Origin of the sequence: Maribacter taeanensis, assembly GCF_047345145.1 — a bacterium.
GTDB lineage: Bacteria > Bacteroidota > Bacteroidia > Flavobacteriales > Flavobacteriaceae > Maribacter_C.
The window spans coordinates 1-57,671 of the sequence record NZ_JBLFER010000007.1 but is presented as its reverse complement, the minus strand read 5'-3'; the positions used below and the strand labels follow the sequence as shown (position 1 = coordinate 57,671).

At 37.0% G+C, this 57,671-nt stretch carries 55 protein-coding genes (1 of these 55 running past the window's edge); 24 read left to right on the top strand and 31 right to left on the bottom strand.

What is annotated here, in order from left to right; genetic code table 11:
* Positions 1–92, top strand: partial view of a TrkH family potassium uptake protein gene (locus tag ACKWCD_RS18165; RefSeq protein ID WP_413985390.1) — the 3' portion only. Its footprint begins 1,399 nt before the window's first position; the window shows 92 of its 1,491 coding nt (coding positions 1,400–1,491); its start codon lies beyond the left edge, outside the window; it ends in the stop codon at positions 90–92.
* 13 nt (positions 93–105) lie between these two features.
* Here the strand turns inward: ACKWCD_RS18165 and ACKWCD_RS18160 are convergent, their stop codons facing one another.
* The 3 genes from ACKWCD_RS18160 to ACKWCD_RS18150 all read right to left on the bottom strand — a co-directional run bounded on the left by ACKWCD_RS18160 (position 106) and on the right by ACKWCD_RS18150 (position 3,042).
* A complete protein-coding gene (locus ACKWCD_RS18160; RefSeq protein ID WP_413985389.1) occupies positions 106–342 on the bottom strand; it encodes a DUF1059 domain-containing protein in 237 nt (78 codons plus the stop codon).
* 210 nt (positions 343–552) lie between these two features.
* On the bottom strand, positions 553–1,743 hold the full coding sequence (locus ACKWCD_RS18155; RefSeq protein ID WP_413985388.1) for a pyridoxal phosphate-dependent aminotransferase: 1,191 nt from the start codon (positions 1,741–1,743) through the stop codon (positions 553–555).
* A 198-nt stretch (positions 1,744–1,941) separates the two neighbouring features.
* Positions 1,942–3,042, bottom strand: a complete 1,101-nt coding sequence (locus ACKWCD_RS18150; protein WP_413985387.1) for a fatty acid desaturase family protein — start codon at positions 3,040–3,042, stop codon at positions 1,942–1,944.
* Between the two features lie 120 nt (positions 3,043–3,162).
* On the opposite strand from ACKWCD_RS18150, the gene rsmG reads away from it, so the two are divergent.
* Positions 3,163–3,798 carry a 16S rRNA (guanine(527)-N(7))-methyltransferase RsmG gene (gene rsmG / locus ACKWCD_RS18145; RefSeq protein ID WP_413985386.1) on the top strand — a complete coding sequence of 212 codons (636 nt, stop codon included), beginning with the start codon at positions 3,163–3,165 and terminating at the stop codon, positions 3,796–3,798.
* A gap of 345 nt (positions 3,799–4,143) precedes the next feature.
* Here rsmG and ACKWCD_RS18140 read toward each other — a convergent pair whose 3' ends face one another.
* The 7 genes from ACKWCD_RS18140 to ACKWCD_RS18110 form a co-directional block, all read right to left on the bottom strand.
* Positions 4,144–4,656 carry a DinB family protein gene (locus ACKWCD_RS18140; protein ID WP_413985385.1) on the bottom strand — a complete coding sequence of 171 codons (513 nt, stop codon included), beginning with the start codon at positions 4,654–4,656 and terminating at the stop codon, positions 4,144–4,146.
* Positions 4,657–4,788: 132 nt separating this feature from the next.
* On the bottom strand, positions 4,789–5,757 hold the full coding sequence (locus ACKWCD_RS18135; RefSeq protein ID WP_413985384.1) for a DKNYY domain-containing protein: 969 nt from the start codon (positions 5,755–5,757) through the stop codon (positions 4,789–4,791).
* 100 nt (positions 5,758–5,857) lie between these two features.
* On the bottom strand, positions 5,858–6,202 hold the full coding sequence (locus tag ACKWCD_RS18130; protein WP_413985383.1) for a DUF4377 domain-containing protein: 345 nt from the start codon (positions 6,200–6,202) through the stop codon (positions 5,858–5,860).
* Between the two features lie 113 nt (positions 6,203–6,315).
* Positions 6,316–7,944: an L-glutamate gamma-semialdehyde dehydrogenase gene (gene pruA / locus ACKWCD_RS18125; RefSeq protein ID WP_413985382.1), complete on the bottom strand. Its 1,629-nt coding sequence runs from the start codon at positions 7,942–7,944 to the stop codon at positions 6,316–6,318.
* Positions 7,945–8,104: 160 nt separating this feature from the next.
* On the bottom strand, positions 8,105–8,491 hold the full coding sequence (apaG, locus tag ACKWCD_RS18120; RefSeq protein WP_138659022.1) for a Co2+/Mg2+ efflux protein ApaG: 387 nt from the start codon (positions 8,489–8,491) through the stop codon (positions 8,105–8,107).
* Positions 8,492–8,503: 12 nt separating this feature from the next.
* Positions 8,504–9,643 carry a DUF3667 domain-containing protein gene (locus tag ACKWCD_RS18115; RefSeq protein WP_413985381.1) on the bottom strand — a complete coding sequence of 380 codons (1,140 nt, stop codon included), beginning with the start codon at positions 9,641–9,643 and terminating at the stop codon, positions 8,504–8,506.
* Positions 9,644–9,683: 40 nt separating this feature from the next.
* Entirely contained in the window at positions 9,684–10,928 is a 1,245-nt protein-coding gene (locus tag ACKWCD_RS18110) for a type IX secretion system plug protein (RefSeq protein ID WP_413985380.1), read from the bottom strand.
* Between the two features lie 153 nt (positions 10,929–11,081).
* On the opposite strand from ACKWCD_RS18110, the gene ACKWCD_RS18105 reads away from it, so the two are divergent.
* From ACKWCD_RS18105 to ACKWCD_RS18070, 8 genes are all read left to right on the top strand, one after another.
* Positions 11,082–12,434 (top strand): Na(+)-translocating NADH-quinone reductase subunit A, encoded by a 1,353-nt coding sequence (locus ACKWCD_RS18105; protein ID WP_413985532.1) that lies wholly within the window; start codon positions 11,082–11,084, stop codon positions 12,432–12,434.
* Between the two features lie 3 nt (positions 12,435–12,437).
* The gene (locus ACKWCD_RS18100) at positions 12,438–13,724 is read left to right on the top strand and encodes an NADH:ubiquinone reductase (Na(+)-transporting) subunit B (protein WP_413985379.1); all 1,287 of its coding nucleotides are present in this window, start codon (positions 12,438–12,440) and stop codon (positions 13,722–13,724) included.
* Positions 13,725–13,726: 2 nt separating this feature from the next.
* Positions 13,727–14,473, top strand: coding sequence for a Na(+)-translocating NADH-quinone reductase subunit C (locus ACKWCD_RS18095; protein ID WP_413985378.1), 747 nt, complete (start codon positions 13,727–13,729; stop codon positions 14,471–14,473).
* Position 14,474: 1 nt separating this feature from the next.
* The gene (locus ACKWCD_RS18090; RefSeq protein WP_413985377.1) at positions 14,475–15,122 is read left to right on the top strand and encodes an NADH:ubiquinone reductase (Na(+)-transporting) subunit D; all 648 of its coding nucleotides are present in this window, start codon (positions 14,475–14,477) and stop codon (positions 15,120–15,122) included.
* A gap of 22 nt (positions 15,123–15,144) precedes the next feature.
* The gene (gene nqrE, locus ACKWCD_RS18085) at positions 15,145–15,906 is read left to right on the top strand and encodes an NADH:ubiquinone reductase (Na(+)-transporting) subunit E (RefSeq protein ID WP_413985376.1); all 762 of its coding nucleotides are present in this window, start codon (positions 15,145–15,147) and stop codon (positions 15,904–15,906) included.
* 1 nt (position 15,907) lies between these two features.
* The gene (nqrF, locus tag ACKWCD_RS18080) at positions 15,908–17,215 is read left to right on the top strand and encodes an NADH:ubiquinone reductase (Na(+)-transporting) subunit F (protein ID WP_413985375.1); all 1,308 of its coding nucleotides are present in this window, start codon (positions 15,908–15,910) and stop codon (positions 17,213–17,215) included.
* 147 nt (positions 17,216–17,362) lie between these two features.
* Positions 17,363–17,725 carry a Na(+)-translocating NADH-quinone reductase subunit F gene (locus tag ACKWCD_RS18075; protein ID WP_413985374.1) on the top strand — a complete coding sequence of 121 codons (363 nt, stop codon included), beginning with the start codon at positions 17,363–17,365 and terminating at the stop codon, positions 17,723–17,725.
* Positions 17,682–18,740: an FAD:protein FMN transferase gene (locus ACKWCD_RS18070; protein WP_413985373.1), complete on the top strand. Its 1,059-nt coding sequence runs from the start codon at positions 17,682–17,684 to the stop codon at positions 18,738–18,740. The genes ACKWCD_RS18075 and ACKWCD_RS18070 overlap by 44 nt, the downstream gene beginning before the upstream one ends.
* Positions 18,741–18,793: 53 nt before the next feature.
* Here ACKWCD_RS18070 and ACKWCD_RS18065 read toward each other — a convergent pair whose 3' ends face one another.
* From ACKWCD_RS18065 to gpmI, 4 genes are all read right to left on the bottom strand, one after another.
* Complete coding sequence (locus tag ACKWCD_RS18065; RefSeq protein WP_413985372.1) at positions 18,794–22,039, bottom strand: PA14 domain-containing protein; 3,246 nt, start codon at positions 22,037–22,039, stop codon at positions 18,794–18,796.
* A 111-nt stretch (positions 22,040–22,150) separates the two neighbouring features.
* Positions 22,151–22,918, bottom strand: coding sequence for a class I SAM-dependent methyltransferase (locus ACKWCD_RS18060; RefSeq protein ID WP_413985371.1), 768 nt, complete (start codon positions 22,916–22,918; stop codon positions 22,151–22,153).
* Between the two features lie 9 nt (positions 22,919–22,927).
* Positions 22,928–23,746, bottom strand: coding sequence for a type I methionyl aminopeptidase (gene map / locus ACKWCD_RS18055; RefSeq protein WP_413985370.1), 819 nt, complete (start codon positions 23,744–23,746; stop codon positions 22,928–22,930).
* A 33-nt stretch (positions 23,747–23,779) separates the two neighbouring features.
* The gene (gpmI, locus tag ACKWCD_RS18050) at positions 23,780–25,291 is read right to left on the bottom strand and encodes a 2,3-bisphosphoglycerate-independent phosphoglycerate mutase (RefSeq protein WP_413985369.1); all 1,512 of its coding nucleotides are present in this window, start codon (positions 25,289–25,291) and stop codon (positions 23,780–23,782) included.
* 251 nt (positions 25,292–25,542) lie between these two features.
* On the opposite strand from gpmI, the gene ACKWCD_RS18045 reads away from it, so the two are divergent.
* Positions 25,543–25,929 (top strand): ankyrin repeat domain-containing protein, encoded by a 387-nt coding sequence (locus tag ACKWCD_RS18045; RefSeq protein ID WP_413985368.1) that lies wholly within the window; start codon positions 25,543–25,545, stop codon positions 25,927–25,929.
* Between the two features lie 116 nt (positions 25,930–26,045).
* Here ACKWCD_RS18045 and ACKWCD_RS18040 read toward each other — a convergent pair whose 3' ends face one another.
* The 11 genes from ACKWCD_RS18040 to ACKWCD_RS17990 form a co-directional block, all read right to left on the bottom strand.
* Positions 26,046–26,213 (bottom strand): DUF6747 family protein, encoded by a 168-nt coding sequence (locus tag ACKWCD_RS18040; RefSeq protein ID WP_413985367.1) that lies wholly within the window; start codon positions 26,211–26,213, stop codon positions 26,046–26,048.
* A gap of 158 nt (positions 26,214–26,371) precedes the next feature.
* Positions 26,372–27,142, bottom strand: a complete 771-nt coding sequence (locus ACKWCD_RS18035; RefSeq protein ID WP_413985366.1) for a M48 family metalloprotease — start codon at positions 27,140–27,142, stop codon at positions 26,372–26,374.
* Between the two features lie 52 nt (positions 27,143–27,194).
* On the bottom strand, positions 27,195–27,935 hold the full coding sequence (locus ACKWCD_RS18030; protein ID WP_413985365.1) for a M15 family metallopeptidase: 741 nt from the start codon (positions 27,933–27,935) through the stop codon (positions 27,195–27,197).
* A 118-nt stretch (positions 27,936–28,053) separates the two neighbouring features.
* On the bottom strand, positions 28,054–29,199 hold the full coding sequence (locus tag ACKWCD_RS18025; RefSeq protein ID WP_413985364.1) for a gliding motility-associated C-terminal domain-containing protein: 1,146 nt from the start codon (positions 29,197–29,199) through the stop codon (positions 28,054–28,056).
* The gene (locus ACKWCD_RS18020; protein ID WP_413985363.1) at positions 29,196–30,143 is read right to left on the bottom strand and encodes a hypothetical protein; all 948 of its coding nucleotides are present in this window, start codon (positions 30,141–30,143) and stop codon (positions 29,196–29,198) included. Before ACKWCD_RS18020 ends, ACKWCD_RS18025 begins: the two co-directional genes overlap by 4 nt.
* A gap of 5 nt (positions 30,144–30,148) precedes the next feature.
* Positions 30,149–30,661: a hypothetical protein gene (locus tag ACKWCD_RS18015; RefSeq protein WP_413985362.1), complete on the bottom strand. Its 513-nt coding sequence runs from the start codon at positions 30,659–30,661 to the stop codon at positions 30,149–30,151.
* Between the two features lies 1 nt (position 30,662).
* The gene (locus tag ACKWCD_RS18010) at positions 30,663–31,658 is read right to left on the bottom strand and encodes a hypothetical protein (protein ID WP_413985361.1); all 996 of its coding nucleotides are present in this window, start codon (positions 31,656–31,658) and stop codon (positions 30,663–30,665) included.
* Between the two features lie 165 nt (positions 31,659–31,823).
* Positions 31,824–32,531: a hypothetical protein gene (locus ACKWCD_RS18005; protein ID WP_413985360.1), complete on the bottom strand. Its 708-nt coding sequence runs from the start codon at positions 32,529–32,531 to the stop codon at positions 31,824–31,826.
* 50 nt (positions 32,532–32,581) lie between these two features.
* Positions 32,582–33,478: a hypothetical protein gene (locus tag ACKWCD_RS18000; protein ID WP_413985359.1), complete on the bottom strand. Its 897-nt coding sequence runs from the start codon at positions 33,476–33,478 to the stop codon at positions 32,582–32,584.
* A gap of 244 nt (positions 33,479–33,722) precedes the next feature.
* Entirely contained in the window at positions 33,723–34,886 is a 1,164-nt protein-coding gene (locus tag ACKWCD_RS17995) for a gliding motility-associated C-terminal domain-containing protein (protein WP_413985358.1), read from the bottom strand.
* Between the two features lie 12 nt (positions 34,887–34,898).
* Positions 34,899–38,033: a beta strand repeat-containing protein gene (locus ACKWCD_RS17990; protein WP_413985357.1), complete on the bottom strand. Its 3,135-nt coding sequence runs from the start codon at positions 38,031–38,033 to the stop codon at positions 34,899–34,901.
* 308 nt (positions 38,034–38,341) lie between these two features.
* Here ACKWCD_RS17990 and ACKWCD_RS17985 point away from each other — a divergent pair, with 308 nt between their 5' ends.
* The 8 genes from ACKWCD_RS17985 (at position 38,342) to ACKWCD_RS17950 (ending at position 45,462) form a co-directional block, all read left to right on the top strand.
* On the top strand, positions 38,342–39,091 hold the full coding sequence (locus ACKWCD_RS17985) for a carboxypeptidase-like regulatory domain-containing protein (protein WP_413985356.1): 750 nt from the start codon (positions 38,342–38,344) through the stop codon (positions 39,089–39,091).
* On the top strand, positions 39,078–39,860 hold the full coding sequence (locus tag ACKWCD_RS17980) for a carboxypeptidase-like regulatory domain-containing protein (protein ID WP_413985355.1): 783 nt from the start codon (positions 39,078–39,080) through the stop codon (positions 39,858–39,860). The genes ACKWCD_RS17985 and ACKWCD_RS17980 overlap by 14 nt, the downstream gene beginning before the upstream one ends.
* A gap of 31 nt (positions 39,861–39,891) precedes the next feature.
* Positions 39,892–40,725, top strand: coding sequence for a carboxypeptidase-like regulatory domain-containing protein (locus ACKWCD_RS17975; RefSeq protein ID WP_413985354.1), 834 nt, complete (start codon positions 39,892–39,894; stop codon positions 40,723–40,725).
* Between the two features lie 12 nt (positions 40,726–40,737).
* Complete coding sequence (locus ACKWCD_RS17970) at positions 40,738–41,538, top strand: carboxypeptidase-like regulatory domain-containing protein (protein WP_413985353.1); 801 nt, start codon at positions 40,738–40,740, stop codon at positions 41,536–41,538.
* Positions 41,539–41,593: 55 nt separating this feature from the next.
* Positions 41,594–42,100, top strand: coding sequence for a DUF6702 family protein (locus tag ACKWCD_RS17965; RefSeq protein ID WP_413985352.1), 507 nt, complete (start codon positions 41,594–41,596; stop codon positions 42,098–42,100).
* Positions 42,101–42,182: 82 nt separating this feature from the next.
* Entirely contained in the window at positions 42,183–44,486 is a 2,304-nt protein-coding gene (locus tag ACKWCD_RS17960; RefSeq protein ID WP_413985351.1) for a M1 family metallopeptidase, read from the top strand.
* Between the two features lie 87 nt (positions 44,487–44,573).
* Entirely contained in the window at positions 44,574–44,900 is a 327-nt protein-coding gene (locus tag ACKWCD_RS17955; RefSeq protein ID WP_413985350.1) for a Sec-independent protein translocase subunit TatA/TatB, read from the top strand.
* 1 nt (position 44,901) lies between these two features.
* The gene (locus ACKWCD_RS17950; protein ID WP_413985349.1) at positions 44,902–45,462 is read left to right on the top strand and encodes a phosphatase PAP2 family protein; all 561 of its coding nucleotides are present in this window, start codon (positions 44,902–44,904) and stop codon (positions 45,460–45,462) included.
* On the opposite strand, the gene ACKWCD_RS17945 is transcribed toward ACKWCD_RS17950, so the two are convergent.
* On the bottom strand, positions 45,440–46,081 hold the full coding sequence (locus ACKWCD_RS17945; protein WP_413985348.1) for an O-methyltransferase: 642 nt from the start codon (positions 46,079–46,081) through the stop codon (positions 45,440–45,442). The genes ACKWCD_RS17950 and ACKWCD_RS17945 overlap by 23 nt on opposite strands.
* 57 nt (positions 46,082–46,138) lie before the next feature.
* Here ACKWCD_RS17945 and ACKWCD_RS17940 point away from each other — a divergent pair, with 57 nt between their 5' ends.
* The 4 genes from ACKWCD_RS17940 (at position 46,139) to ACKWCD_RS17925 (ending at position 50,442) form a co-directional block, all read left to right on the top strand.
* Positions 46,139–46,612, top strand: coding sequence for a GNAT family N-acetyltransferase (locus tag ACKWCD_RS17940; RefSeq protein WP_413985347.1), 474 nt, complete (start codon positions 46,139–46,141; stop codon positions 46,610–46,612).
* A gap of 47 nt (positions 46,613–46,659) precedes the next feature.
* Positions 46,660–47,934: a kynureninase gene (gene kynU / locus ACKWCD_RS17935; protein ID WP_413985346.1), complete on the top strand. Its 1,275-nt coding sequence runs from the start codon at positions 46,660–46,662 to the stop codon at positions 47,932–47,934.
* Between the two features lie 190 nt (positions 47,935–48,124).
* Positions 48,125–49,159, top strand: a complete 1,035-nt coding sequence (locus ACKWCD_RS17930; protein ID WP_413985345.1) for a M12 family metallopeptidase — start codon at positions 48,125–48,127, stop codon at positions 49,157–49,159.
* A 134-nt stretch (positions 49,160–49,293) separates the two neighbouring features.
* Entirely contained in the window at positions 49,294–50,442 is a 1,149-nt protein-coding gene (locus ACKWCD_RS17925) for an MFS transporter (RefSeq protein ID WP_413985344.1), read from the top strand.
* Here the strand turns inward: ACKWCD_RS17925 and ACKWCD_RS17920 are convergent.
* From ACKWCD_RS17920 to ACKWCD_RS17910, 3 genes are all read right to left on the bottom strand, one after another.
* Positions 50,439–51,602: a peptidase associated/transthyretin-like domain-containing protein gene (locus ACKWCD_RS17920; protein ID WP_413985343.1), complete on the bottom strand. Its 1,164-nt coding sequence runs from the start codon at positions 51,600–51,602 to the stop codon at positions 50,439–50,441. The genes ACKWCD_RS17925 and ACKWCD_RS17920 overlap by 4 nt on opposite strands.
* Before the next feature lie 41 nt (positions 51,603–51,643).
* Positions 51,644–52,300, bottom strand: coding sequence for a hypothetical protein (locus ACKWCD_RS17915; protein WP_413985342.1), 657 nt, complete (start codon positions 52,298–52,300; stop codon positions 51,644–51,646).
* Positions 52,301–52,404: 104 nt separating this feature from the next.
* Positions 52,405–54,399 (bottom strand): OmpA family protein, encoded by a 1,995-nt coding sequence (locus ACKWCD_RS17910; protein ID WP_413985341.1) that lies wholly within the window; start codon positions 54,397–54,399, stop codon positions 52,405–52,407.
* Positions 54,400–54,735: 336 nt separating this feature from the next.
* On the opposite strand from ACKWCD_RS17910, the gene ACKWCD_RS17905 reads away from it, so the two are divergent.
* Positions 54,736–55,284 carry a ClpP family protease gene (locus tag ACKWCD_RS17905; RefSeq protein ID WP_413985340.1) on the top strand — a complete coding sequence of 183 codons (549 nt, stop codon included), beginning with the start codon at positions 54,736–54,738 and terminating at the stop codon, positions 55,282–55,284.
* 73 nt (positions 55,285–55,357) lie between these two features.
* On the opposite strand, the gene ACKWCD_RS17900 is transcribed toward ACKWCD_RS17905, so the two are convergent.
* Positions 55,358–56,251 carry a PorP/SprF family type IX secretion system membrane protein gene (locus ACKWCD_RS17900; RefSeq protein WP_413985339.1) on the bottom strand — a complete coding sequence of 298 codons (894 nt, stop codon included), beginning with the start codon at positions 56,249–56,251 and terminating at the stop codon, positions 55,358–55,360.
* 18 nt (positions 56,252–56,269) lie between these two features.
* Positions 56,270–57,671, bottom strand: a 1,402-nt coding sequence (locus tag ACKWCD_RS17895; RefSeq protein ID WP_413985338.1) for a gliding motility-associated C-terminal domain-containing protein, incomplete at its 5' end; no start/stop codon positions are given.

The following is a 57,671-nucleotide window of genomic DNA, read 5'->3' as shown; positions in this document are numbered from 1 at the left end:
AATGGTGGTGCGGATTTTTAATGCTCGCAGGAAGACTTGAACTTTTTACAGTATTAATTCTTTTAACACCTTATTTCTGGAAGCGAACTTAGTTCAAATTGATAACTAATCTTCAGGTAATGCTTCGAACTCTCTTCTGCGTTCGCCAAACCAAGCTTGCATTGCTTCTGGAGATTTCATAAGGTTCTGCATGTTATTCATTGCTTCAAGATGGGCGGAGTCACCTTTTTGAAACATCTCCATTGCATGTTTTTTACTAAGCTCAGCCATTTCTTCAAAAGTATCTGCTTGAAATTTGGTGTCACAAGCTCCTCCGAGCTGTTTGCATGTCATCGTCTTCATCGTTTTGGTATTTAGGTTCAAAAGGTTGGTTTAAAGTTACTTAGAATTTACTTGAAATCTAAGAACTGTCTTTGATTTTTCTGAGGATACTTTTCTTAAGTTGGAAAGATAAATCTCACAATGTTCTTTAGTAATGCTATTATTCACCTTTAAATAAAAAAACCGCATCAATTTGGAATTGGTGTGGTTTGAATATTTCAAGTGATTTTTTTAAGCCACAGCGGCTTTAATTCTAGAGATTGCTTCCCGAATATCTTTTTCCGAAGCCGCATAAGAAATACGAATACAATTGCCATTTCCAAATGCATCGCCAGTTACTGTGGCAACATTTGCATTTTCCAACAAATACATGGCAAAGTCAGAAGCATTGTTAATGTTAGTTCCATTTAAAGTTTTTCCAAAATATGCAGTAACATCTGGAAAAACATAAAAAGCTCCTTCAGGCTCATTACATTTGAATCCGTCGATACCGTTTAATAATTCTAGAATTAAAGTTCTTCTTCCTTTAAATTCGTCAACCATATATTGAACACGACTTGGCGATTCCACTAAAGCAGTTATAACGGCACGTTGCGCAATACAATTTGCTCCACTAGTTACTTGACCTTGCAATTTGTTGCAGGCACGAGCAATATATGTGGGAGCTCCAATATAACCAATGCGCCATCCAGTCATGGCAAAAGCTTTTGCTACTCCGTTTACCGTAACTGTTCTATCATACATATCCTCAAAAGCAGCCATCGAAGCATGGGCAGTAACGCCGTAGTTGATATGCTCATAAATTTCATCACTCACAACTACAATCTGAGGATGTTTTTTTAAAACATCAGCTAATCCTCTTAATTCTTCTATGCTATAAATTGAACCACTTGGATTACAAGGCGAACTATACCAAAGCATTTTAGTTTTCGGAGTAATGGCTTCTTCAAGCTGCTCTGGAGTCATTTTGAAATCAGTGTCTATAGAGGTTGTTACTTCTATTGGTACACCACCAGCTAATTTCACAATATCACTGTAACTCACCCAGTAAGGGCAAGGTAAAATAACTTCATCGCCTTCATTCAAAACTACCTGGGCAACATTGTAAAGTGCTTGTTTGGCTCCCGTCGAAACAACTAATTGCGATCGGTTATAGGTTAAATCATTATCCCGTTTTAATTTGGTGATGATTGCATCCTTTAAATCTACATAACCATCAACGGGTGTATATGAATTGTAATCGTCATTTACCGCTTGTATAGCGGCGTCTTTTATGTAGTCAGGAGTATTGAAATCAGGTTCACCTAAACTGAGTCCGATGATATCTTTGCCTGCTGCTCTTAATTCGCGGGCTTTTGCAGCCATTTCAAGGGTTGCTGAAGGAGTGACATTGTTTATTCTATCTGATAGTTGGTTGCTCATTAGAGTACGGGTTTAAAATGCACCCCAAAATTACAGCATTTACTATTCTTTTTTGTGAGAAAAAGGAATTGATTATTAACTATTTGAAAGCACTTTGTGAATAGCGTAAAAATAAGTAGCTCAATAATCGTGATTCGGCTTTTTAATTGTCTGAATGGATTATTGAGCTACTAAAAGAAAGCTGCTGTATAATTGCAGTTATACTTGTAAAGCTGGCTGTTTTCCTAATTCCTTCAAATGTTTAAAATGGGAAAAAATCGCTTTTCGCGTAGTTTTATATTCGTTATATGGTAAATTAAATTCCTTTGCAGTTTCCTTTACGATTTTAGAAATTTTGGTGTAATGAACATGACTGATATTCGGAAAAATATGGTGTTCGACCTGATGATTCAATCCTCCCGTAAACCAGTTTACAATCTTATTCTTTGTGCCAAAGTTTACAGTTGTAAACAATTGGTGAATAGCCCATGTATTTTTCATAGTTCCGCTTTCGTCTGGCAACGGAGTTTGTGCATCGTCTACAATATGTGCTAGTTGAAAGGTCACACTTAATATTACGCCAGCCACATAGTGCATGATAAAGAAACCTAGAAGAATTTTCCACCAAGCAATATCAACGAAGATAAGTGGGAGTACAATCCAAATCGTAACATATAGTAATTTGGTAATTACTAAGGTGCTCCAATTCACAGCAGGACTCGGTAGTTTACCATAAGAAAGTTTACGTTTCATGTAGCGGTACATTTGCTGAAAATCGGTCGTAATGGCCCAATTAAAAGTCAATAATCCGTAAAGAAAGACCGAGTAAATATGTTGAAATTTGTGGTGTTTTTGCCACTCTGCATGTTTTGAAAAGCGAAGAATGCGACCCGCTTCCATATCTTCATCATGCTCGTGAATATTCGTATAAGTATGATGCAATACATTGTGTTGTACTTGCCAGTTGTAAACATTACCTGCCAAAATGTAGATACTGCTTCCCATGAGTTTATTAACCCATTTTTTATTGGAATAGGAACCGTGGTTGCCATCGTGCATTACATTCATGCCAACACCGGCCATACCCACTCCCATAAGAATAGTTAGTAGCAAATTGGCCCAAGTAGGTAGACCTAAAGTCAATATTAGAAAGTAAGGGGTTAAGAACATTGCGAACATAATAATAGTCTTTAGATGCAATCTCCAATTCCCTGTTTTCTTTAATTTGTTTTCTTTGAAATAATCATTAACTCTTTTGTTCAAAGTCTTAAAAAACTGTGCAGAATCTTTTCTGGAAAATCGAACGGTAGTCTGGTTCATAGTAAGCGCATTTTTTTACAAAGGTAAGGGAATGGAATCCCTCTTTATCTGAATACTTTCCCAAAAAAAGAAAATATTAGTGCTTGTGAATATACTATTTTTGTTGAAATTTTAATTCAGATGGGGATAGAAATAGTGTTAAAGTATTTTCCTGATATCACTGAGGAGCAAAAAGAACAGTTTGGTCAATTGGAAAATCTATACAAAGATTGGAATCAGAAGATTAATGTGGTGTCCAGAAAGGATATTGATGAACTCTATATTCGTCACGTATTACATTCTCTCGGTATAGCAAAAATTCAACAGTTTCTCCCTGGAAGCAAAGTTATGGATGTAGGAACGGGTGGAGGTTTTCCAGGAATTCCCTTAGCCATTTTATTCCCTGAAACACATTTTACCTTAGTAGATTCTATTGGAAAAAAAATAAAAGTAGTTGAAGAAGTTGTAGAAGGTTTAGGAATTACCAATGTCACTTCAATAAATTCGCGAGTGGAGGAAATTAATGAGCAGTTTGATTTTATTGTAAGTAGGGCAGTCGCCTCAATGCCTACTTTTACACATTGGGTAAAAGGCAAAATCAAAAAAGAATCGATTCACGAACGACGAAACGGCATCTTATACCTAAAAGGAGGTGATCTTTCAGAAGAGCTCCAAGATTATCGAACAGCTGAAATTTTTAATTTACCCAACTATTTCGAAGAGGACTTTTTTGCTACTAAGAAGGTAGTTTATTTGCCACAAAAATTTAGGGGCTAACTAAGCACTTAAAATTCTGTTGAAAGAATAACGGCAATTTCGCGCGTAGTTTTTTACGAAGTTGACTATGTTTTTCTTGTTGTAGTTTTTATTTTTTTTGTCTGTATTATTATTTATCTCTTTCATAATCTGCAGCTTTTTTAGACCAGGGCAGGTGATTTTTAAATTAATTTACAATTACTTAACGTTAAATTTACATTAAAATTGTTTAAAAATCAATTTTAGAGAATTTAAATAGTTGATATACAGATTTTAAGGATAAGATAACACCTCAAATAAAGTGACGGTTTTTTGCATAAAAAAAGGTGCCAAATAGCACCTTTAATAAAGATATTTTTAGGAGAATTACTTGCTCCATGGCGGAACAACACCATTTGATCGTGCATAAGCAATTAATTGCCCTTTGTGCTCTCCATTATGCTCCATCATAGCTAAAAGCCCACCCAGTTTGTTCATTTTGGCAAAACCAAAATCGACTTCCTCATTAAGTGCAGCCGTCTCAACCATTGTGATTTTGTCAAGAACAAACGCATTTGACTTTTTCAAAGCGGCAATAATATTATCTTTTCCTGTGATTTTGCCTAAATTCATCATATCAACATCTTCCGGCGGAGCAAACCCCATTTTAGAAGCTAAAAAATAATTTCCCCCCGCTACATGCATCAGGGCCTCTCCCACAGAATTAACTCCCTCTGCAGGCCTCCAGTCGTACTGCTCTTCAGAAAAGGCCTCGGCCAACTGAATAACTTGATCTTGATTGCCAGATAAAACGGCTTGAATAGTAGTTTGTGCAAGATTGTCTTGGGCGTGCATAGCAAAGAACGATAATGTCAAAACTGACATTAGTAAAAATTTCATTTTCATTTTTGTGTTTTTAAGTTAAAAAATCAGTTACCTAAGGGAACTACTCAAATGTACTGAAATATTCGAAGTTAATTTTACTTGAGTTTTTTTACAACCTTAAAAAAGTAGTGGGTAGTATCTCTTTCTTTACTCTTGAAGTTGCCCTTCATCGTAAATACCATTCTTATCAACGTACATATGACTCATTTTCTTTTTTCTAAAGCTTTCGGGATCTGCATTCTGTACTATCTTATTTTTGTAATAGACATGCCTTGAATCTTTTGCATACCAATAATCTATGATTTCAAAACTTTTTGCATCGATATCATGTCGCGGAGTGCCATCGCAGTATATCGTATTTGAAATCTTTAGAAAATAGTGATTCAAATATTTTACTTCGGATTCATTGATGTAAGGTATGGAAATTAGATGCGGGCTATCTTCTGTAAAAAAAGAGAGCCAATACACATTTTTATCATCAAGTGCATGATCGCTTTCACCTAGAATTTTAAGAGTGGATGGATTTGCTTCAAAAAAACGGAATTTTTGATCCTCTTGAACAAATGTTTTGCTGGCGTCTTTGGCGAAATAGAGGTTTAGTACTTCGAAGCTATCAAAATCTGCATCGACCTTATTATTCTGGTAAAAATGATTTATTCCGTCGTTAGCCCAATCGCCGAGTGTTCGGGAGTAGGTTTTAGGATTGGCACCTTCCACCACTTGAACCACTCCCTCATAGCTTTCGCCATTATGAATTTTGTTAAAAACATAGACGTGATTTTCGTCAAAACCTACATCGCTCAAATATTCTTCATCTTTAACATAAAAATCAGCTAGGTCTATACTTCTATTTTCTACTGGGAACGCCTCAAAATAGATTCGGTCTTTATCCTTACTTAGCCATCTACTCAAAACTTCAAAGCTAGCGAAATCTGCTGGTATTTCACTGTTGCCCAATTCAAACCAATTGCCCATAGGGCTATAGCGAATTTGGTTTTCTGAATTGTTGTAGTAATGACTATCAGATTTTTCCGCGTCAACAGGATTTCCCAGCGGACTACAGGCTTGAAAAATCCAAAATAAAGGAGCTATGAGAATTTTGAATAGGGTTTTCATCTTTGGTTGGTGCATGGTTAAACTGCTACTAACTAATATAAATAGGAACGAAAAGGCCAAAGATACATTGTATGTTTCGGAGGGCTCAAAAGCAAAGACCCTAGACTTCTGTTTTCGAAATGATTCGAACCAATGAATATTGGATGCTCGATCCGTCAACAGGCGGATTTTTTATACTGGTTTTTCTAACTGTAATTTCATAAACGAATCCTGATTCGAACGAAAAGCCTTCGATACTATCTTCAAAGTAGAAATATTCCCAATCGTCTGTACCGATTGTATCACCTTCTTGAATTAAAAGGCATTTTCCTGATTGAACACCTTCGCAGTCAACGGTATATGAATTAATCCGAAGGAGAACTTCTTCAATAGCTGAATCATTGTTGTCAGAGCAAGAAATGAAGAAGATGCAAGTGAATAGACAAAGTAGGATAGAATTTTTCATAAGACTTGTTTCTTTTTTTTTATGAGATAAAAATTCAAGAAAAGGTTGGGCATAAAAAAGCCCGTACCTAATAAATCTAACGGTACGGGCTTTTAATTATTATAAGAAATGGATTACCCTAAAAATGGATACCTATAATCCTCTGGAGTTACAAATGTCTCTTTGATAAGTCTCGGAGAAACCCACCTTAACAAGTTTTGTGCAGAACCCGCTTTATCGTTGGTTCCGGAAGCTCTAGCACCACCAAAAGGTTGTTGACCAACTACGGCCCCTGTTGGTTTGTCATTAATATAGAAGTTACCTGCGCAGTTCTGTAATGCTTTGGTCGCTTCGTCAATGGCGTACCTATCTGCAGAAAGTACAGCTCCTGTTAATGCGTATTCTGAAGTTTCATCGACCAATTTTAATGTCTTGCCCCAGTTTTTATCATCATAGACATATATCGTCACAACGGGACCGAAAAGTTCAGTTTCCATTGTGGTATATTTTGGATCGGTTGTTACGATAACCGTAGGCTCAATAAAATATCCTTTTGTTTTGTCGTAATTACCACCAACAAGAATCTTGGCTTTTTTGTCTTTTTTAGCTTGATCAATATACTTTGCCAATTTGTCAAACGAACCTTCATGAATCACAGCAGTAATAAAGTTAGACATATCTTCAGGTGATCCTGGAGGGTTGAAAGATTCAACATCCTTTTTAACTAAGTCCAAAATTCTAGTGGCTTTTGACTTCGGAAGATAAACACGCGAAGCAGCACTACATTTTTGACCTTGGAATTCAAAAGCACCACGAACTATTGCCGTAGCCACTTGTTTGGGATTGGCAGACGAATGTGCCAAAATAAAATCTTTGCCACCAGTTTCACCAACAATTTTAGGGTAGGTTTTATAGGTGTGGATATTATTTCCGATTTGTTTCCAAAGTTCTTTAAAAACGTATGTTGAACCTGTAAAATGAATACCAGCAAAATCAGGACTCGCCAAAACCGTTTTTGTAATCATTACAGGATCTCCATAAATTACGTTGATCACTCCATCAGGTAATCCAGCTTCTTTGAACACATCAACAATTACTTTTGCAGAAAAGATTTGGCTGTCACTTGGTTTCCAAACAACTACATTACCCATCATTGCAGCACTTGCAGGAAGATTTCCGGCAATAGCAGTAAAGTTAAAAGGTGTTATTGCATATACAAACCCTTCTAAAGGTCTATACTCCACCCTGTTCCAAATACCCTCCGCAGAATCGGGTTGTTCTTCATATATCTGCGTCATGTATTCCACGTTGAAACGCAGAAAGTCAATAAATTCACATGCTGCATCAATCTCAGCTTGGTGAATGGTTTTTGACTGCGCAATCATGGTTGCTGCATTGATTTTGGCGCGGTAAGGTCCGGCAATCAATTCTGCCGCTTTTAGGAAAATAGCAGCGCGTTGTTCCCAAGTTAAGTTGGCCCAAGTATCTCTTGCTTTTAAAGCCGTATCGATGGCTTCGGTAACATGTGATTTGTTGGCAATATGATATTTACCTACTTTATGTTTATGATCATGTGGAGGAGACATCGGTTTTGTTTTTCCAGACTTTATTTTTTTCTTGCCGATGTACATAGGTACTTCAACAGAACCATTGAAATATGATTTGTATTGTTTAAGAACAGCTTCACGCTCTGGAGTGCCTGGAGCGTAGCTTTTTATTGGTTCATTAAATGCAGTTGGTACTTGAAAGAAACCTTTTCCCATGGAGATATTTTTTGAGATTTAACTTGCTCAAAGGTAAGGAAACGTTTGTTGTTTTTGTAACAGAATTTCGGAAAGAAGTATGAAATATTGAGATAAATAAAAGATATCCAATACCTGGATCGAAATTGAATTTGAACTTAAAATTTGAGTTTGAATTTGATTAGTTCAATGCAAACGGAGCACTAAACTTAAAGGTAGGAATGTAAACTCTAAATTTCTCAGTAGAACTAAAATTTACCATGTTGTAGTAACCTCTCATAGCTCCAATGGGAGATGCTAGAAGACATCCGGAATTGTAGGTGTGCGATTCTCCTGGTTTGATAACTGGTTTCTTTCCAATTACACCTTCGCCGTCTAAAACTTCCATTTCATTGAGGGCATCAAATATTTCCCAATGACGAGAAGTCAATTGTACAGAGTCTTTGCTCTGATTTTCAATTGTGATTGTATACCCAAAGGCAAAGTGCATCTTATAGTTTTTGAAAAAGGTACCTTCAAAACTTGTATTTACTGAAACTTTAATGCCTTTTGTAACCTGTGTAATCATAATGTTTTTGTTCTAGTAGGTAAATGCGCTTCCTGTAAAAAGGATTGCCATCGCGAACATGGCTAAAATAAAGAAAATAGTATTTAGAAAAATATATTTAACACTAGTTTTAAAAAATCCTTGTTGGTAGAATTTCCGCATCGCTAAAAACAGATAAATGGCAAAAATTAAAAAGAAAAGCCATCCAGTGTAAATATTAAAAATGGAATCTACTAAAAAGCTAATTATGAGCAAGATAAACAACAAAGATTGATTATGAAAGCTAAATACAAGATGTTCGGTGTAGGTGTATTTTTTTCGGATGTATGCCAGCCAAATAAAGAAAGCGAACACCGGAAGGAAGAAAAATATAAAAAAGGGCAATCGAGAAACAACGCTACTGAAGAAACTTCCAGGTTGTTGTTTGAATCTTAAATAACTTCTTGCGGCGTTAAATGCAGCTTTGTTTTCTCGAGTGGAATCAATATTAAGTTCAGCTGGAATTTCTTCAAAACCGTATATTTTCTTTTTTTTCATCAGAACATTAAAAAACTCTCGTTTACCTCCAAAACGTGCCAACAATGACCTCTCATTTAATTTGGAGAAATGCTCGATTGGATTTGTCATCATGATTGAATCTCTCTTGGCTAGGTCGGACATAATATTTAGAGTGTCAAGGGCTTTGATTAGCTCTTTTTCTTCCTCTTTGATGGGGATGGAGTCAATTTGAACGAAATCGTCAGTTGAGAAATTGAGTGTTCCTACTTTGTCCCAAATACTCTTTTCTTTACCAACACCATATTTATCCCAATCAGAAAAATTATTGCTAAAGTTGACCATTAAGAAATAGATAATGGATAGACTCAGTAAAAATCGAAACGGATTAGTATATGAAACTCTTTTTCCGGCGATATAATCACGAGTTATCTTTCCAGGCTTTGTTAATAGTGCAGAAAATGTTTTTAGCAGTTTAGAATCATAAGAAATCAAACTGGCAAAAAACTCTTCAATAAAATCTTTAAGGGTTAGTTTTTTAGTACTGTTGGCTTGAGAACAGTTAGGACAAAATCGGTCACTAACATCTAATGGGTGATCGCAATTTGTGCATTCAACTCCTCGATATTGGAGTCCATAGCGGCCTTTTTGTTGAAGTGTTGGTTTGTTATCTTCCATCAGAGGTTGTTGATGGTCAAATATACATTTTTGCTAAAGGTTAATTGCTGATATTTCTTGAATTAGCAGAGCCAATACCAATGATACCGTCATAGAGGTCTCCAAAATTGCGATAGTAGACTAATACCAGATAGTTATTTTCTGTAAAATGGAAATTTCCTGATACCGTGTTTAAGTCCACTACATCGTCTTCTCTCTTAATCACGTATTTGTAGTTGTAAAAACCTTGTTTCATCATAACTATGCCTTCCATCATACCTGTATCCTCATTATAGGTCATTTTGTTCTCTTCTGTCAGAGCATAATTGTTGTGCTTTCCGAAGATATAGACTTCATCTAAAGCCAATTCCTCAGCATAGGGTAGTTTAAAGTGAATGTTGGTATATTCTGCTTCACGAGAAATATCGTTACCTTGAAGTGTGCGTATTACAAAGTCTCCATTTATATCAGGGTAGTAATTGTAAGGAATATTAAATCGGTAGCGATCTCCGAATAAATAATGATGATAAATATCTTCCAACTCAATGTGAGAAATAACCGAGGTGGGTGCTCGAAGGTCTTTAGTGTCAAAATTTAAAAACTCATTTCCACCATAAAAGCTGGTTTCCTTATCATACTTATAGACTAATTCACTGCCAATGGTAAATTGTGGTTTGACATTGTAAATGGCCGTTGGCCAATGATAATTTTGCAATATGGCTATTTTGACTTCCTTTTTCGGATTGACCAATTGAAAATTTGAAGCATTGATATTGATGTGAACAACTTGTTTTTCATTGAGATATTTAAAATCACGTGAGCGCTTCACTATTGCACCTACCTGAACGGCATCGTTATAAACAACAAACCTTCTAGAAAATTGAAGTTCATAACTATCATTATAAATTTCAATAACAAAATTGCCTGTTACTTTCAATCGAACATTCTCATTGGGAATTGTCAATCTGTAATTTGAATACGGTTGTAGCGTGTTGTAGCTATTGCCATAATCAATAATTCTTTGATTATCGACGCCTGAAAGGTATTGCGACTTTAAAAGCTGCGAAGGTGTCCAGTCATAATCACAATGCACAATCTTATAATAATAATCTTGCTCGCTGGCGAGAATATCATCAAATTCAAGGCGAATCGGTTCTCCAATTTTGACTACTGGAAATTGGTCTTCAGTGGGCCCTTTGAAAACAATAGATTTGATATTTTCTGGTGGATTTACCTCTTCTTGTACCTGTGCAAAAAGTGAGGTTGCAAAAAGAAAAAAGAAGACTTGTTTAAGGCTTAGACGCATTTTTGGGCAATTTATCAAACAAAGGTAAACAAAAAGCATACCTAAAAAATTAAGCTCGTTGTAATGCCCAAATTTCTAGGCAATAATTATGAAAACAAGCGTTTTAGTATTATTTTTGCACCAAATTTAGATAACCTTAAAGGTCTACGTTATATGTCTAAAGACATCCGAATTAAAAAAGGCTTGAATATCAACCTAGTTGGCGCCGCCGAACAAACTACTTCAAAAGCCGTTTTAAGTAATGTTTACGCAATAAATCTTGAAGATTTTCACGGAATAACCCCTAAAATGTTAGTAAAGCAAGGTGCTGAGGTGAAAGCTGGTGAGGCCCTTTTTTACAATAAGAACATTGAAGATATGTTGTTCGTTTCTCCGGTAAGTGGAGAGTTGATTGAAATTGAAAGAGGTGCTAGAAGACGCATTTTAACACTTAAGATTTTAGCCGATAAATCGCAATCTAACCTTGAGCATTCAAAATTGAATGTAGATAACGCATCTGCACAGGAAATCAAGGCACATTTGCAAAAGTCAGGTTGTTGGCCTTTTATCAAACAAAGACCCTACGATGTAATTGCTAACCCAGATACCACTCCCAAAGCTATTTTTGTTTCGGCATATGCAACAGCACCTTTGGCTGCTGATCCAAATTATGTGTTGCAGGGTAAAGAGGCTGAATTACAAGCGGCAATTTCTGCTCTGGCAAAACTAACTCCTGGAAAAGTTCATGTTTCTGTTGGAAAAGACGGAAGCTCACCTCTGGCTGGTTTGAATGGTATCGAATTACATAAAGTATCCGGGCCACATCCTGCAGGATTAGTCGGAACCCAAATTAACAAGATAGACCCAATTAACAAGGGTGAACTGGTTTGGACCATTTCTCCTCAAGATTTAGTGATCATAGGAGAGCTCTTATTAACCGGAGTATATAATCCTGAGCGCATTGTCGCTTTAGCAGGCTCTTCGGTGAAAGCTCCGAAATATTACAGAACAAAAATAGGCACTGAAGTTTCTACTTTCCTTTACGCTAGCGGTGTAAATGGTGAGAATTTCAGAGTAATTAATGGTGATGTGTTGACGGGTTCTAAGAGCAGTCAAGACGGCTTTTTGGGGTATTACAACAATACGGTTACTGCAATTCCTGAAGGCGATGATTATGATTTCTTCGGATGGAATAAGCCAATTTTTAATAAAATATCGGCTACAAGAGCATTGACTTTCTCTTGGTTGCAGCCCAAAAAGAAATACGATTTAAATACAAATACAAACGGCGAGCACAGAGCTTTTGTCTTAACCGGACAGTTTGAAAAAGTTTTTCCGTTAGATATTTATCCGATGCAGCTGTTAAAGGCCTGCATGTACAAAGATTTGGATGAGATGGAGCAGCTAGGTTTGTATGAAGTAGCACCTGAGGATTTTTCACTTACGGAATTTGTTGACGTATCTAAACAACCACATCAACAAATAATTCGCGAAGGACTTGATTTATTACAAAAAGAAATAGGATAAGATATGGGTTTAAAAAGTAAAATGCATGACTTAAAAATGAAGTATAAGGGCAAGAAGATGGCTCCGGCTATCAATGCTTTCCATACTTTTTTATACACCCCTGATGAGACTACGCATTCTGGTTCTCACGTTCGCGGCGCCGATGATTTAAAGCGAACTATGAACACGGTTATAATGGCCTTGGTTCCTGTTTTGTTGTTCTCTGTTTTTAATGCGGGGTATCAGCATTATTCGGCATTGAACGGTTTTCCCGAGAACTTCTCTTTAATGGAGCATTTCTTGACTTGGGATAACGCATGGATTGGTATCATTAAAATATTACCATTACTTGCTGTTTCTTACGGAGTTGGACTTCTAGTAGAATTCATATTCGCTGTAATAAAAGGGCATGAAGTAGAGGAGGGGTATTTAGTAACTGGAATTTTGGTCCCGTTAATTGTGCCCATTGACACACCACTTTGGATGTTGGCTGTAGCCGTTGTTTTTGGTGTAGTTATCGGAAAAGAAGTTTTTGGTGGAACAGGAATGAATATTTTGAATCCTGCCTTAACCATTAGAGCTTTCTTGTTTTTTGCCTATCCAACTTGGATGAGTGGTGATAAAGTTTGGGTACATGAAGCACGTGAGCGCTCAGAGGCTATTTTAGCGGGTGCTTCAAATATAGATGCTATTTCAGGAGAAACGGTTTTGGGCTATTTAGCTCAAAATAAAGGAGCGGAAATGGCTGCAAAATATGATGTTTGGGATATGTTCTATGGATTTATCCCTGGCTCAGTAGGAGAAACACCAACTTTATTAATTCTTCTTGGTGGTTTATTCTTAGTATTTAGTAAGATAGCGAGCTGGAGAATCATGCTAAGTGCCGTTTTAGGTTCTTTAGTAATGGGACTTGTATTTAATGGTGTTGTCGATCAAGGTTGGATTACGGAGACTAGTAAGTTTCATGGCTTGATGGAGTTCAAATTCTGGAAACACTTAATAGTGGGTGGACTAGCCTTCGGTATTGTCTACATGGCTACCGACCCCGTAACAGGAGCACAAACGAATCGAGGAAAATGGATTTATGGTTTCTTTATCGGATTCCTTTCTGTAATGATCCGTGTGTTCAATCCAGCATATCCTGAGGGAGTTTTCTTAGCGATCCTTCTGATGAACGTATTTGCACCAACGATTGATCACTATGTCATCCGTGGAAACGTAAACAGAAGAATGAAACGATTACAAAATGCAGTTATCCATCCAAAAGATTCCGATGGAAAAGCAGCAGAACTTCAAGCAGAAACAGTTTAGTTATGGCAATCAATACAGATAAAAATAGTTACACGGTAATCTTTGCAGCTATTATGGTTGTAGTGGTAGGTTCAATATTAGCTTTTTTGGCTTCTGGGCTTAGTACTAAAATCAAAGAGAACGAGCGTTTTGAAAAGCAGCAGAATATTCTTTACGCTATGGGCGTAAATGAAAATGATGAATCCAGTGTCACCTTTATTGCTAAAGATAAAGTAGAAAGTGAATTTTCGAGCTACATCAAAGAGCAGTTGGTTATTGAAGGTGATGAGATTACTAAAAATGACGAAGCCTTTTTAATCGATTTGAAAAAAGAACTAGCTGCTAAGAAAAAAGGTGAGACACCGAAGCTTCCAGTTTTTATTGGTGAAAAGGATGGTAAAAAGTATCATATTTTACCACTTTACGGAAAAGGCCTTTGGGATGCTATTTGGGGCTTTGTTGCGATAGATGAAACTTTAACTGTGCAAGGGGTTTATTTTGATCATAAGGCGGAAACCCCTGGTTTGGGAGCCAACATCAAACAACGCTATTTTATGGATGACTTCGCCGGAGAATCTATCTTAAAAGGAGATAGCTATGCGGGTATCGGTGTTGTTAAGGGAAATAATGATCCTTTAAATAAGACAAAAGATGATAATGAAGTTGATGCAATGGCTGGTGCAACGATAACCGGAAATGGGGTGACAGCCATGATTAAAGAGAGTTTGAATTTGTATAAAGGATATTTAGAAACTATTAGAGTAAAGTAATATGGGATTATTAACAAAAAAAGATGCTGGTCTAATTCTTGACCCACTTGCAGACAACAACCCTATTACCATTCAGGTTTTAGGTATTTGTTCAGCATTGGCAATTACGGCAGAACTTGAGGCTTCGATTGTAATGTCGGTTGCCGTTATTTTTGTTTTGGGTGTTGGTAATGTGGTGATTTCGTTAATGCGAAATATCATTCCTTCGAAGATTCGAATCATTGTTCAATTGATTGTCGTAGCTACACTTGTAATTATTGTAGATCAGGTGCTGAAAGCGTTTGCCTATGAATTGAGTAAAACACTTGGAGCTTTCGTCGGATTGATTATTACCAACTGTATCATTATGGGACGTTTCGAAGCTTTTGCCTTGGCGAACGGACCATGGAAATCATTTCTTGATGGAATAGGAAATGCCTTAGGATACGGTGTTATTTTAATCATCGTCGGGTTCTTTAGAGAATTGTTAGGAACAGGAACACTTTTAGGGTTTCCTGTTTTAGGTGACCCGATAGCAAAAACAGGATTGTATTCAATAGGTTACGAAAACAACGGATTTATGATTATCCCACCAGCAGCATTAATTGTGGTTGGAATTATTATTTGGGTGCAACGTATGAAAAACCCAGCCTTAGTAGAAGAAAATTAATTAGCGATTTAAGCTTAGAGTTATGATGGAACATATTGAATTATTTTTTAAATCCATTTTCATTGACAACATGGTATTTGCTGTCTTCTTGGGAATGTGTTCTTACTTGGCGGTTTCTAAAAAAGTTGCCACTGCAGTGGGTTTAGGAGCAGCAGTTATTTTCGTTTTAGCGGTTACGGTTCCTTTAAACTGGTTATTAGACAAGTATTTATTACAAGATGGTGCCTTGGCTTGGTTAGGAGAAGAGTACGCGGATTATAACCTAGGTTTTTTATCCTTTATTCTCTTCATTGCTACCATTGCTACAATGGTGCAGCTGGTTGAGATTGTGGTAGAGAAGTTCTCTCCATCGCTTTATAATTCCCTGGGGATATTTTTGCCACTGATAGCAGTAAACTGTGCAATTTTAGGAGGTTCTTTATTTATGCAAGCGAGAGAAATAGAAACCTTAGGCTTAGCATTGAATTACGGAGTAAGTTCTGGTATCGGTTGGTTCTTAGCGATTCTAGCAATTGCAGCAATCCGTGAGAAAATTAGATATTCCAATGTTCCTGCTCCCTTGAGAGGTTTGGGAATAACCTTTATTATTACTGGATTGATGGGAATTGGTTTCCAGAGTTTTGGAGGAATGTTGACAGGTGGTGATGAAGCTCCTGCAGAGGTTGAGGATACAACAGTTCAAACTATTGAAGAAGAGAAAAAAGAAGATTTAAAAGACCTGCCAGCCGGACAGGCAGGAATCGACGAAAAAGAGGTTTCTTATAACGATATAATACAGAATTAATATGATGTTAGCTACAAGTACACTTGGTACAATCGGAATTACAGTAGTCGCATTTTTACTTTTGTTAATGCTACTCGTGGCTTTGCTTTTATTTACGAAGCAGAAGTTGTCTCCTTCGGGTCCAGTGACGGTTACTATCAATGGTGAGAAGAAAATCGAAGTAAGTTCAGGCAGTTCACTGCTTACCACTTTAGGAAATCAAAAAGTATTTTTGCCTTCTGCCTGTGGTGGAGGTGGAACTTGTATTCAATGCGAATGCCATGTTATCTCCGGTGGAGGAGAAGCACTGCCTACAGAGACGCCTCACTTCTCTAAAAAAGAATTAAATCAAGGAGCTCGTCTGGCTTGCCAGGTGAAAGTAAAACAGGATATGGAAATTACCATTCCTGAGGAAGTATTCGGAATAAAAAAATGGCCAGCAAAAGTAGTTCGTAACTACAATGTAGCATCTTTTATCAAGGAATTCGTTGTTGAGATTCCTGAGGATATGGGGTACAAAGCTGGTGGATACATTCAAATCGAAATTCCAGAATGTGAAGTGAAATTCGCTGATATGGATATCACAGCACACCCAGAAGAGCATGATACTCCTGATAAATTCCAAGCAGAATGGGATAAGTTTAACTTGTGGCCTTTGGTGATGAAAAACCCTGAAACAGTAGAGAGAGCTTATTCAATGGCTTCTTTTCCTGCCGAAGGAAGAGAGATTATGTTGAATGTACGTATTGCAACGCCACCATGGGATCGTTCCAAAAACGGTTGGATGGATGTAAATCCTGGTGTAGCTTCTTCGTATATCTTCGGATTAAAAGAAGGTGATGATGTTATAATTTCAGGTCCTTACGGTGAATTCTTTATTAATGAATCTGATTCAGAAATGTTATATGTAGGTGGTGGTGCTGGTATGGCGCCGATGCGTTCGCACTTATACCACTTGTTCAAAACATTAAAAACGAATAGAAAAGTAACCTATTGGTATGGTGGTCGTTCGAAACGAGAATTGTTTTACTTAGACCATTTTTATCAATTGGAAAAAGACTTCCCGAACTTCAAGTTCTACTTAGCTCTTTCTGAGCCTATGGAGGAGGACAATTGGAAAGTGAAAGAGAATATAGATGCTCCTGGTGATGGTTTCGTCGGGTTTATACACAATTGTGTAATTGACAATTATCTGAATCATCATGAGTCTCCTGAAGATATTGAATTGTATTTCTGTGGACCACCATTGATGAACAAAGCCGTACAGAAAATGGGTGAGGATTTCGGAATTCCAGATGAGCATATCCGATTTGATGACTTTGGAGGATAATTATTGGAATGCCATCCTGAGCGCAGTAGAAGGCTTGCTATACGGATGTTTAAATAATATATAAAACAAGAACCGATAGCTAGCCTATCGGTTTTTTTATAATGATAGTTTGCCTCTTAAGAAGGAGGGAGTAATGAAGGTGTAAAAATGCAACCACTAACAGAACAAGAGCTTCATAATTTAGCCATGAATATTGTTGGAAAACAATTGGAAGAGGCCGGCTACGAATTTTTGGCGGTTAATAGTGAGTTGAAGAAGAATCCGCAGTTTGTTTGTACCAAGGATAAAAAGTTGAGCTTTGTGGTTGTAAAAAGTATCGAATATCCCGGAGATCCAAAAGATATTGAATTCTTTCGTGCCGATTTGAATAAGATGCGAGATCATGCCCTAAATTTTGAAGCGGATACTTTTTATGCCGGAGTCGGTTTGGTGAATGCATCTGATTACAATTTACCAGTTTACTTGAATGAAGAATATATCGTTGATTATGATGGATTGGTTAAAATCTAATTGTCATTCCCGCGTAGGCGGGAATCTATTGATTCTACTCATGGTTTTTCTTTTAGGCTCTTGCACCCCAAAAGAATCCAAAATCTATAAAAACCAAAACGTTGGGGGAGCCTTGGGCACGTCATATAACATTATCTATTTGGCGAATCAAGAACTGGACTATCAGAAAGAAATCGATTCCGTATTTGCTACGGTGAATAAATCGATGTCCACTTATATTCCTGATTCTGATATTTCGAAAATAAATCGAGCAGATTCAACGGTAGTTGTTGATGAGATGTTTCAAGAAGTATTTCAACTATCGAAAGAGATTTACGAAAAAACTGATGGATATTTCGACCCGACTGTTGGCACTCTTGTCAACGCCTGGGGTTTTGGACCTGGAAAAGAAATTTTACTTGACAGCACACGAGTAGATAGTTTGATGCAGTATGTGGGATTTGATAAAGTCAGATTAACTCCTACCAAAACTATTCGAAAGAATAATGCAAATATCCGTTTTGATTTTAACGCTATTGCCAAGGGATATGCCATTGACCGACTGGCCTTGCTGTTGGATAAAAAGAACATCCAAAATTATTTATTGGAGGTAGGAGGAGAGCTGGTGGCCAAAGGAAAGAATGTTGTAAATCAAAGACCATGGGGCGTCGGAGTTCAAGACCCAGAAGCGGAGCGGGCAAAAGTATCAATTCAGCTGAAAAATAGAGCCATGGCTTCTTCAGGTAATTACCGCAAGTTTAGGGTTGACTCCTTTACCGGAGAGAAATACGTACATACCATAAACCCTAAAACAGGCTTTACCAAAAATGGAAAAATTTTAGGTGTAAATATTTTAGCAGATACCTGCGCCGAGGCAGATGCCTATGCTACCGCTTTTATGGCGATGGATATAGACGATACGATTAAATTCTTAAGCAATCAGAGCGCATTGGATGCCTATGTAATATATTTTGACGAAAGAGGTGAAACCCAAGAGTTTATTACTGAAGGTTTTAAAGAACTAATCATCAAATAGAACTACCCTACTTTAAAGTGTCTAAAATGCGTTTACAGCACGTCAAAGCGACATTACCTAACAATCAGATTTTTAGCTTTTGACCATGAACCTGAACGTGCTACAAGTTGATACGTTCCTTTTGCCAGCCAACTAACATCTATCATTTGCCCCGTATATCCCTTTAAAGAAAGTACTTCAATACCGGAAAGAGTATAGATGGTGTATTCAATTTCGGCAACATCTGCAAAATTGCTGACCACAACATTTACTTCAGTAGAGGCCGGATTAGGACTAATCGTAAGGTCAGGCTCATTTTTGTCTTGGCTGGGTAATTCTGAAACTATCGCTGTTAGGGATTTACTTGAATTCGCAAAAGGAGACAAGACACTTCCTGGTAAGACCTCTGTTGGCATTTCGCCGTTGCCGTCACTTGGCTTGCGCCATGCGACGGCTAAGTTATCTCCAAAAGCATCTTCTTTCATTAAGGCCTCTATGTAGTATCTATTCCCTTGTTGCAAAAGAATCCCTTGAGATTTTTGTGTTGCAAATTTGTCCCATTGCCTATTACTAGCGTAAGATTCGTGATGTGCTATGCGCACTTTGTCTGACGAATCTTCTGTTGTGCTTAAGTTTAACTCTGTGTGATTATTACCAGCTATGTAGAAATAGTAGGTTCCTGTTTCTGGTGGACATAGGTAACCATGTACTCGCACTCCATAATTATCACCCTGGTTCTTTGGAATCTCGAAAATTGAAAGTTCTGAACTATTAGAAGGATTATCCGGATAATTCTTTGCGTTCAGCAAGTTTGATATGGTTAAACCGCCAATTTCATCGTAACGTTCCATTAGAATGGTGCCACTAGCATTGCATGTGCTTGGGTTGCCAGCAATTACAGTAACAACCGCCTGTGCGGTAAAACCACCGTCATTGGTCTTAGCCGTTATTGTAACTGTGCCCTGCGAAACGCCTTTAACAAGTCCGTTGGTATCCACGCTGGCCACCGATGCATCACTAACAATATAATTTACAGATGGATAGCTTGCGTTAGAAGGTGAAACCGAAGGGGAAATCGAAGCTATTTCATTCTCTGAAATAGTAAGGGAAGGGGAAATCGATATTCCTGTAACTGGAATAAAATCGCTTGCCCTAGGTGACAGCACACTACCAGGAATTACCTCAGAAGCTACCGTACCATCACCTTCGCTTGGTTTTCGCCATCCAACGGCAAGATTATCACCTGCACTTGCCTCCTTCATTAAAGCCTCTATGTAGTAGCGCTTCCCTTTTTCTAAAGAAATTCCTTGAGATTTTTGCGTTGCGAATTTGTCCCATTGTCGATTACTGGCCCAAGATTTGTGATGTGCAATGCGCACTTTGTCTGCCGAATCATCTGTTGTACTTAAGTTTAGTTCCGTGTGATTATTGCCGGCGATATAGAAATAATAAGTGCCTGTTTCCGGGGGGCAAAGATATCCACTTACTCTTACGCCGTATTTGTCTCCTTGGTTTCGTTGTATCTCAAACGAAGTCAATTCAGAGCTGAGAGATGGAGTATGGGGATAATTTGTCGCATTAAGCAAATCGGATATGGCCGAACCGTTTATATTGTCATAGCGCTCCATAAGAATGGTGCCGTTTGCGGTACAAGTATCTGTTGCCGAACAATCTAAAGAATATTCAGCTTCATCATTTTTATACCATCTACTTTGAGCAAGGGCTATATCAACATCTGCAACTTTAATACAGGTTAAATCAGGATTACCTCCTGAAAGCGATAATACGTCTATATTGGTCTTTGATAGATCTAGCGTTTTAAGTTTTGAGCTATATATATTAAGCCTATCCATAAATGCATTTTCGGGTAAGTATAATTCTTCTATAAACCCTAAATGGTTGCCATAATTGTCAAACCCCATTTCAAGATTTTTTAATAAGGTGTTGTTCGTTAGATCCAATACTTTAAGGTTGCGATTTGCTATTATAAGGTCCGTCAGTTCAATATTTTTAGAAAGATCTATTTCAGAAAAAATAGTAAACCCTAGAGAGAGTGATTTAAGTTTAATATTTTTAGAGAGATCTATTTCAGGAAGAGTAGTTGACCATAGATAAATTGTTTCCAGTTTTAGATTATTCGAAAGATCTATTTCAGAAAGATTGGTATTACCAGTCAGATTAAGAAATTCAAGTTTGAGATTATTTGAAAGATCTATTTCAGAAAGATTGGTGTTATAACAATTTAATGTTTTCAATTGAGTAAGTTTTGAAACATCAAGTTCGGTATTCGAGTTTGAAGAACAATCAAAATACTCTAGGGCAGTAAAATCTTCAATACCTGTAAAATCTTGTACATCAGGTCCGACGATTCTAACAGTTAATTCTTTGATAGTATTTATATTACTGGTAAGCACATAATCATCTAAAACATCATCATACCCTAAATCGATTAAAGCTTGTTCAAATTTGTCGTCAGGTACAAATGTAAGTTCGTTTGAAGTATTGCCACAGTTTGTTGAAAAAGTGTCATCATCATCAATATAGGTTTCCCATTGATTAGCTGCGCTTAAATCAGCTACCTGAATGCAGGTTAATGCATTGCGGCGGGCATTTAAAAATCTCAATGAAGTATTCTTAGTAAGGTCTAAAGATTTTAATTCATTACCAGAAAGTTCTAAATACTCTAAATCTATGTTTGTTGAAAGATTGATTTCAGTAATAAAAGTATCCTCAATACTTAGAAGTCTTAAGAGGATATTATCGGATACATCTATCGTAGATATGGCATCGCCCCTAACAGTTAGCTCCTCCAAATTGAGATTGTTTGAGACATCAATTTCTCTAATCTGTGACCATTGTATATAAAGAATTTTTAGTGCTAAATTTTGACTTACATCAATTCTCTCTAATGGGGTTTCGAATGCATAAAATGTTTGTAACTTTAGATTTTGTGCTACATTGACATCCGAAATTCCAGTTTCAGAAATATCTAATTCTTCTAGTTCCTTGTTATTTGTAACATCTAACGAAGAAAGTGATCGGTTAGAATATAAGTCGAGTTTTTTTAGTGACATAAATTCTTCAATACCTGTCAAATCTGCAATACCCAATATACTATTCAAGTTAGAATTAGTAAGGTCTAAATCGGTAATGGTATTGATATTGCTTGTCAACACATAATCATCTAAAACATCATCATATCCTAAATCGATTAAAGCTTGTTCAAAGGCATCGTCGGGCACATAGGTGCGATTGGGCTCTTGGGCCAAAACAGTGTAAAAGGAAAATAGGAGTACAAAAAGGAGTAATTTTTTAATCATTTTTCAATAGCTTGGTTAGTAGGATAAGAGTACAACAAAAGCCGATGAAAAGCACGTCAAATCGGTAAAGGGCAGAGTAAATTCGATGAAATACTACTAATTTATTGAGCGTTAATTCTTATAAACAAGCGGAATTATTTCTCCTTTAGCAAGGCGATATTTTTCGATTTCATTTGGAGGCATTGAAGCAGTGTAATCCACTTCCTTTACTTGAAACCCAATACTTCGTAATTTTTTAAAATAATCTCGCCCATAAATGCGCACATGGTCGTACTGACCAAAGATTTTAGCACGTTCTTTTTTATCCGTTATACTATCATCTTCAAAAGTAATTGCCCTATTCAAGTCCTGCGGAATCTGAAAAATACCCCATCCACCTGGTTTTAAAACCCGATAGAGTTCCCGCATTGCTTTCGTGTCATCGGGAATGTGTTCTAAAACATGATTACAAAAAATAACATCGAAAGAAGCATCTTCAAAAGGAAGGTTACAAATATCAGCTTTTACATCTGCTAAGGGAGAATTTAAATCGGTAGTTGTATAGTCTAGGTTTGTTAGTTTTCTGAACCTTTTGTAAAAGGCTTGCTCAGGTGCAAAATGTAAAACTTTTAAGGGAGCCGTAAAGAAATCTGTCTCGTTTTTTAAATACAACCATAACAAGCGATGGCGCTCGAGAGATAGGGTAGAAGGAGATAAAACATTTTCTCTAGGACTTTCATAACCATAAGGTAAAAAGCTTTTAAACTGCTTTTCATCAATTGGGTCAACATGAGTATTTCCCCGCATAGAAAAAGCTAGGATTGGTCTCGCCAAATAACTTAGCTTAATCAATAAAGGTCTCGGAATGGTATTCAGGATGTATTTGAAAAGTTTCTTCATCCTATGCCTCTAGAGCTGAAGTTTTTTCTGGCGGAATTCTTCTTCCACATCACTTTGAATTCCAAGCGCTTCATAGACATATTGGAAAGTGGATAATAACTCTGGTTTTCCATCAACTAAGGCAACATTGTGTTCAAAGTGAGCGCTAGGTTTTGCATCCGCAGTAAGAATAGTCCAACCATCTTTTAGTTGTTTGATACGTCGCGTTCCTAAATTGGTCATTGGCTCAATGGCAACAACCATTCCCTCCACAAATTTTTTACCTCTGCCTCTTTTTCCGTAATTGGGCATTTCAGGGTCTTCGTGCATTTTACGTCCTAGTCCGTGACCTACCAATTCGCGTACAACACCATACCCATGGTCTTCTGTAAACTTCTGAATGGCATAACCTACATCACCAACACGGTTTCCTTTTTTGAATTGACGAATACCAACGTATAGAGATTCCTTAGTTACATCAAGCAATTTTTTGGTTTCTGGGTCTACCTCACCCACTTCAAAAGTATACGCATGATCTCCGTAGAACTCATTTTTCAATACTCCACAATCAATAGAGATGATATCACCCTCAACAAGAGGTTTCTCATTTGGAATACCATGCACCACCTGAGCATTCGGACTCATACAAAGTGAGTTCGGAAAGTCATATAAACCTAAGAAACCTGGCACACCTCCGTGGTCTCTAATGAAGGTTTCGGCTAGTGCGTCTAGCTGCAATGTAGTTACTCCGGGTTTAACCTCTTTAGCCAACATACCTAAGGTTTTGGAAACGATTAAAGCGCTTTCGCGCATCAATTCTATTTCTTCAGCTGTTTTTACGATAATCATAGTCGGCAAAGGTAAAGTTTTTGCAAGAAATGTCTAGACCAATGGTTTTTGTGTCATTAACTCTGGTTGCGGAACACCCATCAATTTTAGAATTGTTGGTGCTACATCTCCTAATACGCCATCTTTGATTTCTTTTAATTCCTTGTCAATCAAAATCAATGGAACAGGATTCGTAGTATGGGCCGTATGTGGAGAACCATCAGGATTTATCATAGTTTCACAGTTGCCATGGTCGGCAATCAATAAGGTTGTATAGCCATGTTTTAAACCCGTAGTAATTACTTTTTCGACACAGGTGTCAACAGCTTCACAAGCTTTTATAGCGGCAGGCATAGAACCTGTATGACCAACCATATCTCCATTTGCAAAGTTTAAGCATACAAAATCTGTAGTTTCTTTTTCTAGCTCGGTTGTCAAGGCATCTGTCAATTCGAAAGCAGCCATTTCTGGTTTTAAGTCATAGGTAGCCACTTTAGGGGAGCTTTTTAATATTCTCGATTCGCCTTCAAAAGGCTCCTCTCTTCCACCAGAAAAGAAAAATGTAACGTGAGGATATTTCTCGGTTTCGGCAATTCTAATCTGTGTTTTATTCGCTTTTTCTAGTACTTCACCGAGCGTTTCTTCAATATTGTCTTTGTTGAATATAACTTTAATACCTTCAAAAGCATCGCTGTAGTTTGTTATGGTTACGTAGTATAGGTCTATTTTTTTAGTATTGTACTCTGGGAAGTCTTTTTGATTCAACATTTCCGTTAATTCTCTACCTCGATCTGTCCTAAAGTTGAAAAAGATAACTACATCATCTTTTTGAATGCTAGCTACGGGTACATTACCTTCCGTAAGAATTAGAGGTTTGATAAACTCGTCCGTGACATCGGCATCATAACTAGCTTGAATTGACTCAGTCGCATTTGATGTTTTTGTTCCAATTCCATTAACCAAAGCATCATAGGCTAGGTGAACACGTTCCCAACGGTTATCTCTATCCATGGCATAATAACGGCCTGTTATTGAGGCTAGCTTCGTATTTGTTCCTTCGATATACTTTTCTAAATCTGAAACATACCCCTTTCCAGATTTAGGGTCAACATCTCTGCCATCGGTAAAAGCATGAACAAAAGAGTTTACTCCAGCCTTGTTTGCTGCATCAATAAATCCTCTTAAATGACTGGTGTGCGCATGTACCCCGCCGTCGCTAAGTAAGCCTAAGAAATGAACATTTTTATCGTTTTCGGAAGCATATTGAAGTGCATCAACGAGCTCTTTTTCATCTTTTAAGGTACCCTTTTCAATAGCTAAATTGATTTTTGCTAAATCTTGATATACAATACGACCTGCACCTAAATTCATATGACCAACTTCGCTATTACCCATCTGGCCCTCTGGCAAACCTACGTGCAGTCCATCTGTACGAAGCTGTGCATTAGGATATTTGGTATATAACCCATCTATAAAAGATGTATTTGCATTGTCTATGGCGGACACTTTGGGATCTGGAGATTTGCCCCATCCATCCAAAATCATCAATATTACTTTTTTGTTCATTTCGATTTCTATTGGAATCTCAAAAATACCATGATTTGACTTGTATCGCTACTAATTTGAAAAGCTTTTTTGATTTTCGTTGCCACTTTTATTAAGTCTTAAATAAAACTCAAAGAATTTTCATTAGATGTTAAACTTTAGTTATTTAACTGTTAATCATGACACAAAAACCTATAGACGCAGTCTATATTTATATAATCATAATTTATTCATCAATCCACCCGCCGTAAGCGGGTCTAAATTCACTCATCATGAAAAAAACGATTTTGACTGCTGTGGCATTTTGTATGCTATTGGTAACAGATGCTGTTGCCAAAACTGAAACAAGTAACAACAATGAAGATGTTACGGAACTAGTTGTAAAAAGGGAATTAAGTACTTTTTGTAAAGCAATTATGAAGGGGGATATAAATACTGTGAAGCGTTTAATTGACCTTGGGGAAGATGTGAATGCCAAGTCTTTAGGAATGACACCGGCTATTTTTGCAGCTCGTTATAATAAAGCCGAGATTTTGGAGGTGTTAATTAGCAATGGAGCTGACCTTACCCTTAAATGTAATAAAGGTTGGACGATTGTCAAGCATGCGAAACTTTCGAATGCGAAAGAAGTACTCGAAGTACTTAAAAATACTGTTTGATAGCTAGAATGTTTATTCATCAATCAAAAAACCCGTTCGCCACGAGGAAAACGGGTTTTTAAATTCTAATAAATCATCAGTTCAACATATGTTCAAATAAAAGTTTTTCTATTTTATTAGAAATCCCAACCATTAAATGCACGGTCAGATAAGGCATAAATTGCCATCAAAATCATGAGCGCCGAAAATATTGAATATACCTTCAACAAAATGACAATTGCTACTGGTTTGCAATCTTCAAATGCCTTTACGTACAGATTACTAAAGTGTGATAGTGTTCCCATTATAGTTTTATTAAAATACTGAGACCTCCAAATTTTGGATCAGTACGAGTTATTAATGAAAGCTATAAGGGTTAAATTTGAGACGGTGTAAAGATTTTAGGATATACGAAAAATACAGAAAAACTTACTGATTGACAATAGTTTACAGATTTTTAACACTAAGATTGACCTTGGTATTTGGCTATTGCCTCTTTAATTTTCTCAATACGATTCTCCGGATCGGGATGTGTGCTTTGGAATTCGGGAACTCGATTTGGCCCAGCAGCTGCCTTTAAAATCTTCATAACTTCTATCATTTCATTTGGGTTGTAGCCAGACTGAATCATGAAAAGAACTCCCAATTCGTCACTTTCCAGTTCGTCACCGCGACCATTTTTTAGTAATGTGTTTTGCCCTATTCCTCCAACAACATTGCCAATATCTCCAGCGCCTACAGTAGCGCCCATTGTAGCCGTTCTCCAAAATTCACTAGATGCTATACGTTCTGCAGAATGCCTTCCAATCACATGACCAATCTCATGGCCGAGTACCCCTGCCAATTGTTCTTCGTTCAATTGTTTGAACAGAGCATAAGTAATAAAACACTGCCCGCCAGGTAGGGCGAACGCGTTGATAGTTCTATCATCTGCCAATAAATGAAAGTCGTATTTATAAGGAGTTTCTCTTGCAATACTATTCTGCACTAACTTTCGACCTACTTGATCAACATAGGCCTGAAGACGCTCATCGGGGTATAGTCCGCCGTGTTGTTGTGCCATTTCAGGCGCACTTTGAAGCCCAATGGCAATTTCTTGATCTGGCGACATGGTAATATGTTGAGATCTGCCCGTATACGGATTCTCCTCAGTATTGTTGCATTTCTTAATAAACGCGAAGGCAACAATGGCCAAGCCAATAAATATTCGAATTTTCCAACTTCCTCTGTTCATGGTAGTGTAGTGTTAATAACAGAAAGGAAGGTACAAAAAAGCTATAAAAGACCTATAAAAGTTCTTTATTTATGTCTAAAATATTGTTTTGAATGTAGGTTCTAATGAATCCGTTTGTAAAGTGTTCACTACCTAAAAAGGTCTCTCTTTCTAGAAGTTGAAGAATATTTTTTCTTCTAAATTCTGTTAACATAGGAACGGAAAGGGGTGCAAAGCTATAATGCCAAGGCTCGTACTTAAAACCTTTTCTTTTAGGTTCATCGGTGTAAACAAGATGGAAGTCAAAGGTTTTTGAATTTTCATCCATCCATTTTTTGAAATTCTCGTAAGGTCCACCTGCTCCGAATTTTGAAGGAACCAAAACATCTCCCTCAGCCTTAGGATATCCGTCGATAATATCAACATCAGTCCCCCAATGGTGTCTGCTCGTGCCGGGAATAGTGGAATACTCGATGATTTTGTCAATCGCTGCCATGGGCTCCATTCCATCTTCTTCAGTAAATTGCTCATATTTCCGCTCAAAAATTGCTTCCTGTCGAGCAAAATTTCGGTAACTAGAAACTACTTTTAAGTCAATACCATCACTATACGCGGCTTTCTTCATTTCGACAAAAGCATCATGAGCTTGGGCTCTAAGATTGATATCTTTGCCATAAAGTTCAATATCGGCCTTACCCATAAGTTCAAGAATGGAGTATTCAAAATCTTTTTCCTTTGTGAATGCAAGACTTGGAGCTAACGCCAAGGCCAATCCTGAAATACTACTTCTTTTGATAAATGATCTACGTTCCATACCGTTGGTTTTAACTGTTGTAGCGATTAATACAAAAACGTTGCCAAACGCAATGTATTATGTGCTCAGAATATTAAAAGTAGTTAGAATACCACGCTTTTACAATGAAAGGCTGTTTTTAATCGGTTATATATAGGTATCCTTGATGTGTAATACCAATATCTGAAAGCTGAAGAATGTAGAAGTATATCCCAGCAGGTAAGATTGTATTCTTTTCTACAACTGCGCTTACGTTGGCTTTTCCCTGAAAGGAATTTGTATAATTCTCGACGTTGTAGACCAATCTTCCCCATCGATTAAAAATTTCAAGTTGATTATTTGGGGAAAGAGCAATCTCTTTAAAAACTAAAAAATCATTTGTGCCATCACCATTTGGTGTTAGTATGTAGTTGGCAAGTTGAACGTCATTTGGTGTGAAGCCCCCTCCAAAAGTGATGATACTGTAGTCATCTGGTAGAAATATATCCGAAGAAATGTATCCCTCTGAAAAATCTCCACTTATGGCGATATTTCCGAGGTTCTTCCATTCTCTGTCAATCTTATGCCACCCTACTACTCTAAGATTATCAAGTGTATTTACTAAGTTTTGGATTTGACTTTCGGGCGTCCAAGTTAAGCGTACTCTCGAAATTGTCTCCGAATCTAGATCCCAAAACTCCTCATTGCTTATTGAAGTTAGAATTGCTTCGTAACTGTTTGTGTCGAATGATGTATTAAAAGTTAACGGTGAATTTGGATTCTCAAAAAAATAGGCACTTCTAGCTCGAGGAATATCAAATTTGGATATTATTTCTAAGGGTCTTAACCGATCTCCATATCCGATGGGAAAAATAAAGTCACCTTTCGAAGCAAGTGCAGCATAACCATCTACTTTGGTTACATTCTTATCGCCATTATAAAATGCATCATTTATATAATCGAGATTAAGGTAAGGAAGGCTTCTTGGGGTAACTACGTCACCTAAAATAAAATTGGTATTGTTGGTGACTCCTACGCCTATTTCTAGAAAGAGGTCTTTGTTCACCATAATTTCCATATCACGAAAAATGGGCCTAAATGCTCCTGAGATGATTATGTTCTCATTGCTAAAAAAACCTGCTAGGCCTTGATTATCATCTGTAATACCATCATTGATGAGGTCGTGATGAAAACCTATTGCGCCCATTTCATGAATTTTTAAAAACCCATAATTATGAAGTGCTTCTTGGGCTTTTGAGCTATGTAGCCCAACTATACATAGAATAACGAAACATAGCTTTTTCATAGGTTCCAAAAGGTGATTTGATTTTGTTCTATGGCATCAATTTGGTCATCTTGAAGACCTACTTTATACATGATTATTTCGGCAAAACGAGTTGTGCTGCCTTGAGATGGTGTATTAAAGCTATTTGATATTGCTGATCCTAAACCAAAATTGAAAGTAAGATTACAAGACTGGTTATTTGGAAAGTTTCCATTTGCTTTTTGAACCCCTTTTAAGCGTAAAATAACCTTATCGACATTAGTGTTTGAAGGATTATCGCGACGAACAAAGGAGTATTGGTCCCAAGCATTTAAGCTTCCTGGGTTTGTAGGATGTGTGGGTAGATTGTTTATAAATGACCTGGGATTATTACAACAATATCCCGGATCAAAATAGCATTGTTCGTTATTCCAATTGATATGTACCAACCAGCGTTCTCCTCCTGAGATTACCCCGAAGGGTATCTGAGACCTATCGGTCGCATAAAAAATTCCCAAGACACTTCCGTTTTTACCTGATTCCGTCAGGTTTTGAAAGTTTTCAGGTACGATTAGAACATCATTGCCATCACCTGCCCAATAGGGTTGCGTTGCGTCCGGAATAAATCTAGGTTGGCGAAAAGTTGTTGTTTGGAAGGCGTCTCGCCCCAAACCACTTTGGTCGTACCATCTGGTAACGAAGACATTTGCACCGTTTCGCCAAGTGTTAATAGCCTCAATATCTACTTTATCATCGTCTCTACAAAAAAAATCCATTTCAGAATTATCGTTTGCTCGGCGTAAACGAATTAAAGGTCCGTTGTAGTCTGACTCTAAAACGCGTAAACCAAAGGCAAAACTGATATCTTCAAGTTTGTCGTCAAGGAGATGACTGGGTGCCATTGATGGAAACAGGTTGTAATTTTCAACTTGTGCAGAAATACTGGTAAGTTGGAGTATTAAAAAGAATAGAAGCAATTTTTTCATGACCGCTATTTTTTTAAGTCTCCCGTAAGATGGAAAACATCTGTTGCTGTGCAGATTAATCCCATTCCAGCATCTTTTCCTGCAGTTTTGAATCTGGATAGCCGATTTTTTATCGTAACTCCCGCACCTCCTATTACGGTTACTTGTCCATCTCCAATTTGATATACACTAATATTAAACCCTACGGATAAACCACTTGGAATTGTCAAACTCACGTCGGCGGCGCTATTAAAAACAAAAACTTTTCCAGCATCGAGTGCTGTAATTTGGTAATTTTCCGTTTTACTCTCTACTAAGGCGTTGCCTTCTACTTCAAGCCGAAGCCAATTGGTACCATCGAATTCGTAGATACGTTTATCATTGGTATTAAAAATCAATGCTCCCTCTGTTTCTGTTGTAATGTTTAGCATTTCTGCGGAGGTAGCAGAAGTGATATTCACCAAGAGCTCCGGTTCAATTTGGGCCATACCACAATGGACACTCCCTGCCAAGAACACTAAAAAAAGAAGTTTTTTCATGCTATAAGTCTAAGATGGTAAACATAAACTCGCCGTCGAACCTTGATCTATCAGTTCCACCATTATCATTATCCCCTACAATTACATCAAAAAATGTTGTGTTTTGATTATTGTAGGATATTCCAGGATCGTCATTTCCTGCACCACCACGTCCTAGCTGTGAGACTTGAATGATATAGTTGGCGTCGGCTACTAGACCTGCTGGTAAGGTTATTCTATAATAACCCCGACTCAGCCGATTCACTGTAACTCCTGGTGTAATACGAATGGCTGCGCCCGCGGCAGATACTTTTCCAATTGCCTTTATGGGGCTTGCATCTGCCCAAACCGTTCCTGTAGCAGTAGCAGTTAATACTTGCCCTGCGGTTCCCGCGGCATCATTTTCATCGAGCAAGGGTCCATCTAAATCTATGGTTTCATTAATGGTCACCGTGGTATTACCCGTAGTTTCATCAATATTCATGGCTTCTATACCGCCTACAGAAAATCCTATTTCATCAGCTGCAGGCCTAAATAACCCTGTGTTTGTGTCATTTGAAAATCGGTAAGAGGGTTCACCGGCAGTACCATTAGAATTAAGAACGCCCTGTGTGCGAGTCGCTCCGGCAACTTCTAATTTATTGGTGGGTGAATTAGTACCGACACCTAGTCTATTGTTAGTATTATCCCAAAAAAGTTGGGGATTGTCTTCCGTTGGGGTGCCGTCAGTTCCGGCAAAGAAAATTGATCCTATAGTACCTGTGTGGGCAATGTTTTTCCAGACGGTGCCGTCATAGACTTTAACCTCTCCAGCGATGGTGTCAAACCAGATATCATCTTCAATAGGATTGGTCGGAGCTACTGCCGCCGTGGTGACCACATTATTTTTAACCGTAATAAGCGTTCCCTTATTGTCAATAACTGTTTCCTCTTGCGCATTGACCAAGAATTGCATAAATAATGCAAGGAGGCCAAAAATGAGCTTTCTGGAAATTCGAATGTGATTCAGTTTTGACATTAGTATTTATTATCCTCGTTATCAACATAGACTTGATAAACTGGGATATTAGAATTCAAAGGGTTTACAAGGGCCTTATTTACAACCAGAATATATTTTGACATATAGAGATATCCCCAAATATATTCCAGTCTATAAATGATATACCCAATTATCTTAGGTTACCTATTTTACAAATTGTACTTCAATTACATCCCCTGCATAGACTGCCCAATCATTAGGTACAGTTGCATTTGGAACCAGAGTTACATCTGAACCTGCAACCGTGTAATCAACATTTGCGATGAGTTTTGCTCCATTTCGAAACACCCAAACTTTGCTGAAATCAGGTAGTGTAGGAGCACCTGTTAGAGGATAAGCAGTTTGACCGGCTGTCGCAGTAAAACTTTCGTGACCACTTGCTAATAAATCTGTAGCAAGCAGTTTTTTAGTTTCACCTGTAGCTTCATCACGTACTAAGATTGTGTAACCTGTGCCTGTTGCGGTTGCAGAGGTTGAGTCGTCAGTTGCGTCGGTCGAGGCATCTTCAGTTGCAATATCCACTAATGGAATACCATCAATAGCGAAAACGTTGCCATCAACATCTATAATAGTGCCATCAGTAAGGGTTCCACCCAATTGCCAGGTAGTTGTGGTTACATCGGCAGTAGTATTCGAAAGCATGGTAATTCCATTTTTAGATTGTAGGTACTTAATGGTACCCTTGTTGTCAATTACCCGAACAGCTCCGTCAAGGGCCGTAGTTCCGGGTACAATGTCAGCTTCTTTTGCCACATCACCCGTGGTTTGTTGTGCGCTTGCAAGACCAAATGTCAACATGGCGATAGCAAAGACGCCGACTTTTACTAGTTTTTGATAATTTAAAATTCTCATGATAAAGGGGTTTATTTAATAATTGTTATTTCTATTGTTTACTATTCTTTTTAATAAAATTGTACGATTCTGATTTCATCATTTTGATAGCAAAAAACTGGGGCTTCCAGTTCTATTGTGCTATTATTTACTACTGTATAACCAAGCTTCACTCCGTTGCGATACACATTGATTTTTTTTGAACTGGTGACCAAAAGAGGAGGAGTAAACTGTGTTTGAGCCTCGTTAGCGATAATGAGTATTTCTTCTTGTTGAAGAAAGGCAGAAACTGGGGTTTTTCTCAAAACCCCAGTAGTCGGTTCGACGGTTACAATTTGATTGTTGTTATCGATTACTTCCTCTAATCCGGCAACGGCCAAGGTATTATTAGCATCTGCTATAATTTCAGTGGGTTTGGTCAATGTTCCGCCAAGTTCAATTTTTTTGTTTGGTGTTTGGCTTAATCCGTTGTCGGCAGTGATTGTTTGATCTATCCAATTATTGCCATCATAAGTGTAAATATCACCAGTACTCAAATCTACATGTATATCTCCTGGTACTGGGTTGCTTAATGGGTCATCTGCGGGCTCGCCAATTCCACTTCGGGTGTTTGTGGGTATTTGCTCCCAAGAATTACCATCCCAGACATAAACACTATTATCAGTTTCATCAATCCAAATGTCACCTGGGGTAGCATTTAAAGGTGATGTTGGTGAGGTAGTTACCGATATTTCGGAGTTACAAAGACTTTTCCAAACAGCACCCTCAAATACGAAAATACACTTGAGATCTGTGTTGTAGACCAGTGCACCATTTAAAGGTGTTATGGCATTCATCTCCGCATCTGTCAAACGAGTAATTACGAGTGCTTTGCTACGGCTTTCGAGTTCAAGTATTGAGCTACCGTCAATAGAATTGATATTATCACCGACCTTGACCTGTCCAATTGCGGAGGTAGATGTTATCATAAGAATGAAGAAAAGTAATCTGTAAAAGTTCATTTGGCGTAAGTAGTTCCTAATAAGAACAAAGCTAATAGGAGAACTATGACCGTAAAACTATATGTTGTCTAGGCTTACGGAGTTGTTGTGAATACAACAAATAATGTAGTCTATAACTTACAAAATACAATATTTCACCGCTAAATAGAAGGATTTTTAGTAGTCGAAATCTTGTTTTTTATCCCATAATTATGGGTCTTAAAAGGAATTTTTATCGCGCCAGATACAGAAATCCCTGAAAACTAAGGTTCATATCGTCTAAAGTGAGAATATAGAAATAAACCCCAGAAGCAAGCCCTTTGTCTTTGGAAATCACAAAATTATTTGTGGTTGCGAAACCAGTAAATTCATTCGTATAATTATTCATTTCAAATACTTTCAAACCATAACGGTCAAAAATCTGAATCGAATTGTTGGGGGATAAATCTGTCTCCGGAATTATCAAGGCATCATTAACTCCATCTCCATTAGGAGTTACCAAAAAATCATCTGGATTTATTAACTCAGTTATTTCGGAGTCTTCTTCAAAACTATTACCAAAGGTGATAATTTCATATTCATCAGGTATGAAACTGGCCGAACTAATAAAACCTTGAGAAAGGTCTCCTATTCCATCAGTACCTCCTAGGCTAACCCATTGGTTAGTAGACTTTTGCCAACCAACAATACCTAGCTGAGCAATATCGGGCACCAACGCAGAAATATTACTTTGGTCATTCCAACTTATTTGAATAAAAGACGGAACACTACCTTCCAAACGCCAAAACTCCACCGTACTGATAGCATCAATAGAATTTAATTTGATACTCGTATTAAAAGAAGATGGAAAGGCAGATGGACTATTGGGATCCTCAAAAAAGTAAGCACATTTGGCAAACACATTCACTGCAGTTGAATTCATCACCAACGGGCGCAATTGTTCTGTGTCTCCCACTGGAAAAGTGAAATTTTGTTGATTACTAGCAGCGGCGTAACCATCTACCTTTGAAAAATCACCACTGCCATTTGAGGTTGCATTTTGCAAGAAATTAAGGTACGTATCTGTTTGAGAGCGATTTGTAACAAAGTCACCCATAATAAAGTTGGTATTATTCCTTGAATTTAAAGCCGTACTCAAATTCACAAAATTTGAATTGGAAATCTCTAAATCAAAAAAGGTAGCAGCAAAGGCTCCTGAAACATTCAATGGAAATTCACCATAAAACCCAGCTAAGCCTAAATTTTCATCAAACGAACCATCATTAATGAGGTTGGTATGAAAACCAATTTGACCTTCATCGTGAATCTGCATATTGCCAGAGTTGTATAGGGCGGTGGTTTGTGCTGATGCACTAATCGTTATAAGACAAGATAGTATGAATAGTGTTTTTTTCATGATAAAGGTTTTCTAAAAATCAGAAACTGTATAATACCAGATTGGTAGGGGACTCATTAATGGACTCCCATCGCTATTTAAGATAGACACTTCAAACCCTGAAGCTGTCTGATTAGTTACAAAAATTCGATAATCTCCAGTAACAGTTAGTTGAATGATATAATCAGCATCTGTTCTCATAGAGGGAAAAGTTATGGCATAATTTCCCGCACTTCCGGATAATGCCGCACCATTTATGTTATTGGTTCCATCAGGATTTATTTTACCCATTGAAAATATTACTGGCTCACTCCATGCGACTCCAGCTCCTGTTGAATTTAGAACTTGGCCAGCGACACCCACATTTCCAGTAATATCAACTAGTTCTTCTTCAAGTTCTAGGGCTCCATTAGCCGTAATTTGATTTCCATTTCCGGCAGTTTCTCTAACTGTAAGAATGTTTTGATCTCCCGCTTTAAGGGTTAACTGGTCAACACCTTGACTGTACATTCCTGTGTCAGCATCATTGAAAAAACGAAACGCAGGATTCGACCCATTAACAGCTCCTAAAAATGCGGTTGCTCTTGCATTTCCGTTTACATTTAGTTTCTGTTCCTCGCTGGCAAACCCTCCTCCAAGATTTAATCTATTACCGGTATTGTCATAACTAATCTGTGCTGCATCTTCGACCAATCCGCCCATCCCATCGGAAAAGAAAATAGAACCAGCTGTTCCTGTAGGAATAGGTGCAGCTCCAGCTACCCAAGCACCTACGTTTGGCATTGTACCAAGGGCATCTTCATCCCAAGTCAATACTTGCCCATTTGTTGCTGTATTTGGAAGACCGCCAGATGGTGCTGCCCATTGCGTACCACTTGGGGTATTTGTTAATACCCAATTATTTTGTGGTGACGTCGCTGAAGGGGTTCCGCCGATGTTATTCTTGTCTATAACATTTCCGTAGAGAATAACATCTTTATCCCTAGTGATTGAAAATGCTTTATCAGTCAATTCAGGAACAGAAGTATCTGCTAGAGTATTTTGTAGAAAGTGAAAATCTCCAACGCCAAAGGCTCCCATGCGTTCGAATACAAGACCACCCTTTCCAAAATCGCCAGCTTGTTCAACAGCAAATAATATACCTGTCGAATTTCCAGAGCCTGGCGAATCACCCCCTTTAACTTTTTGTACTTCTAAAGCGTACGAAAGATTAGGTCCGGTATCATCCTTAACGTGTAAAGTGGCTTTAGGTTCAGTGGTGCCTATACCAACAAAGCCATCATTTTTTATGGTCATAACGGCATCAGCAAGAGAGGGGTTAGCTGTTGAACTTCCTGTGTTTTGAAGAAAATGGAAGTCTCCTTTTCCAAAAATGCCTTTTCTTTCATAAGCAATAGCACCTTTTCCAAAGCTATCTAAATCTTCTATTGAAAAAAGTATTCCTGCAGCAGAACCTCCCGCATCAACACCGCTGAGGTTATGTAATTCAAGACCATAAAACAAATTACCAACATCGGCTTTGGCGATATGCATTTTAGCCAAAGGGTTGGGGGTATTTGTTCCTAGTCCGAGGTTCGTATTGGTATTATTCCAAAACAACTCTGCGTTATTTTCTGTGGGGCCAAAGGGGTCGGTTGCATCAGCGAAAAAGATTGAGCCCGCTGTTCCGGTATGGCTAACAGGATCTCCCGTTTCCCAACCGCCCACACCTGGACTTATCGCGTCCTCATTCCATTTAAGTGTTTGGCCATTGGTAGCGCCCATATCGTTCAGATCTTCCGCTAAAATAGTGGCGTTCTCAATTTTGTCAGTATCTATTGCGTCATCTGCAATGGTTAAGACCCCAGTATTAATCATAGTTGCATCGCCACTAATTGCCAATTGTTGTGGCGCATTTAAAGCATCACCAATTAAGATTGTTCCGTCATTTAGGGTTGTGGTTCCAGCAGCAATAGCCGCATTTACAAAACCAACATTCGCCGCAGCGGTATTGTCCATTCCATCCGTTGTCAAGTTGGTAATTCCACTAGCATTGGCATCATTACCTTCACCTAAAACACTTGAAAGATTTTGATTACCACCACCAGATCCCAAAATTGGTGTTAAATCAATTGTATTTCCATTTTCAATTTCAATTTCATTTCCAGTCAATGTCAGATTCTGATTATCAGTTCCACCAGAACCCAAAATTGGTGTTAAATCAATAGTATTTCCATTTTCAATTTCAATTTCATTTCCAGTCAATGTCAGATTCTGATTATCAGTTCCGCCAGAACCCAAAATTGGGGTTAAATCAATAGTATTTCCATTTTCAATTTCAATTTCATTTCCAGTCAATGTTAGATTTTGATTATCAGAACCTCCGGCAGATATAAGCGGACCTATGTCTATTGTGCCAGCCGTTTGCGATAAACCAATCTCAGTACCATTCAGGCTTAAGTTTTGAATTTCGTTAGATTCACTTTGATCAGTATCTAAAGCAATGGCATCGGTATTTTGATCAATTGCCATTTGCAAAGATGAATCATCATAGAAAGCGCCATCAGGTCTAGGGTCTAAGACATTACCAGCATCACCACTTACAACATTAACATCACCTGCGGTTATATAACCTGCATCATTATTGAAAACACTTACACCAATAATGTCACTGTCCAATTGATCAGGACCAACAGAATTTTCAGACAACTTGACTTGCGTAACAGAACCATCTTGAATAAGTCCTGGGCCAATTGAGTTCGGTTGAATGTCTATTCCATTAATTGTTCCATCATCTATTTGCTCTGTAGTAATACTTTCTGGAGCTACTTCGAAATTGCTTCCAGTAGCCGTTGAGGTAATTACAATTGTGGGTTGATCGTTGATAATTTCATCAGCAGTTAAAGTTCCGCCTGTTCCGCCACTACCACCAATATTCACCCATTGTGTACCATTGTAGTAATGTACACTTTGCAAATCAGTATTGAAACATAAAGCACCCGAACTAGGCACAATGGCATTCATTTGCGCTGTGGTTACCCTTGTAATGACCAAGACTTTATCTGTACTTTCCAATTCTAGAACAGAACTGGGGTCAATATTTTGAGGGTTATCTCCGATTTTTACCTGTGAACTTAAGGTTGCACTGATAAAAAAAGCAAGAAGTAGGAATTTAAATGAATCTCTCATAGGAACAAGGGGTGTTTCGGTGAGCAAACAAACAAAAATAACTGTCCATAAGCAAACCACTCATTTTACTAGATAAAATGGGTGTTGAGTAGGGTGAAAAGCGGTTGAAATATTTCAATTGTGCTTATTTTTTAAAAAGATAGTAAATTCTTACTTTTTTAAAACTACAAATATGTACGATTACAAATTAACAAAAGTTTAGTGACGCTATTTTTTTTTAGACCTAAACTTATATTTTCTTTATAACCACTAAGAACAGGAATACCCTACGCATAAAGCGAAGGAATGTTTTAGATTAAAAACGAGATATGAAACAATTTTTACTTGTTATTACATTTTTATTTTCACTATCTGCAATTTCACAAGAGGATGGCCGGGTTATTTTACGGGGTAAAGTGCTCTATCGTAATGTAAGTGTGCCTAATGAAAATGTAATTAATGCTACCTCTGAAATGGCAACAATTACTAATGAAAATGGGGAATATGCTATTCGAGTTAAAGTTGATGATGAATTGGTTTTTTCTGCGCTTAATTATCAGATTGAAATCGTAAAAATCACTGACGAAATTCTAAAGAACAACCGATTGGTAATTGAAGTAAATGAGAAAGTTACAGAGCTAGAAGAGGTAGTTGTTACCCCTGAGCAGCAAGAACGCTTTTTACAGGTTAAGAATAAAATTTTAAAGGAAGAGTTTGAATATGAAATCGATCGTTCATCTGAGGTCGAGAACATCGGACTTTCTCAGTCTGAGCGTGGTATGCAAAATGGTCTAAACTTTGTTGGAATCTACAAGGCATTGGCTAAAGCCCTAAAAAAGAATAAGACCGAAGAAAAGGCTCCCTTAAAGGTGAGTGAAGTAATGCGTCAAGTCTATGACGATGAATTTTTTGTGGTAGATCTTCAGCTTCCACAAGATAAGATCGATGCTTTTTTATTTTATTGCGATACAAAAATGCCTACCCAATCTCTTTTAAAAAAAGAGAACGAGTTTGAATTAATTGAATTCTTAGTTACCGAAAGCCAAATTTTTCTTGCGGAAATAGATGATAAGAAATAGTATTTTTTTCTTAGGTTTTCTTTTGATTTCTGCCTCACTTGGAGCTCAGAGTCTTTTTTCCAAAAAGCTAGAAGGTAGAGTGTATAGTAAAGACGGTGACGTTTCTGCTACAACCGTTCAAAACATTTCTACTGATCGTGCCACTATTACCGATTTTGATGGGTTTTTTCAAATCACTGCTAATTTGAACGATACCTTAGTTTTTTCCGCTGTTCAGTTCAAAAAGCAAGAAATAGTAGTATCAAGAGAAATTTTACAGCAGCGAACCTTTAACGTTTATTTGGAAGACGCCCTTACTGAATTGGATGAGGTAGTGGTAACCCCTTATAATTTGACTGGTGATATTACCAAAGATATTGATATCATAAAAACCGACCCCGTAGTTACCTCTTCTACTTTAGAATTACCGAATGCATATGTGTTACCAATTACAAAGGCTGAGCGCGAACTTTTTGAAGCAACTTCAGGAAGTGGTTTGATTCCGTTAAATCCGATTTTGAATGGAATAAGCGGAAGAACCAAAATGTTGAAGAAGCGAATTGCCAGAAACAAATTGTATTCAAGAACTGAGCGTGTAAAAGAGTTCTACCCTGACTCTTTATTTCGAACTGATTTGAAGATTCCTGAAACTAAAATTGATGACCTCTTATATTTTTGTGAAGTAGATCAAGAATTTCAAAAGGTGGTAGATACTCATGATCGCCTAAAAATATGGGAGTTTATTCGAAAAAAGAGCTTGGTCTATCGAAAGAATAATGATCTCGATTAGGCATTACATGCAGTAATTTCAAAATAACATATTGAAAATCTCAGCTAAACATATTGTTTTACTGTTTTTACTTTTCTTCGGAATTCGAGTAAATGCGCAAGAGTATGCGACAAAATTGGAGGGAAGAGTATATAGTAAAGATGGTGATGTAGCCGCAACACACGTATCAAATGTAAGTTCAAACAAAGGTACAATTACAGATGAAAATGGCTTTTTTGCGATTTCGGTAAAACTCAATGACACCCTCGTTTTTTCTGCGGTACAATACAAGCGAAAGGAAATTGTAATAGATGTAAAAATTCTTGAAAACGAAAAATTAATAGTGCCCTTAGAAGCATCACTTACCAAACTTGATGAGGTAGTGGTTACTCCTTATAATTTAACAGGAGATTTAAACCGAGATGCAAAACGATTAAAAATAGCACCTATTGTTACGGCATCAACATTAGGGCTTCCGAATGCCTATGTAAAAGTAAAAACCCAAAACGAAAGAAAGCTGGCTGAAGCTGATAGTGGAAAGTTTATTGAATTTGGACACTACGCTTTAGATTCTACCTTCAATCCGATGGTGATGATTAATATTCATAAGATATTGAATCGGGTTACAGGCAGAACAAAGAAGCTCAAAAAGTATGTTGCTATTGATGGGGAAATTGCTTTGTTGAATAAAGTAAAGCGATTTTACCATGATTCTATTTATGAACAAGAATTGAAAATTCCGAAGGAGAACATCAATGACTTTATGAATTTTTGCGAAGTAGATTCAGCGTATACAGAAGTAGTTGAATCTGATGATATTTTAAGATTATTTGAATTTTTAGAACGTAACAGTTTAGTCTATCGAAAAAACAATGGCTTAGAATAATGATGTAGTGATATGAGATTAAAAAGATATCTTTTTATACCATTTCTATTGATGATTCATTTTGCTTTGAATGCCCAAAATTATCAAACAAAAATTGAGGGTCGTGTCTTTGCCAAAGATAGTGATGTAGCCGCAACACATGTATCAAACATTAGCTCTAATAAAGGCACAATTACAGATGCAAATGGCTTTTTTACCATATCAGTGAAACTTAATGACACTCTAGTTTTTTCGGCGGTTCAGTATAAGCAAAAAGAGCTTGTGGTTGATTTGAGTATATTAGAGACAGAGTTGGTTACAGTGATTTTAGAAGCGGCTATAACTGAATTGAATGAAGTAGTAGTCATGCCGTATAATCTTTCTGGTGCATTAGATCGTGATATGAGTAAACTCAAAATAGGTCCAATTATCACTGCTTCCACTGAGAATTTACCGAACTCTAATTTAGAACCAATTACACAAGCGCAAAGACAATTATACACGGCTCGTACTTGGGATCTTCAGATCGGATTTGGTTTTAAGGTGGATACAGATCCGATTTTCAACTATTTTTCTGGTCGAACAAAAATGCTGAATGAAAGAATTGCACGAGATTCAAATGTCGAAATGATAAAAGAAGTCAGAAAATATTATAAAGACTCTCTTTATATAAGTAACCTGAAAATTCCCAAGAAGCATATAGATGATTTTGTATATTTCTGTGAGACAGATTCTAATTTTGCCTCCCTAGTATCAGATAATGATAAATTGAAGTTGTGGGAGTTCATGAGAAAACAGAGTTCAAAATACCGCAAAAACAATGACTTAGATTGAATTGTATCTTGGCATACCATTTGCTTACTTTTGAAAGATAGAAATTGAACACTTTATGAAACATTTAAAAAAGGGATTTCTTGTATTATTACTTCCCTTATTTGCCTTTACAGTCGCACATAAATTTTACGTTAGCGTTACCAATGTTGGTTACTCCGAAAAAGATGAGGCTTTGCAAATTACGTCTCGGGTCTTTATTGATGACTTAGAGGCAGTTTTGTTAGAACGTTACGATGTAACAGCTAAATTGGCAACTGACGATGAATCAAAACTTACTGAGGAGTATTTAGAAAAGTATTTGCGACTTAAGTTTGAGGTTGCCATTAATGGAGAGAATGTATCCTATGATCTTATTGGTAGAAAATATGACAATGATGTTTGCATCTTTTATATAGAGGTGCCGCAAGTCAATTTGCCCTCAGTAAAATCCATCCAAATAAAGAATGAAATACTTACTGATCTTTATGATGAGCAGCAAAATGTACTTCACTTTAAGATCAAAGACCAAAAAAAGAGTTTCGTATTGGTAAAATCTGATACTAAAGGAATGTTAAACTTGTAACATTTCTTAACAATTTCTTAAAAAAACTTTACTTTTCGACGGAAGATGAATGACTTCATAGTATTAATAATTAACTCAAAAGATGATAAAAATTAAGTATTGTTTCGCATCGGTACTTTTCTTATTTGGTGCTGTGTTGACAGCTCAGGAAGAAACACCAAAAGAAAAGGAACCAGGTCACACCAATCAAAGTAAATTTAAACAACTGTATGAAGAGTTTGCAACTCCGAATACATATCGTTCTGCTTCAGGCGCACCGGGCCCTGATTACTATCAGCAACAAGCTAATTATGTAATGAATATCGAGCTTGATGATAAAAACCATAAAATTTATGGTGATGAGACCATTACGTACATCAATAATTCTCCAGATGATTTAGAGTTTCTTTGGGTACAGTTAGATCAGAATATAAGAGAAAAAGATTCGAAAGCAGCTTTGAAAAATGGAGATGGAGTTCCTCTCGCATATAGACCATCTACCTTTAATGGTAAGTTTCTGGGTGAGCCTTTTGATGGCGGTTTTGTTATTGAACATGTGAAGGATGCTGCTGGAAAAGCACTTCCTTATACTGTTAATTTCACAATGATGCGTATTGATTTACCACAACCGCTAAAAAGTAAAGCTCAAATTTCTTTCTCAATCAAATGGAATTTCAATGTTCCTGATCATACCGTAAATAGAGCGCGCTCAGGATACGAAGAGTTTGCTGATGGACATCGCGCGTATGTGATTGCTCAATTCTTTCCAAGAATGGCGGTTTATAATGATGTTGAAGGATGGCAAAATCATCAATTCTGGGGCAATGGAGAATTTGCTTTAAATTTTGGTGATTATGATGTAAATATTACAGTACCAGCCGATCATGTTTTAGATGCTACCGGTACGCTTCAAAATAGAAAAGAAGTCTATTCAAAAGAGATGATGAAGCGCTACGAGAAAGCGAAGAAGTCATATGATAAACCTGTTGTTATTGTTACCCAAGCAGAGGCCGAAGAAGCTTCAAAAGGATTTTCTGAAAAGAAAAAAACTTGGAAATTTAAAGCTAAGAATGTTCGTGATTACGGTTTTGCTACTTCAAGAAGATTCATTTGGGATATGCAAGCTGTAAAAATGAGTAACAAAGATGTGATGGCGGTTTCAATGTATCCGCCAGAAGGAAATCCACTTTGGGAGGAGTATTCTACGAAAGCGGTTGCGCATACTTTGAAGTCTTATTCTTCGCATACGTTTGACTATCCTTATCCTAAGGCGATTTCTGTGCATGCAAAGAATCAAGGTATGGAATACCCAATGATTTGCTGGAATTACGGTCGTCCGAATCCTGATGGTACGTATTCTGATCGTGTTAAATATGGAATGATTAGTGTAATTATTCACGAAGTAGGTCATAACTACTTTCCAATGATTGTAAACTCTGACGAGCGTCAGTGGGGATGGATGGATGAAGGCTTAGATACTTTCATGCAATACATGGCTGAACAAGAATTTGGAGAAGCATTCCCTGAGGCTGTAGCACCAAACAAAGCATATCCGTCAAGAAGAGGTGCAGCTGCGAAAATTGTTCCTTATATGAGTGGTGATCAAAGTACGATTTCGCCAATTATGTCGAACCCTGAAAATGTATATCAGTTAGGTCCAAATGCTTATGGAAAACCAGCTACAGCATTAAATATTCTTAGAGAAACAGTCATGGGAAGAGAATTGTTTGACCATGCCTTTAAGACCTATTCCAAAAGATGGATGTTCAAGCACCCAACCCCTGAAGATTTCTTCAGAACTATGGAAGATGCTTCTGCCGTAGATTTAGATTACTATTGGAGAGGATGGTTTTACACAACTGATTACGTTGATATAGGTGTAAAAGGACTCAAAAAATACTATGTTAGTAATAACCCTTCAGAAAAACTCAAAGCTGCAATAGCAGAAAGTGGTCAATCTATGGATGATTTACCTCCTTTAGTTCATTTAGTAGAAGAGGGAAGTGCTGATTTTGACCCTAATTTAAAGGGTAAAAGTCCATCGGATAATTCAACTACATTAAAAGAGTTCATGATGGACAATATGACTGCGGCCGAGAGAGCTGCGGTTAAGGAGCCAAAGTATTTTTACGAGGTGACTTATGATAAGCCGGGTGGAATTCCAATGCCTTTAATTGTAGAATACACCTATGCTGATGGGTCTACTGAGAACATCACATATCCTGCAGAGATCTGGAGAAAGAACGATAAAGAAGTAAGTGTTGTTCTTTCGTCTCAAAAAGAATTGACTGGTATTGTGGTAGATCCGAAAGCTGAAACGGCAGATATCGATACTACTAATAACGGTTGGCCAAGAAAAGAGGAGAAGAGTGATTTTGACAAGATGAAGGAGAAAATTAAAGGATAGTGTATTCCATAATTAATAAAAACGAGCCCTGTATATTACAGGGCTTTTTTAATAAGCGTAGTTGCTAAACTTGATTATATTTGTAGTATGTTTTTAGTGCACTTTTTATTTATTAGCGGCGGTGAGATATTTTTTATCATGTTTATAGTGGTAATGGTCTTTGGTGCGGATAAAATTCCAGGAATTGCCAAAGGTTTGGGTAAGGGCATGCGTCAATTGAAAGACGCTACAGAAGATATCAAGCAAGAAATTCAAAGAAGTGCTGATAAGCAAGGTATCGATACGAGTTTTGTTTCAGATATTAAAAAAGATATCGATGAGGTAAAAGGAAATTTGACCTCAGGACTTACCAAAGAGATTGATGAGGTAAAAGATGGTGTAGAAGATATCACCGGCGTCATCAAAAGAAAATAGAATGTTTGAAAAATTGTTAGAATGGGATCAAGAAACACTCATCTATTTAAATAATCTTGGCGCAAAACAGTTTGATTCATTTTGGCTTATCACAACTAATTTTCTGACCTGGATTCCACTTTTTCTTTTTATGATTATCCTTCTTTTTAGAATGTACAATCGCAAGGAAGGTTTTTGGGTTTTCCTCTCATTCTTATCTATGTTGATTATAGTTACGATAATTATTTTTTTTACTAAAGAATATTTTGGTCGTTTGAGGCCTGTTAATGACTCAGGCTTACATAACCTGTTGCGCGTATTGATAAAACCGTCGGATTATAGTTTTATATCAGGTCATGCTGCTAGCTCGTTTAGCATTGCAACATTAACGATGTTGTATCTAAAACGGAAAATGAAGTGGTCGTATCTACTATTAATATGGCCCATACTTTTTTCCTTTAGTAGAATGTATTTGGGCGTGCATTATCCCTTAGATATTTTAGCAGGAATGTTAATAGGAATTCTTTCTGGTTGGGTTTTCTATCGGATGCATCAAAAATTTATAGCACCCTACATAATGTGAGTCCGTCACGAATAGGCAGCAGCACTGTTTCTACTCTTTTATCCTTTTTCAATTTTTTATTGAAGTCAAGCAATACTTTAGTAGCCTTGTCTTTTGGGTCTAAAGGCTCTACTACTTTTCCTGACCAGAGTACATTGTCAGAAAGAATGATGCTCCCTGATTTTGTTTTTTGAATTGCAGCTTCAAAATAAGCATCATAGCTCTTCTTTTCTGCATCAATAAAGACCAAATCAAAAACTATATCCAATTGTGGAATTATATTAACAGCATCACCGGTATGCTGAATGATTTGATTTCCATGACCACTCTTATCAAAGTACTTTCGTTGTAATTCAGTCAACTCTTCATTAACGTCAATGGTATGCAATTGTCCATCGTTGCCTAGTCCTTCAGCCAGGCAAATAGCTGAATAACCTGTATAGGTGCCTATCTCTAATATATTCGTCGGATGGATTAGCTTGGAAAGCATACTTAAGACTCTTCCTTGAAAATGACCTGTAATCATTCGAGGTTGAATCACTTTTAAATGAGTTTCCCGTGTTAGTTCTCGTAACAATTTGGGCTCGTTTTCGGAGTGGTCTTTTATATAATTTTCTAATGCGTCTGATAAAAAATGCATTGTTATTTTTTTCTGTAAATATAGTACTTTAGAGTATTGACAATTAGTACTACATATATGAGTGAATTTAAAGTCCGTCCTGCCAAATTAGAAGATTTAGCGGTTTTATTAGAATTTGAACAAGGTATAATTAAAGCAGAGCGCCCTATGGATCCTACTTTGGCCGTAGATCCAATATCGTATTATGATATTTCTGAATTGATACATTCTGAAGATGCAGAAGTGATAGTAGTTGAATATAATTCTAGGGTAATTGCATCCGGCTATGCCAAAATCAAAAAGGCACTACCATACTTGCATCATGAATTTTATTCCTATTTGGGTTTTATGTTTACCGAACCCGATTTTCGGGGGAAGGGAGTTAATAAACTAATTGTTGATGAACTACGAAAATGGTCTATTTCAAAGGGATTACAAGAAGTTCGACTTACCGTTTACGATGATAATCCTGGTGCAATCAGGGCCTATGAAAAGGTGGGATTTAAAAAGCATTTGATTGAAATGCGGTTAACTGAATTTGACAATATTTAGTCTTAAGATATCAAGTTTGAAGTCGTAAATTTGAACAAAACGCTTTTATGCCCTTTCAGAATACTTTAGAATTTGCTCGAAGTCTAGATGAAAACGACCCGTTGAGAAAGTATCGTGATGAATTTCATTTCCCTAAAGTAGATGGAAAGCAGGTGATTTACTTCACAGGAAATTCACTCGGTCTGCAACCCAAGCGTACCAAAAAATTTGTTGACGAGGTAATGACTGATTGGGAAGAATTAGCGGTTGAAGGACACTTTCATAGCGAGAAACCTTGGTGGGATTACCACGAAAGGTTAGCGTCGCCATTGGCAAAAGTTGTTGGTGCCAAAACCAAAGAGATTACCGTAATGAATACGCTAACCGTGAACTTACATTTATTGATGGTTTCCTTCTATAGACCAACTTTGAAGCGTTATAAAATTATTTGTGAGGAAAAGGCTTTTCCATCAGATCAGTATATGTTTCAAAGTCAGGTGAAATTCCATGGTTTTGATCCCAATGACGCCCTTGTAGAAATCAAAAAACGAGATGGCGAAAACCAATGGCGTACTGAAGATGTTATCGCCAAAATCAATGAAATAGGTGAGGAGCTAGCTCTAGTCTTGATTGGTGGAGTGAATTACTACACCGGTCAGGTATTTGATATGGGAGCTATCACCAAAGCAGGAAAATCTGTAGGTGCCCATGTAGGGTGGGATTTAGCCCATGCCGCCGGAAATGTAGAACTAAAACTTCATGATTGGGGTGCTGACTTCGCAGCTTGGTGCAGTTATAAATACATGAATAGTGGTCCTGGAAATGCTTCGGGTGTTTTTATAAACGAACGGCATTTAGGTAAGGATGATATTCCGAGATTTGAGGGTTGGTGGGGTACAAAGAAGAAAACACGTTTCTTGATGAAACCTGAATTCGAACCGATGGAAAATGCCGATGCTTGGCAAATTAGTAATGCACCTATATTATCGGTTGCACCTTATTTGGCATCTTTAGAAATGTTCGAGGAGGTGGGTATGCAAGCTTTGATTGAAAAGCGAAAAAAAATAGTATCATATTTGGAGTTCGTTCTTCATGAAATCGATAAAGAGGTAGAAAGTACTTTTGAAATTATTACTCCTGAAGATCGCGGTTGTCAACTCTCCGTATTTCTTCATGGTCAAGGACGACCTTTGTTCGATTACTTAATGAAGAATGGTGTGATTACTGATTGGCGTGAGCCTAATGTGATTCGCTTGGCACCAGCACCATTCTATTGTTCATTTGAAGACATGTATCATTTCGGCCAAATTCTTAAAAAAGGAATTCTAGAGGGCGTTTCTTAAAAGTTCTATAGTTCTCATTTTTGCATTTTTCGATGGTTATAACTCCATCATTATCAGTTCAATACAATTTTAGTGCTTACCGTTCATCGAAAACACCCTGTTTTTGATCACATTCTGGGAATTCACTGCGTACATATATATGAGTTTTAACCCCAAAATTAAAATGAACATGAAAACTAAAAATGAAAAAATGAAACGTACGAAAAGAATTTTACCCGCATTGCTTATGGCTTTTGTATTTGCAATGTCTTTTATGGCATGTGAAACGGATAGTATTAGTAATGAACCAGAAACGGCGGTTGAAGAAATTGCTGTGGATCAAGAAACAAAATTTATCACTAAATATTTTTTAGGAGATGAAGTAAAAGTCAGATTGGAAGAAGATGGTACTTATAGTTTGGCTGGAGGTGATACACGTTTATTTGAAAACCAATTATCAGATACGGCTGATGCTTTTGAAGAAAATCCAGAGCCTCAAGATGACCGCAGCGCCCTTGCTCTTGGCGGTGGTGTTCGAAAATGGCCAAATAGTACGATTGTTTATCGTATTTCAGGATTGAGCTCATCTGTTAGATCAGAGCTTCAAAAATCTTTTAACGAATGGACAAGTAAGACCAACGTTCGCTTTAAAGAACGAACAAACGAATCGAATTACGTAACTATTTCCTCTTCCGGATCTAATAGTAATTCAGGAGTAGCAACTTTAGGTGTTAATGGTTCAAGGGGCTTTATTCGCTTGGGAACTCGTGCCACCGCGGTTGTTATTATTCATGAAATCGGACATACCTTGGGTTATATTCATGAGCAAAACCGAAGTGATCGAGATAATTTTGTCCGCATTAATTTTAATAATATTCAAGACAATGCGGTTGATCAATTCTTTAAAAGTAATTCAGCTTCTTTAGTAACAAGTCAATTTGATATTAATTCTACCATGATGTATGGTAGCTATACTTTTAGCAAGAATGGATTGCCGACCATAACTGATCTCAATGGTAATGTTTTACCTAGTAGGCAAGCAAGAATATCTTCGTTAGACATTCAAGGCACAAATTCTATATACCCACCAGTTGGCGGTGATACAGGGGGAGATATCAATGCATGCAGTGGAGTGGAAGAATGGTCACCCAGAAGAAGATATTTTGTAGGCGACCGTGTGACCTATAGAGGTAACTTGTATGAAAGAGATTTCACCAGATGGAGTTTTATAAAGCAATGTGGATAATATAAACAAGGGGTTAATAGACTCAATTTTACCCTTCCATTTTTGATACACATTAGACCGTCTTTTTAGGCGGTCTTTTTGTTGATCAAATCCTATCTTTTCAAGTATCTTAGTCAGCTTAAATTAGGCCTCGAATGAAATCACTTCGACTTATACTTTCAAACCCTACATATTTTGGACCGGCTTGGGTTTTTGCAAGTCTAAATATTTTGTTTGGTACTTGGGCGATCTATATTCCAACTGTAAAAGAGGCTTTGGAGATTGACAAGTCACAACTGGGCATTGCTATATTCTTTTTATCTCTTGGGGTCTTTACCGTCTTCCCAATTTCTTCAAAAATTATTAATAAAGTCGGGGTAGGTAAAGCTACCTGGTACGGTGTTTTATGTAGTTGTGCCGCGGCAATATTACCTCTACTTGCACCGAGTTATTACACTTTAATGGCAGGCCTATTTCTCTTTGGCGCATCGAATGGTTTTACTGATATCGCTATGAATACCTTAGTCACTGAGGTCGAAAAGAAAGATGATATAAAGTTTATGTCTGCTGCCCACGGATTTTTTAGTTTAGGAGGCGTTCTTGCAGGCTTAGGAAGCTTTTTGATTGGCCCCTTGGATAATCCTGTTTTACACATGGGAATAGCCGTTGCTCTGGTTTTGGTGGTAAATATAATATTTCATCAAAAGTTTAAACATATTGTGGCGGCCGCAATAGAAAAGGAACCTCTTAGTTTGAAGGTATTCAAGCCATTTTTATTATTAGGATTGATTTCTTTTATAGCCATGGGAAGCGAAGGCGCTATAGTCGATTGGAGCGGATTGTATCTTAAGGAAATTAGTATCGCTCCAGAAGCTTTGTGGGGAGCTGGGTTCTTAGGTTTTCAAATCACAATGACTTTAGGGCGGTTTTTAGGAGATGGTATAAGTGCCAAAATTGGCTCAATTAAAATGGTAGCTTTTGGAACCCTATTTGTGCTTGTTGGTTATGCATTAGTACTTTCAACACAAATGAATTTGGCAATCTTAGGTTTTGCGTTCAGCGGATTAGGCTTCTCAGTTATGGTTCCAGAAGTATTCCGAATCGGAGGTAATGTGAAAGGTGTTGAATCTTCACAAGGAATTGCCTTTATTGCCGGTTCAGGCTACGCAGGATTTCTCTGCGCACCCCCAATTTTAGGTCAAATTGCAGATAGGTCTTCTTTAGTGACTTGTTTTTGGGTATTATTGATTTGTGCGCTCTTTATTCTGGGTGCTACTTTTGTTTTGAAGAACAAAAAAAATTAATCCATGTTGCTTCTTACCTTGAATTCGTTGTTTTCTTTTCCCATTTTTTGAATGAATTCTTGCATTTCTTCAGTTAGTAATAACTGGTTTTGCGAATTCCAGTATTCAGCATTATATGGATATTTTAACTTGAAAAGATCCCTGGTTGCGCTTACGTTCTTTTTGACTTTGAAGTCTCCAAAATTATCTGAAGTTGTCAAAATTGAGGTTAGTTCGTAAACTAGATTAAAAGATTTTTCTTCATCTGTTGTTTCCACTTTGTATATTGATTTGGCCGAACTAATAAAGTATGCATCTTTTTCAATACTTTTTTTGAAATAGACAGTTACGTCATAAAAAGAAGTACGGTATTTCAAGAACTTGTTCTTTTTAAAAGGGTTGTTTTTTGGAACTGATTTTAAATGATACGTTTGAATTGCATAAGTTTTGGCGTCAATAACATAGTACCCTGATATATTTTTGACTTTTTCTTCGGGTCTTGATTTGAAGGTGAGTTTTATTTTACTTCCATTTTCAAAAAAACTTTCTTCAATATCAAATTCTGACTCTTCAATATTCATGGTGACTAACTCATTAAGTATTTGCTGGAAAGATGGGAATTTTAGGTATGCATTGTTTTCATCAGTAACAGCACCTAGTTTTCGCATATTTGTTAACTCAATCGTGTAGTCTTTTTTTGTTTGCTCCATATTTTTCAAATAGAACAAAGTATTTCGTTTCAACTTGCCTTGTAAATCTTGAATTCTCCATATTTCATTATCTTTTTTGGCCAATGCTCTAATTAAGAATTTTTCTTTGTAGGGCTCGAGCTTATAGTTTTTGCGTATGGAGTCTTTCACTTTTTGATAAAGTGTCTTTCCGTTGGTTACAACAACTTCATTTAATTCGAAAACACTCTTAGTTAATAAAATAGTATCCTGAAGTTGTTCAAATGTCGTTTTCAGTTTATCGTATCCAATTAAATAAAAAACAACAGAGTCTCTAGATGTAGAGAATTCGTAGCGCCCATCTTCGTTACTAATGGTATAGTCCTTTCCATTATAGACATTCACAAACTCGATTGGCTCTTTGGTTTGTGAATCAAGAAGAAGACCTTTAAATTGATTTTGAGCAAAACATAAAGTAACTGAAAAAGAGAAAAAAAGTAGTGCTAGTTTCATATGGCGGTTTTGTTTACTTTTTGAAACAAAAAACGTACCAATTATTTTACTTCCAGGTTGGTGAAATATAATTTGAAACTTCCCTCAGCCATCTTATGCATTGTGGCAATGTTCAGCCCATTTAGCATTTTGTAGTCTTCAAAAGAGGTAATCATTGAAGGTTCAGCTTGATTTGATTTACGGAAAACCCATTCCTGAATAATGAGATCATCCCCAAAATAAAAATCATAAGCATCTCCTGGAGTATAACCTCCTTCGTTGCCGTAAACAATGGTCAGTTTTTGCATGGCTTTTTTGCTCATGGGTGCCACATCTTCTATGACATGGCTATGCGTTACATTGTCGGCATCCCAAACCAATTGATAAGGCGCAAGTAACCAGAATTTGTCATTGATAAAGCCTCCATTGGTCTTATAGGCAACGCTATCCATATCGGCCCAATTGTAACTGATTGTCCCCTCAGCTGATGTTGCTGTTATATCATTGGTTTTAGGATTCCATGTCCAATCTCTTTCGAAATGTGTGGTGTCTCGATCTACATTGAAAGTGAACTTTATTTCCTCTACATTCTTCCAATTTTGGAATCCGTTTGCATTAGCCACTTTTTGAAGTATGGTTTCTTCCTGTATTGCATTTGATACAATAAAACTTGAAGTGGTAACAAAAATGAGGGATGCTAGAAGTAGAATTTTTTTCATGGTTTTCGATTTTATTTATAAAACAACAATGTAAATATAATTATAAAGAAGCAGCCTTGTTATTAAAATGACAAGCCTGCTCTCAACAATCTATTTTGGGTGGGTTATTTGTTTTTGGTAATAGCTGAGCTAAGATTAAGGTTGCTAATATTTCCTTTGATTTGAACAATTGGAAATTCAATTCTACGACTAAGCTCAAGTTCTTCATTTGTGCAATCTAAATTGCCATCGCACCCGTTAATTGATCTTCTCTTTCCGAAACCTTCGAAAGAAAGAATGTTGTTTTCAGAAACACCATTTTCAATCAAATAATCATAAACGGCTTTTGCTCTGCGGTTTGAAAGCAAATCATTGTAACTATGGCTTCCTAGGGGGGTAGTGTGGGCTTCAATCTTAATTACCATTTCAGGGTAGATTTTAGTAATTAAGTGTACTACTTTATCCAATTCATATGCAGCATCTGGTCGAATGTTACTTTTGTCATAATTAAATTTGATCTTTTTTAAACCGGCTAACACCTTCAAATCCAAGACGGGTTCTAAAGTAAGATTTTGAGGAATATCTCGAACATTATTAGAGATTTTATGAGTTTTGACTTGCACTGATGCAATCAAATGTGTTTTTCTAATGGCTTCGATTTTGTAATCACTGTTACGAGTTAAGAAGGTTCTATAGTGCCCTTTTTCATCAGTCAAAAGTTCCGCTACTATACTGTTGGTTTTTTGATTGTAGATTTTAACTTTAACACTGTCTAGGGGTTTTTTGTTTATCTCATCGGTAATCTTTCCTGCAATGGACAGCGAGGGAGTAAATTTAAACTTATAAATATCATCGCTTCCCACGCCCCCTTCACGATTAGAGCTAATGTAGCCAGTGCCACCCTTTTCATGTTCAAAGTATGCGAAATCATCCGATGGTGTGTTAATGGGATTTCCTAAATTATTAATTCCAACAATTTTGTTTTCCTCGTTTAATACCGTAGAAAATATATCTAATAGGCCGTATCCAACATGTCCATCAGAAGTAAAAAATAAACGCCCTTCTTTGTCCACAAAGGGAAACATTTCGTCGCCAGATGTATTTACAACAGGACCAGCATTTTTTGGTTGACCGATTCCTCCTCTTTTGTGAATGGGTGCATAATAAATATCCGATCCGCCATACCCACCAGGTCTATCAGAGGCGAAGTAGATTCTTTTTCCATCAGAGGTTACAAAGGGATGCCCAGTAGAAAAATGTTCGCTATTGATAGGAAGATCTTGATTTACTTTCCATTTTCCTGATGATTTAATGGCGCTGAAAATTTTCAAATTTAGGTTAGCATTTAGATCTTTTTTCTTTTTTTTCTTAAAGTAGTTTTTACCTTTAAATTTGAAGTACTTATTACCGGTAAAATATAGAACGGTTTCTTTTTTATGATTTAACGAGAACACCATAGAACTTTCGTGATAATCAGAATTGATATTACCAGGAATTGGTTCTGGTTCTGCTAAAGGATCATTTTCTTTTAACATATAAATATCAAGCCAAGGCTCTCCGGTCCACCCATACAGTTCTTCTTTGGTGTTATCAGTTCGAGAAGATGCGAAATATAAATGGTCACTTTTTACAAAAGCTCCAAAATCGCTATAAGTCGAATTGAAATCAACAGCTTCTAGCTCATAAAGATCTCCTTTGTTAGAGATTATTTCGGCAAGGGTTCCATTGTTTAGAAATGTTTTTACTCTGACATCGTTTTTGCCATATTTATCATATTTTTTTAGCCATTTTTCCGCACCTGTTTTATCACCTATATTATACAAAACCATACCATACATAAAGTAGAAATCAGGAGGAGGAGGTGTTGCCGATAGAACAACCGCCTTTAAGTATGGCATTGCTTTTTCAGCGTTTCTCATTTTCAAATGACATTCTGCAAGCCTTTGATTCGCATAATCAGTATTATCACTGCTACTGAGCATTTTTTCATATTCAGGAATAGCCTTTGCATAGAACAATTGGCTAAAATAGTAATCTGCCTTTTCTTGTAAATTATCTTGCCCAAAACCACTTTGGGCTATAATCAGAAGGGTGAATAGCAAACTTCTCTTTATAAGCATTTTCATAGTGTTTGTTCTTGTACTATTTGAAAGTATCTTTTTAAAGATGAGATACTGACTGCTGACTTATAAAGAAAACCTAAAGCTTAGTGGTGATAAAATTTAGACGTTATACGGTCTTATTTTTCGGTTTTTTAACCTCGAATAACAAGCTATGTAATTTTTATTGCATTAATTTTTTAACAAAAATATTATATTAATATGTAGATTATCAATATTTTATAGATTAGTTATTCATTGTTTTAAAAGATGAAAAGGACTTATAATTGAGAAATATTTAGAGTGCTTTTTTCATAAATAATTGATTAATTTTGAAGCTCAACAAGAAATTAAAAAATGGGTTCGAAAAAAGGAAAAATACAAGAAGCTATAGACGAAAAAATGCTAGAGGAACGTAAAGTGTTTCTTTGGGGTATGGTTGATGATGACACTGCAAAACACGTGATAGATCGTTTGTTGTACTTGGATATGCAAAATAATAAAGAGATTCAGTTGTATATTAATAGCCCCGGAGGTTATGTTACCTCTGGATTTGCAATGTACGATACCATAAAATCATTAAAAAGCCCTGTTTCAACTATCTGCACAGGTCTAGCAGCATCAATGGGTTCTATTCTTTTATCTGTAGGAAAAAAAGGAAGGCGATTTATTCAACCCCATGCTCAAGTGATGATTCACCAACCAAGTGGCGGTGCTAGAGGACAAGCTTCAAATATTGAAATTCAGGCTAAGGAAATCATAAAGACGAAAGAGCTTAGTGCTAGAATTTTAGCTGAGAACTGTGGACAAGATTATGAAAGGGTGATGAAAGATTTTGACCGTGATTATTGGATGGGCGCTGAAGAGTCTATTAAATACGGAATTGTAGACGGTGTTTTAGAGTAATATCGGCTTGTTAAAACTATAAAAGCCCTTTTCAAATTTTTGAAAAGGGCTTTTTGGTTGGTTGTTTTTTCCTTTAGAAGAAGCGGGGTGATTTGATTCCTCCTAATCTTTTTATTGGTAGTTCATAGATTAGTATAATTTCGTGTGTTCCTCCAGTGTAAGGTTGAATATCTGATGTTGGTAAGTCATAGGCGTAGCCAGCTCTAAAAGAATTTGAAATTTGATAATCAGCTAGTATTCCAAAGCTATCAGCGTCATTAAATCGATATGATGCTCCTAGCCACAATTTATCAAAGAATAAAAAACTTGCAGTAATATCATAGGTAGCAGGGGCTCCATTGGTAATTTTAGCAATTGCGGTAGTTTTAAATTTGGTATCTCTTCCCACATCAAAAACAATTCCTCCGATTGTGTAATAACTGTTCCGTTCTATAGCAGCAAACTCACCTCGATTCAAATCTGTATTCAATAGGCGAGGTGAAGAGAGCCCAATGTACCACATGCGGCTACTAACATATATTCCTGCCCCGAAATTCGGATTCCATGGGGTAAAACCATCGTTGAAAAAGGGGTCATTAAAATCTGCGTTTAAATTATAGTTGGTGACACCGCCATTTAATCCGAAAGACATATTCACAGTTCTAGTCAGGGGAACTGTGTACGAAACATTTCCATAAACGTAATTGGTACTTTCATCTCCTAAATTATCATTAATATAAGTAAGTCCTAAGCCAATCCTACTGAACTTTACTGGAGAATGAATAGAAAAAGTACTGGTAGTTGGATTTCCTTCAATACCAGCCCATTGATTTCGATGAAGCCCCGTAATATTTAAGGTTTCCCTACTACCTGCATATGCAGGATTTACAGACATTGTATTATATACATATTGCGTAAACTGTGGTAATTGCTGGGCACTTGCCGTCGTGGTCACAATTAGTACTAGTATATATATTAGTTTTTTCATTTCTGACATTTGGGAGTCTTACTTGTTTGAACCGATATAGATATATCCGTTTATAGGTTGGATTTCAGGATCCGATAGGGTAATCATATAATAATATGTCCCAGTTGGAAGAATTCCTGAACTACCAATCGATCCGCTAGGCGCGTATCCACCCCAATCATTCTGATAATCATTAGATTCGTAAACCTTGGTTCCCCATCGATTGAATAACATAACTTGATAGGTGTAACCACAATCTTCTAATCCTGAAATTTCGAAATAATCGTTAATGCCATCGCCGTTAACGGTTATTGTTTTCGACACCACTAAATCATTAATATCACATGGTAGGCAATCAGCATTTACATTTATAATGTAGTCTGCGTAAAATTTACATGAAGTATTGATGGACTCATAAGTAATTAGATATTCACCTAATTCAAGACCCATAGGTTCAAAAAGGTTTCCATTTAGACTAACATTACCTTGGGTAACAATGAAATTACCGGTTCTATCGAAATCAGATGGTAAAGAGTCTAATAAATCTATTGCAGGATCTCCGGTACAAATATCAATTGTAATTGATACTCTTTCTGGTTGCATTACAAAGATTAGTTGTTGAAAAGAAGCCGTGTTTCCGCAAATGTCAGTAACATTCCAAGTTCTAACGATCATGTAATCATCAGTACCTTGGGTAAACTCTTCTACTTCTGTAAAATCTACTGTATAGTTACCACAACCTCCTGTAAAAATAAGTGTAGGTACTTCTGGGATAGTTTCACTACACATTATTGTATGTTCTTCAATATAAGGTTCTACGATAATTTCACCCATATCATCATCAATGATTGTACCTGTAGCAGTGTTTGTAGCATTCCCATCTGCAAATCCAGTTACGAATCCGTTAGCGGTAGCGATATTAGAAAGTTCTAGAGTAAAGTTCTCATCTGCTTCAATGTTTAGATCTTCGGTTACATCGATAAGAATGGTTTGCGACTGCGCACCATCTGTAAAACTAACTGTACCGTTATCAAGTGTAAAGTCAATCGCATCGGCAGTACCCACAATGGTATTGTAGTCAACTGAAACAGTTTCACCCGCAGGAATACTTCCTGTATAGTTTACAACAAAAGACAGTTGAACATTATCCCCAGGATTTCCTTCAATAACAGAAACTGTGGCATTGTCAAAGGATACTCCATCACCAGGTGCTGCATTATCGTCATTGATAATAGTACCTGTAGCAGTGTTTGTAGCATTCCCATCTGCAAATCCAGTTACGAATCCGTTAGCGGTAGCGATATTAGAAAGTTCTAGAGTAAAGTTCTCATCTGCTTCAATGTTTAGATCTTCGGTTACATCGATAAGGATAGTTTGTGATTGCGCACCATCTGTAAAGCTAACTGTGCCGTTAACAAGAGTAAAGTCAATCGCATCGGCA

Coding starts and splice junctions, on each gene's coding strand:
- ACKWCD_RS18130 (WP_413985383.1), bottom strand. CDS start 6,202: ATGAAAAATTCTATCCTACTTTGTCTATTCACTTGCATCTTCTTCATT.
- ACKWCD_RS18030 (WP_413985365.1), bottom strand. CDS start 27,935: ATGGAACGTAGATCATTTATCAAAAGAAGTAGTATTTCAGGATTGGCC.
- nqrE (WP_413985376.1), top strand. CDS start 15,145: ATGATGGAACATATTGAATTATTTTTTAAATCCATTTTCATTGACAAC.
- rsmG (WP_413985386.1), top strand. CDS start 3,163: ATGGGGATAGAAATAGTGTTAAAGTATTTTCCTGATATCACTGAGGAG.
- ACKWCD_RS18035 (WP_413985366.1), bottom strand. CDS start 27,142: ATGAACAGAGGAAGTTGGAAAATTCGAATATTTATTGGCTTGGCCATT.
- ACKWCD_RS18135 (WP_413985384.1), bottom strand. CDS start 5,757: ATGAAAACCCTATTCAAAATTCTCATAGCTCCTTTATTTTGGATTTTT.
- ACKWCD_RS17920 (WP_413985343.1), bottom strand. CDS start 51,602: ATGAAACTAGCACTACTTTTTTTCTCTTTTTCAGTTACTTTATGTTTT.
- ACKWCD_RS17900 (WP_413985339.1), bottom strand. CDS start 56,251: ATGAAAAAACTAATATATATACTAGTACTAATTGTGACCACGACGGCA.
- ACKWCD_RS18075 (WP_413985374.1), top strand. CDS start 17,363: ATGCAACCACTAACAGAACAAGAGCTTCATAATTTAGCCATGAATATT.
- ACKWCD_RS18015 (WP_413985362.1), bottom strand. CDS start 30,661: ATGAAAAAACTTCTTTTTTTAGTGTTCTTGGCAGGGAGTGTCCATTGT.
- ACKWCD_RS18010 (WP_413985361.1), bottom strand. CDS start 31,658: ATGTCAAAACTGAATCACATTCGAATTTCCAGAAAGCTCATTTTTGGC.
- ACKWCD_RS17990 (WP_413985357.1), bottom strand. CDS start 38,033: ATGAGAGATTCATTTAAATTCCTACTTCTTGCTTTTTTTATCAGTGCA.
- ACKWCD_RS18140 (WP_413985385.1), bottom strand. CDS start 4,656: ATGAAATTTTTACTAATGTCAGTTTTGACATTATCGTTCTTTGCTATG.
- ACKWCD_RS18060 (WP_413985371.1), bottom strand. CDS start 22,918: ATGAAGAAACTTTTCAAATACATCCTGAATACCATTCCGAGACCTTTA.
- ACKWCD_RS17950 (WP_413985349.1), top strand. CDS start 44,902: ATGTTTGAAAAATTGTTAGAATGGGATCAAGAAACACTCATCTATTTA.
- ACKWCD_RS18155 (WP_413985388.1), bottom strand. CDS start 1,743: ATGAGCAACCAACTATCAGATAGAATAAACAATGTCACTCCTTCAGCA.
- ACKWCD_RS17980 (WP_413985355.1), top strand. CDS start 39,078: ATGATAAGAAATAGTATTTTTTTCTTAGGTTTTCTTTTGATTTCTGCC.
- ACKWCD_RS17910 (WP_413985341.1), bottom strand. CDS start 54,399: ATGCTTATAAAGAGAAGTTTGCTATTCACCCTTCTGATTATAGCCCAA.
- map (WP_413985370.1), bottom strand. CDS start 23,746: ATGATTATCGTAAAAACAGCTGAAGAAATAGAATTGATGCGCGAAAGC.
- ACKWCD_RS18000 (WP_413985359.1), bottom strand. CDS start 33,478: ATGATAACATCTACCTCCGCAATTGGACAGGTCAAGGTCGGTGATAAT.
- ACKWCD_RS18105 (WP_413985532.1), top strand. CDS start 11,082: ATGTCTAAAGACATCCGAATTAAAAAAGGCTTGAATATCAACCTAGTT.
- ACKWCD_RS18150 (WP_413985387.1), bottom strand. CDS start 3,042: ATGAACCAGACTACCGTTCGATTTTCCAGAAAAGATTCTGCACAGTTT.
- pruA (WP_413985382.1), bottom strand. CDS start 7,944: ATGGGAAAAGGTTTCTTTCAAGTACCAACTGCATTTAATGAACCAATA.
- ACKWCD_RS18160 (WP_413985389.1), bottom strand. CDS start 342: ATGAAGACGATGACATGCAAACAGCTCGGAGGAGCTTGTGACACCAAA.
- nqrF (WP_413985375.1), top strand. CDS start 15,908: ATGATGTTAGCTACAAGTACACTTGGTACAATCGGAATTACAGTAGTC.
- ACKWCD_RS17945 (WP_413985348.1), bottom strand. CDS start 46,081: ATGCATTTTTTATCAGACGCATTAGAAAATTATATAAAAGACCACTCC.
- ACKWCD_RS18115 (WP_413985381.1), bottom strand. CDS start 9,643: ATGGAAGATAACAAACCAACACTTCAACAAAAAGGCCGCTATGGACTC.
- ACKWCD_RS18110 (WP_413985380.1), bottom strand. CDS start 10,928: ATGCGTCTAAGCCTTAAACAAGTCTTCTTTTTTCTTTTTGCAACCTCA.
- ACKWCD_RS17930 (WP_413985345.1), top strand. CDS start 48,125: ATGAAACGTACGAAAAGAATTTTACCCGCATTGCTTATGGCTTTTGTA.
- ACKWCD_RS17970 (WP_413985353.1), top strand. CDS start 40,738: ATGAGATTAAAAAGATATCTTTTTATACCATTTCTATTGATGATTCAT.
- ACKWCD_RS18005 (WP_413985360.1), bottom strand. CDS start 32,531: ATGAGAATTTTAAATTATCAAAAACTAGTAAAAGTCGGCGTCTTTGCT.
- ACKWCD_RS17965 (WP_413985352.1), top strand. CDS start 41,594: ATGAAACATTTAAAAAAGGGATTTCTTGTATTATTACTTCCCTTATTT.
- ACKWCD_RS18090 (WP_413985377.1), top strand. CDS start 14,475: ATGGGATTATTAACAAAAAAAGATGCTGGTCTAATTCTTGACCCACTT.
- ACKWCD_RS17915 (WP_413985342.1), bottom strand. CDS start 52,300: ATGAAAAAAATTCTACTTCTAGCATCCCTCATTTTTGTTACCACTTCA.
- ACKWCD_RS18025 (WP_413985364.1), bottom strand. CDS start 29,199: ATGAAAAAGCTATGTTTCGTTATTCTATGTATAGTTGGGCTACATAGC.
- ACKWCD_RS17925 (WP_413985344.1), top strand. CDS start 49,294: ATGAAATCACTTCGACTTATACTTTCAAACCCTACATATTTTGGACCG.
- apaG (WP_138659022.1), bottom strand. CDS start 8,491: ATGATTACACAGGTTACAAAAGGCATTAAAGTTTCAGTAAATACAAGT.
- ACKWCD_RS18100 (WP_413985379.1), top strand. CDS start 12,438: ATGGGTTTAAAAAGTAAAATGCATGACTTAAAAATGAAGTATAAGGGC.
- kynU (WP_413985346.1), top strand. CDS start 46,660: ATGCCCTTTCAGAATACTTTAGAATTTGCTCGAAGTCTAGATGAAAAC.
- ACKWCD_RS17960 (WP_413985351.1), top strand. CDS start 42,183: ATGATAAAAATTAAGTATTGTTTCGCATCGGTACTTTTCTTATTTGGT.
- ACKWCD_RS17995 (WP_413985358.1), bottom strand. CDS start 34,886: ATGAAAAAAACACTATTCATACTATCTTGTCTTATAACGATTAGTGCA.
- ACKWCD_RS17940 (WP_413985347.1), top strand. CDS start 46,139: ATGAGTGAATTTAAAGTCCGTCCTGCCAAATTAGAAGATTTAGCGGTT.
- gpmI (WP_413985369.1), bottom strand. CDS start 25,291: ATGAACAAAAAAGTAATATTGATGATTTTGGATGGATGGGGCAAATCT.
- ACKWCD_RS18070 (WP_413985373.1), top strand. CDS start 17,682: ATGAAGAATATATCGTTGATTATGATGGATTGGTTAAAATCTAATTGT.
- ACKWCD_RS18020 (WP_413985363.1), bottom strand. CDS start 30,143: ATGAAAAAATTGCTTCTATTCTTTTTAATACTCCAACTTACCAGTATT.
- ACKWCD_RS17905 (WP_413985340.1), top strand. CDS start 54,736: ATGGGTTCGAAAAAAGGAAAAATACAAGAAGCTATAGACGAAAAAATG.
- ACKWCD_RS18045 (WP_413985368.1), top strand. CDS start 25,543: ATGAAAAAAACGATTTTGACTGCTGTGGCATTTTGTATGCTATTGGTA.
- ACKWCD_RS17955 (WP_413985350.1), top strand. CDS start 44,574: ATGTTTTTAGTGCACTTTTTATTTATTAGCGGCGGTGAGATATTTTTT.
- ACKWCD_RS18095 (WP_413985378.1), top strand. CDS start 13,727: ATGGCAATCAATACAGATAAAAATAGTTACACGGTAATCTTTGCAGCT.
- ACKWCD_RS18040 (WP_413985367.1), bottom strand. CDS start 26,213: ATGGGAACACTATCACACTTTAGTAATCTGTACGTAAAGGCATTTGAA.
- ACKWCD_RS18065 (WP_413985372.1), bottom strand. CDS start 22,039: ATGATTAAAAAATTACTCCTTTTTGTACTCCTATTTTCCTTTTACACT.
- ACKWCD_RS17985 (WP_413985356.1), top strand. CDS start 38,342: ATGAAACAATTTTTACTTGTTATTACATTTTTATTTTCACTATCTGCA.